General features: G+C 46.9%; 51 protein-coding genes (2 of these 51 only partly in view). 26 read left to right on the top strand and 25 right to left on the bottom strand.

Features of this window, described 5'->3' with window-relative positions:
• The 5 genes from KDM92_RS04965 to KDM92_RS04945 form a co-directional block, all read left to right on the top strand.
• Nucleotides 1-875 carry the 3' portion of a sensor domain-containing protein gene (locus KDM92_RS04965; protein WP_212683277.1) on the top strand. 580 nt of this gene lie to the left of the window's left edge, so only the last 875 of its 1,455 coding nucleotides appear in the window; its start codon lies beyond the left edge, outside the window; the stop codon is at nt 873-875.
• Nucleotides 876-1,110: 235 nt separating this feature from the next.
• On the top strand, nt 1,111-2,163 hold the full coding sequence (locus KDM92_RS04960) for a sensor histidine kinase (RefSeq protein ID WP_329603128.1): 1,053 nt from the start codon (nt 1,111-1,113) through the stop codon (nt 2,161-2,163).
• A complete protein-coding gene (locus KDM92_RS04955; RefSeq protein WP_212683276.1) occupies nt 2,151-2,891 on the top strand; it encodes a LytR/AlgR family response regulator transcription factor in 741 nt (246 codons plus the stop codon). Before KDM92_RS04960 ends, KDM92_RS04955 begins: the two co-directional genes overlap by 13 nt.
• A 139-nt stretch (nt 2,892-3,030) precedes the next feature.
• Nucleotides 3,031-4,227, top strand: a complete 1,197-nt coding sequence (locus KDM92_RS04950; protein WP_212683275.1) for an acyltransferase family protein — start codon at nt 3,031-3,033, stop codon at nt 4,225-4,227.
• Nucleotides 4,228-4,791: 564 nt separating this feature from the next.
• Nucleotides 4,792-5,760 carry a dihydrodipicolinate synthase family protein gene (locus KDM92_RS04945; protein WP_212683274.1) on the top strand — a complete coding sequence of 323 codons (969 nt, stop codon included), beginning with the start codon at nt 4,792-4,794 and terminating at the stop codon, nt 5,758-5,760.
• Nucleotides 5,761-5,872: 112 nt separating this feature from the next.
• Here the strand turns inward: KDM92_RS04945 and KDM92_RS04940 are convergent, their stop codons facing one another.
• From KDM92_RS04940 to KDM92_RS04890, 11 genes are all read right to left on the bottom strand, one after another.
• Nucleotides 5,873-6,418 carry a hypothetical protein gene (locus KDM92_RS04940; protein WP_212683273.1) on the bottom strand — a complete coding sequence of 182 codons (546 nt, stop codon included), beginning with the start codon at nt 6,416-6,418 and terminating at the stop codon, nt 5,873-5,875.
• 734 nt (nt 6,419-7,152) lie between these two features.
• A complete protein-coding gene (locus KDM92_RS04935) occupies nt 7,153-7,428 on the bottom strand; it encodes a type II toxin-antitoxin system RelE/ParE family toxin (RefSeq protein ID WP_212683272.1) in 276 nt (91 codons plus the stop codon).
• Nucleotides 7,425-7,697 carry a type II toxin-antitoxin system Phd/YefM family antitoxin gene (locus tag KDM92_RS04930; RefSeq protein WP_212683271.1) on the bottom strand — a complete coding sequence of 91 codons (273 nt, stop codon included), beginning with the start codon at nt 7,695-7,697 and terminating at the stop codon, nt 7,425-7,427. The genes KDM92_RS04935 and KDM92_RS04930 overlap by 4 nt, the downstream gene beginning before the upstream one ends.
• A 142-nt stretch (nt 7,698-7,839) precedes the next feature.
• Complete coding sequence (locus KDM92_RS04925; protein ID WP_212683270.1) at nt 7,840-8,466, bottom strand: hypothetical protein; 627 nt, start codon at nt 8,464-8,466, stop codon at nt 7,840-7,842.
• Between the two features lie 360 nt (nt 8,467-8,826).
• Nucleotides 8,827-9,555, bottom strand: a complete 729-nt coding sequence (locus tag KDM92_RS04920) for a hypothetical protein (protein ID WP_212683269.1) — start codon at nt 9,553-9,555, stop codon at nt 8,827-8,829.
• Nucleotides 9,556-9,923: 368 nt separating this feature from the next.
• Entirely contained in the window at nt 9,924-10,772 is an 849-nt protein-coding gene (locus KDM92_RS04915; RefSeq protein WP_212683268.1) for an REP-associated tyrosine transposase, read from the bottom strand.
• 177 nt (nt 10,773-10,949) lie between these two features.
• Complete coding sequence (locus KDM92_RS04910) at nt 10,950-11,483, bottom strand: hypothetical protein (protein ID WP_212683267.1); 534 nt, start codon at nt 11,481-11,483, stop codon at nt 10,950-10,952.
• 111 nt (nt 11,484-11,594) lie between these two features.
• Complete coding sequence (locus tag KDM92_RS04905; protein WP_212683266.1) at nt 11,595-12,059, bottom strand: ASCH domain-containing protein; 465 nt, start codon at nt 12,057-12,059, stop codon at nt 11,595-11,597.
• Nucleotides 12,052-14,229, bottom strand: a complete 2,178-nt coding sequence (locus KDM92_RS04900; RefSeq protein WP_212683265.1) for a GNAT family N-acetyltransferase — start codon at nt 14,227-14,229, stop codon at nt 12,052-12,054. The genes KDM92_RS04905 and KDM92_RS04900 overlap by 8 nt, the downstream gene beginning before the upstream one ends.
• Before the next feature lie 340 nt (nt 14,230-14,569).
• Nucleotides 14,570-16,006: an nSTAND1 domain-containing NTPase gene (locus tag KDM92_RS04895; protein ID WP_212683264.1), complete on the bottom strand. Its 1,437-nt coding sequence runs from the start codon at nt 16,004-16,006 to the stop codon at nt 14,570-14,572.
• A gap of 371 nt (nt 16,007-16,377) precedes the next feature.
• Nucleotides 16,378-21,138, bottom strand: coding sequence for an NAD-glutamate dehydrogenase (locus KDM92_RS04890; RefSeq protein WP_212683263.1), 4,761 nt, complete (start codon nt 21,136-21,138; stop codon nt 16,378-16,380).
• A 731-nt stretch (nt 21,139-21,869) separates the two neighbouring features.
• Here KDM92_RS04890 and KDM92_RS04885 point away from each other — a divergent pair.
• The 3 genes from KDM92_RS04885 (at nt 21,870) to KDM92_RS04875 (ending at nt 23,352) form a co-directional block, all read left to right on the top strand.
• On the top strand, nt 21,870-22,352 hold the full coding sequence (locus KDM92_RS04885; protein WP_212683262.1) for a YegJ family protein: 483 nt from the start codon (nt 21,870-21,872) through the stop codon (nt 22,350-22,352).
• 213 nt (nt 22,353-22,565) lie between these two features.
• Nucleotides 22,566-22,838, top strand: coding sequence for a hypothetical protein (locus KDM92_RS04880; protein WP_212683261.1), 273 nt, complete (start codon nt 22,566-22,568; stop codon nt 22,836-22,838).
• A gap of 88 nt (nt 22,839-22,926) precedes the next feature.
• Nucleotides 22,927-23,352 (top strand): hypothetical protein, encoded by a 426-nt coding sequence (locus tag KDM92_RS04875; protein ID WP_212683260.1) that lies wholly within the window; start codon nt 22,927-22,929, stop codon nt 23,350-23,352.
• A 122-nt stretch (nt 23,353-23,474) separates the two neighbouring features.
• On the opposite strand, the gene KDM92_RS04870 is transcribed toward KDM92_RS04875, so the two are convergent.
• Entirely contained in the window at nt 23,475-23,951 is a 477-nt protein-coding gene (locus KDM92_RS04870) for a GGDEF domain-containing protein (RefSeq protein WP_268972502.1), read from the bottom strand.
• Nucleotides 23,952-24,353: 402 nt separating this feature from the next.
• On the opposite strand from KDM92_RS04870, the gene KDM92_RS04865 reads away from it, so the two are divergent.
• The 6 genes from KDM92_RS04865 to KDM92_RS04840 all read left to right on the top strand — a co-directional run bounded on the left by KDM92_RS04865 (nt 24,354) and on the right by KDM92_RS04840 (nt 31,113).
• Nucleotides 24,354-24,758, top strand: coding sequence for a RidA family protein (locus tag KDM92_RS04865; RefSeq protein ID WP_212683258.1), 405 nt, complete (start codon nt 24,354-24,356; stop codon nt 24,756-24,758).
• 778 nt (nt 24,759-25,536) lie between these two features.
• Nucleotides 25,537-26,211: a TetR/AcrR family transcriptional regulator gene (locus KDM92_RS04860; protein WP_212683257.1), complete on the top strand. Its 675-nt coding sequence runs from the start codon at nt 25,537-25,539 to the stop codon at nt 26,209-26,211.
• Nucleotides 26,201-27,622, top strand: a complete 1,422-nt coding sequence (locus tag KDM92_RS04855) for a cytochrome P450 (RefSeq protein WP_212683256.1) — start codon at nt 26,201-26,203, stop codon at nt 27,620-27,622. The genes KDM92_RS04860 and KDM92_RS04855 overlap by 11 nt, the downstream gene beginning before the upstream one ends.
• Nucleotides 27,623-27,791: 169 nt before the next feature.
• Nucleotides 27,792-28,184 (top strand): hypothetical protein, encoded by a 393-nt coding sequence (locus KDM92_RS04850; RefSeq protein ID WP_230408171.1) that lies wholly within the window; start codon nt 27,792-27,794, stop codon nt 28,182-28,184.
• Nucleotides 28,185-28,313: 129 nt separating this feature from the next.
• On the top strand, nt 28,314-29,687 hold the full coding sequence (locus KDM92_RS04845) for a M16 family metallopeptidase (protein ID WP_212683255.1): 1,374 nt from the start codon (nt 28,314-28,316) through the stop codon (nt 29,685-29,687).
• 10 nt (nt 29,688-29,697) lie between these two features.
• Nucleotides 29,698-31,113, top strand: coding sequence for a M16 family metallopeptidase (locus KDM92_RS04840; protein ID WP_212683254.1), 1,416 nt, complete (start codon nt 29,698-29,700; stop codon nt 31,111-31,113).
• Between the two features lie 33 nt (nt 31,114-31,146).
• Here the strand turns inward: KDM92_RS04840 and KDM92_RS04835 are convergent, their stop codons facing one another.
• Entirely contained in the window at nt 31,147-32,658 is a 1,512-nt protein-coding gene (locus KDM92_RS04835) for a diguanylate cyclase (RefSeq protein ID WP_212683253.1), read from the bottom strand.
• Between the two features lie 557 nt (nt 32,659-33,215).
• Here KDM92_RS04835 and KDM92_RS04830 point away from each other — a divergent pair.
• Nucleotides 33,216-34,700, top strand: a complete 1,485-nt coding sequence (locus tag KDM92_RS04830; protein WP_212683252.1) for a tetratricopeptide repeat protein — start codon at nt 33,216-33,218, stop codon at nt 34,698-34,700.
• Between the two features lie 80 nt (nt 34,701-34,780).
• Here KDM92_RS04830 and KDM92_RS04825 read toward each other — a convergent pair whose 3' ends face one another.
• The 3 genes from KDM92_RS04825 to KDM92_RS04815 all read right to left on the bottom strand — a co-directional run bounded on the left by KDM92_RS04825 (nt 34,781) and on the right by KDM92_RS04815 (nt 37,646).
• Nucleotides 34,781-35,056 (bottom strand): TfoX/Sxy family DNA transformation protein, encoded by a 276-nt coding sequence (locus KDM92_RS04825; RefSeq protein ID WP_212683251.1) that lies wholly within the window; start codon nt 35,054-35,056, stop codon nt 34,781-34,783.
• Nucleotides 35,057-35,159: 103 nt separating this feature from the next.
• On the bottom strand, nt 35,160-35,351 hold the full coding sequence (locus tag KDM92_RS04820; RefSeq protein WP_212683250.1) for a hypothetical protein: 192 nt from the start codon (nt 35,349-35,351) through the stop codon (nt 35,160-35,162).
• 384 nt (nt 35,352-35,735) lie between these two features.
• A complete protein-coding gene (locus tag KDM92_RS04815; RefSeq protein ID WP_212683249.1) occupies nt 35,736-37,646 on the bottom strand; it encodes a Xaa-Pro dipeptidyl-peptidase in 1,911 nt (636 codons plus the stop codon).
• 511 nt (nt 37,647-38,157) lie between these two features.
• Between KDM92_RS04815 and KDM92_RS04810 the strand changes: the two genes are divergently transcribed.
• The 4 genes from KDM92_RS04810 (at nt 38,158) to KDM92_RS04795 (ending at nt 42,328) form a co-directional block, all read left to right on the top strand.
• Nucleotides 38,158-40,377, top strand: coding sequence for an NHL repeat-containing protein (locus tag KDM92_RS04810; protein ID WP_212683248.1), 2,220 nt, complete (start codon nt 38,158-38,160; stop codon nt 40,375-40,377).
• 186 nt (nt 40,378-40,563) lie between these two features.
• Entirely contained in the window at nt 40,564-40,992 is a 429-nt protein-coding gene (locus tag KDM92_RS04805) for a hypothetical protein (RefSeq protein ID WP_212683247.1), read from the top strand.
• A 161-nt stretch (nt 40,993-41,153) separates the two neighbouring features.
• Complete coding sequence (locus KDM92_RS04800) at nt 41,154-41,843, top strand: hypothetical protein (RefSeq protein ID WP_212683246.1); 690 nt, start codon at nt 41,154-41,156, stop codon at nt 41,841-41,843.
• A gap of 188 nt (nt 41,844-42,031) precedes the next feature.
• Nucleotides 42,032-42,328, top strand: coding sequence for a hypothetical protein (locus tag KDM92_RS04795; protein ID WP_212683245.1), 297 nt, complete (start codon nt 42,032-42,034; stop codon nt 42,326-42,328).
• Nucleotides 42,329-42,405: 77 nt separating this feature from the next.
• Here the strand turns inward: KDM92_RS04795 and KDM92_RS04790 are convergent, their stop codons facing one another.
• The 5 genes from KDM92_RS04790 to KDM92_RS04770 all read right to left on the bottom strand — a co-directional run bounded on the left by KDM92_RS04790 (nt 42,406) and on the right by KDM92_RS04770 (nt 47,574).
• The gene (locus KDM92_RS04790; protein ID WP_212683244.1) at nt 42,406-42,933 is read right to left on the bottom strand and encodes a GNAT family N-acetyltransferase; all 528 of its coding nucleotides are present in this window, start codon (nt 42,931-42,933) and stop codon (nt 42,406-42,408) included.
• A 105-nt stretch (nt 42,934-43,038) separates the two neighbouring features.
• Nucleotides 43,039-43,545, bottom strand: coding sequence for a hypothetical protein (locus KDM92_RS04785; RefSeq protein ID WP_212683243.1), 507 nt, complete (start codon nt 43,543-43,545; stop codon nt 43,039-43,041).
• 66 nt (nt 43,546-43,611) lie between these two features.
• Nucleotides 43,612-44,820, bottom strand: coding sequence for a DUF1501 domain-containing protein (locus KDM92_RS04780; RefSeq protein ID WP_212683242.1), 1,209 nt, complete (start codon nt 44,818-44,820; stop codon nt 43,612-43,614).
• 77 nt (nt 44,821-44,897) lie between these two features.
• A complete protein-coding gene (locus KDM92_RS04775; protein ID WP_212683241.1) occupies nt 44,898-46,478 on the bottom strand; it encodes a DUF1800 domain-containing protein in 1,581 nt (526 codons plus the stop codon).
• A 235-nt stretch (nt 46,479-46,713) separates the two neighbouring features.
• Nucleotides 46,714-47,574, bottom strand: a complete 861-nt coding sequence (locus tag KDM92_RS04770) for a GIN domain-containing protein (RefSeq protein WP_212683240.1) — start codon at nt 47,572-47,574, stop codon at nt 46,714-46,716.
• Nucleotides 47,575-47,985: 411 nt separating this feature from the next.
• Here KDM92_RS04770 and KDM92_RS04765 point away from each other — a divergent pair, with 411 nt between their 5' ends.
• Together KDM92_RS04765 and KDM92_RS04760 are read left to right on the top strand one after the other, a co-directional pair.
• Nucleotides 47,986-49,329, top strand: a complete 1,344-nt coding sequence (locus KDM92_RS04765) for a dicarboxylate/amino acid:cation symporter (RefSeq protein ID WP_212683239.1) — start codon at nt 47,986-47,988, stop codon at nt 49,327-49,329.
• Between the two features lie 188 nt (nt 49,330-49,517).
• Nucleotides 49,518-51,854 carry a M28 family peptidase gene (locus KDM92_RS04760; protein ID WP_212683238.1) on the top strand — a complete coding sequence of 779 codons (2,337 nt, stop codon included), beginning with the start codon at nt 49,518-49,520 and terminating at the stop codon, nt 51,852-51,854.
• Nucleotides 51,855-51,889: 35 nt separating this feature from the next.
• Here KDM92_RS04760 and KDM92_RS04755 read toward each other — a convergent pair whose 3' ends face one another.
• Nucleotides 51,890-52,372, bottom strand: coding sequence for a low molecular weight protein-tyrosine-phosphatase (locus KDM92_RS04755; RefSeq protein WP_212683237.1), 483 nt, complete (start codon nt 52,370-52,372; stop codon nt 51,890-51,892).
• 132 nt (nt 52,373-52,504) lie between these two features.
• Between KDM92_RS04755 and KDM92_RS04750 the strand changes: the two genes are divergently transcribed.
• A complete protein-coding gene (locus KDM92_RS04750; RefSeq protein WP_212683236.1) occupies nt 52,505-54,061 on the top strand; it encodes a tetratricopeptide repeat protein in 1,557 nt (518 codons plus the stop codon).
• Between the two features lie 8 nt (nt 54,062-54,069).
• Here the strand turns inward: KDM92_RS04750 and KDM92_RS04745 are convergent, their stop codons facing one another.
• On the bottom strand, nt 54,070-54,291 hold the full coding sequence (locus KDM92_RS04745) for a DUF2798 domain-containing protein (protein WP_212683235.1): 222 nt from the start codon (nt 54,289-54,291) through the stop codon (nt 54,070-54,072).
• 18 nt (nt 54,292-54,309) lie between these two features.
• Nucleotides 54,310-54,699, bottom strand: coding sequence for an MAPEG family protein (locus tag KDM92_RS04740; RefSeq protein ID WP_212683234.1), 390 nt, complete (start codon nt 54,697-54,699; stop codon nt 54,310-54,312).
• 322 nt (nt 54,700-55,021) lie between these two features.
• Here KDM92_RS04740 and hpf point away from each other — a divergent pair, with 322 nt between their 5' ends.
• From hpf to KDM92_RS04725, 3 genes are all read left to right on the top strand, one after another.
• Nucleotides 55,022-55,396 carry a ribosome hibernation-promoting factor, HPF/YfiA family gene (hpf, locus tag KDM92_RS04735; RefSeq protein ID WP_212683233.1) on the top strand — a complete coding sequence of 125 codons (375 nt, stop codon included), beginning with the start codon at nt 55,022-55,024 and terminating at the stop codon, nt 55,394-55,396.
• Between the two features lie 98 nt (nt 55,397-55,494).
• Nucleotides 55,495-55,986 carry a tellurite resistance TerB family protein gene (locus tag KDM92_RS04730; protein WP_212683232.1) on the top strand — a complete coding sequence of 164 codons (492 nt, stop codon included), beginning with the start codon at nt 55,495-55,497 and terminating at the stop codon, nt 55,984-55,986.
• Between the two features lie 14 nt (nt 55,987-56,000).
• Nucleotides 56,001-56,567, top strand: coding sequence for a DUF2062 domain-containing protein (locus tag KDM92_RS04725; protein WP_212683231.1), 567 nt, complete (start codon nt 56,001-56,003; stop codon nt 56,565-56,567).
• Between the two features lie 19 nt (nt 56,568-56,586).
• Here the strand turns inward: KDM92_RS04725 and KDM92_RS04720 are convergent, their stop codons facing one another.
• On the bottom strand, nt 56,587-56,868 hold the full coding sequence (locus KDM92_RS04720; protein WP_212683230.1) for a hypothetical protein: 282 nt from the start codon (nt 56,866-56,868) through the stop codon (nt 56,587-56,589).
• Between the two features lie 289 nt (nt 56,869-57,157).
• Here KDM92_RS04720 and creD point away from each other — a divergent pair, with 289 nt between their 5' ends.
• Nucleotides 57,158-57,671: the 5' portion of a cell envelope integrity protein CreD gene (gene creD / locus KDM92_RS04715; protein WP_212683229.1), read on the top strand. The gene runs 911 nt beyond the window's last position; 514 of the gene's 1,425 nt are visible here — the first part of the coding sequence; it begins with the start codon at nt 57,158-57,160; the stop codon falls past the right edge of the window.

Genomic DNA, 57,671 nt, shown 5'->3' with positions numbered 1-57,671 from the left:
GCTTTTACAACCAAGCCATCAATGGCGTCGCCATCGGTGTGGGCGTAGGCTCGTGTGGAACAGCGGCATTTTTAGGTCAGCGGGTGGTGGTGGACGATATCGCCAGCCATCCTTATTGGGCACCGTATGCCGAGCTAGCAGCGCAAGCGGGTTTGGGCGCATGTTGGTCGCAACCGATACTCTCGTCCGAGTTACAAATATTGGGAACCTTCGCCATCTACCACCGAGAAAAAAATGCGCTCGCTGATTTAGATGTCTACATCATTGAACAATCGGCACAACTCGCCAGCATCGCCATCGAGCGCAAACGAATAGAATTAAAAATCCAGCATATGGCCTTCCATGATGCGCTCACAGGTCTGCCAAATCGCAGCCTGCTCGACGATAGGCTAGAACAAACCAAGGCGGCTTGCAGACGTCACCATTGCTTTGCCGCTGTGTTATTCATCGACCTCGACAATTTCAAACCACTCAATGATGAATATGGCCATAACGCGGGCGATTTACTGCTGCAAGAAGTCGCCCATCGCATCAGCTTTTGCGTACGAGAAGTCGATACCGTCGCCCGCTTTGGTGGTGATGAATTTGTCGTGATCCTCAGCGATTTGGAAAGTGAGCTGGCGCAAGCCGAACAGCTAGCTTGCAACATCGCAGAAAAAATTCGCGCGTCCTTATCCGCGTTCTATCAAATCGACATTCCAAACGCGCACAAACAAACCAGCGTTCAACACCACTGCACCGCCAGCATCGGCGTCGTCCTCCTGCGCCATCTGCAAAACGATGACATCGACATCGTCAAATTAGCCGATCAAGCAATGTACCAGGCCAAAGCTAAAGGTCGCAATACGATCTGCTTCCTTGATAGCAAACCCTAAATTCTTGGTTGGCAGATTTTCAGCTAACGCCATACTAAGAACTCAAACATCGCATTCTCCGTCTGATTAATTTACAGATACATATTGGCCCCTAGTGGATGAATACGAAATCCACGGCCAGACTCTAGGTGCACCTCTGTGCTTCTATTGCGAAGACTTGGCTTCCACTTCACTTTAATTGCTGACAAGGCCTCACAAATACGTAAAAATAAGATTTTTCCTCTCCGTCTTCATCGTGACTATCACCCGCACCACACGTATCGTAATCGCCGCCTGGCTGTTGTTCTGGGCATTGCTGGTCGTCACGGCGGTACAAGATTTTGTCCGAGATGGCGGGTCTGCTATTTGGCAGCCAGTGCTATGGGAATTGTCGTCGGGGATATCGGCGACCTTTTTGATGCTGGTGCAATTGCACTTAATGCGCCGGCATGATCACCTACTGGCAAGCCCATGGCTTTGGTTTCGACTGCAATTGATTTGGATACCATTTAACTCTCTATTGTTTGTTCCGATGGCATTTGGTATCCGCCATGGCGTGTATGCGCTGATGGGCGAAACGTACACGCACCAAGCTTGGCCGCAACTCTTTTTATATGAATCGATCAAAGTAGCGCTGTTCTTTGCCATCTTTATCGTCACACGCTTTGGCGTATTGTCGTTTCAAAAAATGCTGGACGAGAGGGCGCGTGCCGAACAGGCCAAGCATTTATTGAAACAGGCACAGCTGTTCCGACTCACGCAGCAGATGCAGCCACATTTTCTATTCAATGCGCTCAACACCATATCGTCGCTCATGCAAACAGATGTAGTACGCGCCGATGCCGTTTTGCAGCAGTTAGCGGACATGTTGCGCGCTAGTCTTGATTTGAGTGAGCAGTATGAAATAACGCTCGCTAGTGAACTGCGACTGGCGCGAGCTTACGTAAGCTTAATGACTGAGCGCTTTGTTGATCGGGTAGAAATCGAATGGGACCTCGATGAAGCAAGCTTGGCCTGTAAAGTGCCAGTGATGAGCTTGCAACCTTTGATTGAAAATGTGTTTAAGCACACGGTGGAGTCGCGCCGTCATATGACGCGCATCAAAGTGAGTGCCGCGTTACTAGAAGGCCAATTAGTGCTCAGGGTTGAAGACGATAGCGGTAGTTTAGGGCCAAGCGGAAACGGCATTGGCATCGTGAATTTGCGGGCGCGGCTTGAAGCTCTGCATCTCAATCAAGCTAGCTTTAAGCTAGTGCAATTGTCACCAGCAGGCGTACGAGCCGAAGTGAGTTTGCCATGCGTGTATTGATCGTAGACGACGAAAGACCTGCCCGTGACAAGCTGCGCCGCTTGCTAGCGCAGGAGACTGACATCCTGAGTGTCAGCGAGGCACGCGACGGCATCGAAGCACTTGAGCGCATCGCCGCAGAAACACCTGATGTCGTGTTTCTTGATATTCAAATGCCAGAGGTAAGCGGCATCGAGCTAGCGGCTTCTTTACCCAGCCCTGCGCCACTGATCGTCTTTGTCACCGCCTACGATCAGTATGCCATTCGTGCTTTTGATACGAATGCGATTGACTATCTGCTTAAGCCCTACGACCAAACGCGTCTGCTTCGTGCGCTAGAGCGCGTACGTGAACGCATGTTGGCACAGAAAGCAACTTTAGCAAACTCAGCAACCAAAGCAACAAGTTCAAACCCGGCATCAGGTCTACCAGTGCGTCAGCTTTTGGTGAGTGAGCGCGGCAAGACTAGGGTGGTTAAAGTGGAACAGATTCAATGGATAGAAACCGCCGATAATTATGTGATCTTGCACACGCTAGATGCGCACCTACTTCTGCGCCAAACCTTGACCGGATTGCTTGAACAGTTAGGCGAGGCTTTCGTGCGCTGCCATCGACGTGCGGCGGTACAAACCGATTACATCGAAACTGTCGTCGCACTTGAAAAAGGTGATTGCGAACTCGTCTTGCGTGGCGGCGCTCGGGTTCCGTGTAGCCGCCAGTTTCGCGCTTCGGTGATGGAAAAGCTTTAAACTTGATATCAAAATGGATGGACCAATAATCCGGCGAATCCAGCTCGCCCCATCCGCAATCCAATTCGCCCCATCTCGCTAGCGTCTCCATTTATTCGCGATTAGTCTGCATCCTGTTATCACTATCAGGTCGCATACCATGCACACAAATCACCATGACGACAGCCGCCAGTTCTTTCTTGACTGGGTACGCATTTTCGCTTTCTTTGTCCTCATTTTTTATCACGTGGGGATGTATTACGTCACTTGGGATTGGCACGTGAAGAGTGTCAATGCTAGCAATGCGATTGAGCCCTTGATGAAGCTTTCTTCGCCATGGCGGCTCGGCTTATTGTTCTTGGTGTCGGGTGTCGCATCGAGCTGGATGCTCAATAAGCTCAGCGTTGGTGGCTTTATCCGTCAACGCAGTGCGAGACTCTTGATCCCGCTGGTTTTTGGCATGTTGGTCGTTACGCCGCCTCAAGCATTTGTTGAGGCCGTCGAACAAGCTGGATATCAAGGAAACTACTTCGATTTTATGAAACTTTATCTACAGGCTTATCACGGCTTTTGCGATAAGGATGGTTGCCTCGATCTTCCGACTTGGAACCATCTGTGGTTTGTACCCTATCTATGGATTTACTCCTTATTATTGGCTGGAATCTCGCTCGGCCTTGGCAAGCATTTTGAGTTACTCGGCAACTTCTTAGCTAAACATCTAACCGGTTGGAAGTTGATCGTGTTACCGACACTGCTACTTGCGTTGATCCGTATTTTATTAGCGAATCGGTTTCCGACGACGCACGACTTAGTCGATGATTGGTTTAATCACGCTAATTCATTTACTTTGTTTTTGCTCGGCGCTTTGTTAGCGCGCCAAACTGAATTCTGGCAACGCTTCGATGCCGCACGGTGGACTTTGCTAGGCACGGCACTCGCTTGCTGGGCTTTGGTACTGGTCTTCGACGCTTGGCCTGACGATAGATGGCCAGCCACGCCGTTTCCTGTTTGGAGCAAGCTGTTTCACTTGATTTACTCACTATGCCAGTGGAGCGCGATTGGTGCGGCATGTGGCTTCGCGCATAAGCACTTTCATTTTGACAGCCCCAAACGTCGCTATCTGACCCAAGCGGTTTTTCCGCTATATATTTTGCATCAGACTTTTATCGTGGTATTCGCCTATGTCCTCAAACCAGCTTCATTAGCGCCGGGGATTGAAGCGATAGTGTTAATCGTACTAACGATTACGAGCAGCTTTGCGGTATTTGAAGTAGTGCGCAGAATACCAGCACTACAACCCATGTTTGGCTTGCGTGCGGATAAGGTATTTGCACTGAAATCGACTACACCGCTGTAATAAAAGCAAATCCGCCATGTCGGATAGATAGGCTCCAACATCCACACATTGGAGATTGGAGCCTTTAGTGCTTCTCATCCCATCAGACACAGTTGATCGGCTTGTTTCAACCAACAGACGAATAAGTTGAATATTTCAACTATGTACGTTAATATATTAACGGTATACTTAGTTTATGTACTCATTGCCTTGCTTAAATTTTCTATGTTTTTTGGCGGAAGCAAATATGATGAGTGGATGTCTGTTATTCCGGCTGTGCTGATTTAAAAGTTAAAAGTGCGATCGCGATAGCAAAGACAATATGCACTCTGGGATCAACCGATGTTTGGCAAGTTTTGGCACGATTTGGCACGTGATGGACTTAGAGCGTGAACTTAAGCCCTGTGATAGCGTAAGCCAATAATCCTCCAGTTTTACCGAATGTGGTTCAACTGCTATGACCTATTTGGTGGAATTTATATGTAATGTTTTTAAATGTAGGGCTTACGCAAAATTGCGCTAGCGAGGCGACAACAACGACGCTAGCGTCTGTTTTGCGTGAGTCCTAAAATAATAGGGAATATGATGGAAACGAATAGTAAAGATTGGCGATATACGGTGATGCCAGCGGTGTTCACATGGCTAAAAGAGTCAGAATCCGGTGCTTTGGAAATCGACTTTGATGAGACAAAAAGACAAGCCGCATTGGTTTTAAAAGCGCAAGGCAAGGGCGGCAGCCGATTTGGTGGATTAGTCGCCTCTGGTACGCTCGGTGAAAACAGTTACCTGACTCCCGAACAGCGTCTCGCATTACTCAAATCCCTGTCTGACGTGGCTAAAGAATACGATGTCCCGTTGATCAGTGGCGCCGCAGCAGAAACCAAGGAACAGCTTGCGACTATCATTGAAGGACTCGCAGGAGTTGGCGTGAATACCGTCATGGTCATGCCGCCAAAAACCAAGGAAGCTCCTTCTGAAGAAGAAATGTATGCCTACTATGCGCTTGCAGCAGCCACTGCAAAAAATGTAGGCGTCACCATCATGCCGTATAACAATCCTGATGCAGCTGGCTATCATGCATTGTCAACCGATCTACTCAGAAAACTGTCCGCGCTACCAGAAGTCGTCGCCCTCAAAATATCGACGCTCGATGTCTCAATTATCGAAACGCTGATTGTAGAGAACAAAGATTTAAAAATTTTGGCAGGCGTTGATTCCGTCACTGTGCATGCAGGGCTGGCTGGCGCATGCGGCGGGATTACCGGTGTCGGGACGATCTTCCCCAAAGCAAGTATCACGATGCAAGAGCACGTCTTAAAAGGCGAATGGGCTGAGGCAAATAAAATTTCTCAAGCACTCAATTCCATCTCTTACCTCGATGCGCAGCCTTTGCTGTTGGAATATCTGAAGTTTGCCATGGGCATTCATCACAATGATCCCGAAGGCGGACTGCGTACCTATGGTAAGAAACTAACGCAACAGCAAATTGATGATGTTCGTGCGAGATATCTTCTTGCCAAACAAAGACTGGAACTTCTTGATTTGGCGGACTGATTCTTTCAAATTAAAGATTTACGCAACATTGCACGACATAGAGCTGCCCCCGAATGCCTGAATCGGGGGCGTGTCTTTATCTAATTCTGTCTGATTCTGTCTAATTCTATTTTTATTCAATCGATCGTCGTACTGGCGAATATTTTTTTATCCAAGCTTTGGCATGAATAACAATCATGTCGTTTCGGTCTTCCCATCGTTTGTCTGACGCATCATGAATTGGGTCAAGATCATCGCATGCATAGTAGGTGCCATACAGAAGCGCTAATCCATGTGAATCACATGAGTAAGATTGATCGTTAGGGAAACCATAATTCCAAATTACGCTCTCCATAAGTTGATGTAATCCATTTGCTGGATCAACTTCACCATTGGCAATCGGTATCAAATAATATTCCGCCAGCACCCTGACAGCATCACTCTCACTAAAAGTAGGAATATCGCAGTAGGTTAGCATTTCTAAAAAAGTCGGATAGACGTCATCATGGGTGGGCTTTACATTGCTCAAAATATCTAAGCAATTATGAGAGAAAAATCCCTGATCCATCATGGAGGAAATACTCGCTTGCATCGTTTCTGGCAGCAAGCTTCCTAAACTCAATTCCGCTGATTGCCGGCATAAAATTTCTTTGGTGAGTGTCATCGTTTTCTTAGTCATTTTTAATGTCAGCAAATTGGGACAAGCCTTGACGCAGTGCTATGTTCCACAACCGTGATCCCCACAGCTCACTACTTTTTTTGCTTACTGTATCGCAAGAGAGAGCGTACAAAAGCTATGCCCCCAGTTACTATCGCTATAAAAGCGATAAAAAAAATCACACGGCCAATATAGGGGAATAAATCAATATCAAAGAACTTATGGAAAACGAGCAACAATAACAACAACGTCACCATCGTTAACCAACAAAACATAAATAACTTTACAGAAAATTGCTTTTTCATATCAATATGTAGGTATCAATTCAAAGAAGAATAGGGTCACACCACGCTCTTTCTGTTTCACAGCTCGACTAACCGTCGCGTAACTTATCCCAACTCAGTTTGTTTCGATCAAAACACGATAGTGATTGCACATCAAACAGTAAACGTGGCAATACCAATCTAGCGATCGACAACGATTTTCAACAGCGATAAAAACCGCTTTCTATATCGTCATTGGCATAAATATTCGCTCGTGCATTCCCGCGGGCGGTAGCGTGGTACAAAGCACCTTCGTACTCTATGTGTAACGGTCTCTCCATTTCGACCTCTCGTCGGTTTAGTTACGGTAGAGCATACGATGGAGAGAGAAATATTAAGTGTAAAGCCTGACCCCGCGCCTCAGCACTGAGGATTATCTTTTAAAAATTCTTCGTTGAAGAAAAGCATCGTAATCTTGCCGTTCTGTGCAGATCAAATAGACATAAATATGCCGACGACTCTGTTCGACTTCATAGTCAACTCGATTTTTCCCATGACGACCATTTGCCGCCAGTGTGTCATACCCAATGCGGCAAGTTGTGGAATTGTTGTCCCTATTAGCGGGTATGTTTCTAGCATCAAAATACTGTCTCGAATACCGACATAAATTTTATCTGCCAATGGTTTTGAGAATTGGTTCTTAATGTAGGTAGGGGTATTCCATAAGTCATCTTCCGCATCGTCTAACATGTACACGGTGTAACTCACTCGAGTATTTCCTTGTCTATTTTTGCGAAGACTTCGCGAGCAGGTTTAAATTGTCCTTCTTCAATTTGCTTGCGACCAAGTGCTAATATTTTCAGTAAAGCCATTGTATTTTTAGTGTCCTCATAGCTTTTAAAGTCCTGTATAGCACAGGTCGCTTCGCCATTTTGGGTAATGATGAGTGGTTCATGCGTCTCAGTCATCTCAGCAATCGCTTTGGCTGCGTTATCTTTGAAATAGCTGATAGGTTTGACACGTTCTGAAAAACGCATGGAAAACTCCGCTAAATGAATATCCAAAAGTCAGTATAAAGTCTTAATTTAGACCTATCATTGGACGCACGGTAGGTAGTGATGTCAAATGTAAGGCCTCACCCTAGGCTTCCTGCGTTACCCCTTGCTCCGTATTTCTACATCATTTCGCCCAATCAGACGCAAGTATCTCCATTGCATATGCGCGGGCACTGTCCGGCACTTGAAGTACTTGGTTCAGGATCGCACGGTCGGCAGCCTCTAAGCGGCGCAGATTTTTTAGTGCCAGCACAGCATATAAACGCACAGTTTCATCCTCATCGACCATTAAGCGGCGCAAGCTGTCAATATCGATGTCGTAATCTAGGGGGATTTTTTCTAGGAATGAGGCACAGCGCCAGCGAACTTCTGCATTCGCATGCGTCGACAGCAATTTGATCGTTTCTTTGCAATCACGAAATGCATATGGATCATTGAGCATTGCGTACAGTAAGGTTGTCAGGAAACTGCAGTCTGGGTGCAGAGACTGCTTGACGATTTGATTGAAATCATTGCCCCGCGCCTGCACATCAGCGAGCACTTGTACGATCCAATCTCGTACCACTTGATTTCGCGTTTGGTGGAAGTTGTTGATCAATGCATTCTGGTGTTCGACCACATACTTCCGAGACAAAGGATGTTGTTCAAAATGTCCTCGGGGTAAGGCCGCAAGATCGTGCGCCGCTTGTTCGTACTGACTTTCGCAATCAGATGACAATTTCGCTATAAGGAGTTTGTCGGCTTTGAGCATAATCTTGTTTTATGGTTAGTACTTATTTGAATTTTGGAGAAAATCGAGTGATCTTGGACTGTCTGATTTTACTGATTAACTAATCGGGTAACAAGTACGAACTAATGATCCGGTGGTTGGGATTGCGCTTAGCAATTTCCATTGAAGAACTACGGAACTGCGAAGAATGGATTATTCGACAGAGCCATCATCTCCCGCTCTGACTTGGCTTTGGAAAAACATTTTGTGGTCGCGGGAGAGAGGCCGCCCGAGTTTTGAGGGTGGCTTTTTGAAATTGAATGGTTCCTTGATACGTATATTGAAAGCGAATGTTGAAAAGACACCCGCTCAAAACGCGCTCATGGAAGCTACTTTTCTATCTTACAAATGGGTATCCGACGTTTTTGCAGTTTTCTTGGTCGACGCATCAACCTCAAGTCCATTTTTGTCCAAAACTTTGATGTACGGTTGATCCTTGTTATCGACACCTATCAAGATACGATCCTTCCCTTCTCGATCTTTAATGACAAGCGATGCTACATTCTCTTCCACACCAAGTGTAATTCGATCGACCATCAATGACTGTAGTTTCTTCATTTCTTCAGGATCGTTCACCTTGATTTTCTTTACGTCGACGGTATCCTTTGGATTGTCCATTACCTTCAGCATCGCGCTTTGACCTGTTTTCCCTTGATAGGTTGCAAGTCCAATTGCCTCGATCGGGGTATCTCGATAATCAAGAGCAACCGTTGTATGGCGTGAAGATACGCCAATCCCACCAACCTCATTTCCTTTTGGATCTGTAAAGATCATTCCTGACATGCCAGGCGGCACCGTTCTAGCAATAAATTCGCCTTGTATCGGAGCCAATGGTGCAGTGTTTGACAGAATGAACCTTTTAACGCCGTCCTCTCCCGCTATATTTAATGTCGACAACGTTTGCTCGCTCGCGTCCTTGCTTAGCTTCTTTTGGTCGAGAGTCAGTTTGACTAATAATCCACCAGAAACAGCAAAGGATGCGATGCAGAGCAAAGCAAGCATGCGATTTCTCGTCTCCAATTTTTCCAAACGTTTTACGAAATCAAAATTTTCCAATTTAGTACCTTTCACGTATTGATAATAAAAAATGCTCTTTCAAATTCTATTGAGAAGAAAATCCATTTTCTTAAAATTTTCGAACAATTCTCGAACCCACTCCGCAGCTAGCCGAGTTTCACAATTGTTGCGGGTACACATTGACTTTTCTAGTTGTTAAAAGTTCCATTAAGACGCGATTCTGAGGTGGCCCCGTGCTTGTGCTGCACGTCTCAAACTATAGCCTTCGAAGACGTGCGTTTTTTTAATATATGATTCGAAATTTGAAGGAACCTAAAATGACTTTCGTGTTAGAAAAGATTTCCCCATTGAATTAAGGGTCAAGCCTTACATTTGACATTCCATTGAATTAAGGGTCAAGCCTTACATTTGACATTCAGTAGTCAATCAACACCACGCTCCTTCTGTTTCACTGCGCGACTAACCGTCGCATAACTTACCCCAAAATGACTACCTACTTGCTCTAATGTGTAGTGCCCACTTAAGTAGGCCATTGCCATATTTTCGTTTCGCGTATTTCCCAAATTGGCAAAATAATCCAATGGTTTGATCGGCGCTTGTTTTTGTTTTTTGGGGATGTCTTTGAGTGATTGTTCGGGATCGAGCCTGCATTGCATATCGAGTACAAAATCGTCGTCACCGAGATAAATTTGGTTCTTCAGGCTCTGCCAAGGAGAAGGCTGTCCTTTGCCCTGCTGTACAAATTCACGATAGCGCTGCTGTGCGATATGCTTGGTCTTGGCAAATCCACCTAGAACCCAATCCGTTGTTAAACATGGCGCGCCTTCTGCCATGCCCGCAGTAGCGCGATAACTGCTCCACGGCCAATCCTTGGCACTGCGCACCATGCCAGCACGTACCGGATTTAAAGCGATGTAGCGCGCCAATTCAAGCAGGTAAGATTCTTTCTGCACCAAAATCGCTTTAAACCGCCCCTGAAAAACATGACCGACGCGCTGATACTGCCGATTGACATACTGGGTATAAGAACCATTGAGCAATTTCATACCATCAGACAAACTTGCACGGTTTGTTTCAATCAACAGGTGGTAGTGATTATCCATCAAACAGTAAGCGTGGCAATACCAATCATAACGATCCACTGCTATTTTCAACAGCGATAAAAACCGCTCGCGATCATCGTCATTCGCATAAATATTCGCGCGTGCATTCCCGCGGGCAGTGACGTGATACAAAGCACCTGCAAATTCTATGCGTAAGGGTCTCGCCATTTCAATCTCCCGTTGATTTAGTTCCGGTAGAGTTTAGGATGATGAACGTGGAATGTCAAATGTAAGGCCTGACCCCGTGCTCCTGCAAACGTGGAATGTCAGATGTAAGGCCTGACCCCGTGCTCCTGCATTGCTTGACTATCGGGGGCTAATGGGTGATCCCACGCTTGTTATTGATCACAACACAGTTACAGAAAAGCCCGTTTTGCCAATTTCTTTAGAAAAAACAAACTGAGGATTGATATTGATGTCCAATCTGTCAGCGTGATAAGTAACGAGCCGGGAAACTTCTGCAGCAGATTCAGCTGCGTGAATGCCAATACACCAAATACCACGCAAATCATCTTGGGAGTACTTGATCTGTTGCACCTTTGCGATATCTTTTAGCATTGCCTTGACGCAGCCATTCGGAGATGGGTGCTGTTTTATCTCTATTCCAATGGGAGATTGCTTGCGTTTCTGCCGAATCAAAAAATCGATAGAACAAGACGACTTCCCGTTTGACATTCTCTTGTCAAGTTCATAGCGTAGTTCTCGCCCCCAATCAGAAATTTCTTCATGATCCATACAGAACTTTGCGAATTCGATCTGAACCCACTTCTCCCAGCCTGAGATTTCAAAATAAGAGATTGTAGAAAGTGTGTCTCGAACAGACTTTCGGGAAAAGAAGTCTGCTACAAGGTAGGTTAAAAATTCAAAGTCACGTTTCATGTGGGCTCGATGAGTGATTAATGATGGCAACGACGGACTATGTCACAAACTTATGCGATGTCAGCATTTTATTGATAGAAATATATCGGAGTGAATATCTTGTGCATGCGATCAAGACTTCACTCTCGGCTGACGCCGAGCAAACTTCAAACTATTTAATGGGTCGAAGAAAGAATGTTTTTCATCTATCCGGATGAAGAACTGAGGCGGATTAAATCCATTAGAAATGTCACGCAAGTTCTGTAAAGATTGTGGCTCCTGGAGAATTTTTACATCCTCTAATGCAAGTACGACCCCGTTCTCTAATCCTTCGAGATATCCAAGAAATTCACGCCTAGTCAGCCCAGAGACAGAACCAAATTGTCTCCAAAGAGAACTGGGTGATGCTACATGCAGAGCCGAAATCCTCGCTCTCCCCATTAGTTCGCCAACTGGCAATGTCACATAAATCCAAACAAACGTCCCTGGCAAGACATTCATAGTTCGTCGACGGAGTTCAATGTGTTTTACACCATCAAAAATATTTCTCGCGTGACGAGGAGCCAGCGACATCAGTATGTGTTCTGAATTAGCCACGCGAAAACGCCTCGGTCAAAATCTCCTGAAACTGCACATCTGTAAGGGGCCGAGTCGTAATCAAGTGATTCGAATTTCCGCATCCAATACGCCTTAGGGTAGTTAGTGGTACTGAGCGAGGTAGCGTAAAAATATTGTCAAATACTGTCACAGTTTTCATCTTTGACTTGCCGATTCTATCCAGTGTATGCGTCGTGAGCACCGAATGCTCAAGGCCATCGCTGTCGAACATATCGGCTGGTCGGAGATACGCTTCACGCACACGACCGATTGCAACGACAGCAGCGCGACCATTACCCCTTGTGGATTCATAAAACAGTATTATCGTTCCTCTCTTGAAATGCCGCAATGTGCGAGGGTCACTAAGGTAGTGTCGATCTTGAAATAGTGAAGCTGTGGCACGTGGGAGAAGCGAGGCTTGCGGTGAACTTCCCAGAAGCCCATCCGCAAACATATTCTGAATAGGAGTCAAGACAGCTGGTCGACCTGGCAGACATAGCAACGCGGGAGAAAGTAACGTTTCAAGCAAATCGAGAGATACGTGTGTTTGATTTCCATTCGGAGTAAGTACTTGAATCGGCTGATCAGCGTTTCGATATTTTGGTGCTGTAACTGGCAATTTCAATCCACACTTTGCGGACAATTCCGACTGTTTCTCTTGCCAATTAGTTTCAGTCAGAACATTGCCAAGTACTAGTTTGGTAAGGCAAGCAGTATCGCCAGTGCTGTGAAAACCAAAGCCCGCGGCTAGCTCTCTTACATGAGACTGATTCGGTGGCAGCTCAAGTCGGATACTCTGAGAGCCTTTGATTGTCAAACTATCCAACATGTAAATCAAAAGTATTCGGGCTGCGTTCAATGCCTGAGGAGATGCTTCATCCACTGCGATTCGGATCGTAACAGTCCCAACACCACTTTTGGCCGCCCAAGTGGCGTACCCCACTAGCACACCATCTTGCCAGACAGCGCAACATTTTGCGATACGCCCCTGAGGATCAATAGGCATCCACCCCGAGGCAATGCTTGAACCAGACAAAGTAAGTTTAGAAAGAAGCGCTCGAACTGCTGCTTCATCTGCGGGGAGCGCCTCTTGTAGAGATAAAGTGACGTCCTGTTGAGTATCAAATTCGGCGCTAGCATTTGGAACGTCTCCTTCAATTCTAAATGCCGCAGGTGACACGATTTCGATAGAATAACGCTTTTGGACAGCGTGTGCCGCCGATAAAATTGCCTGGTCATTCGTTATTAGGCCTGCTAATCCATGTTGAATAACAGTCGCAACATGTCTCAGATCAGAGCGATCATTAGCAGTGAGCAGATTGTTCTTAAATCTATCTGGGAAAATCAATGCACCAAGTTCGTTTAACAATTTTCCTGAGTCTTTGGCTTCAATAATCGGAAATGCTGGGTAAAGCGATATGAACGCGGCCATCGGATCGGTGCGTCCCACATGTGCGGTTCGCTGTAATTCATCACGAATCTCGGTACTAATAGCCAAACGACAAAAATTTGATCGCTCTGCTTGGAATAGGCTGGCAACCTCATTATGACGTGGTCTGCGCGGTGCCACGTCAAATAGAACATTCAGATCAAGCAAAAACAAGGGGACAACATCCTTAGCAGATGTGTTTAACCCGAGCGGGTTTCCTGCATCAATGCCGCTCGCAGGAAACAGCTGAGGGGAGGCGAGTTCGTGACATCGAACATGTATCTGCCGTTTTCGAGTATCACCTCCTCTCTCCACGCGCTGTACGTAGAAATCCTGTTTATGCCAAAATTCATTGGACTCAACCAAATCCTCAGCGACGCGAGCGTAAATGGAGATAAAACCATTTCTAGTAAGCTGTGCGCGCAAGTGATCAAGTAGCCGACTCGCTAATCCACGTCTCTTAAACTCAGGAAGGGTCAACATCTGCATTACGTGAGCACGAGGATACTGCGGACGAAATAGTAGGTGCCCTATGTATCTGAGCCCAGTCGGCGATCTTTCTGTAATTATGAGAAGCCGCTCTTTACGTGCAAAATCATGAAAAACACTCTCAGCGAAGAATCCGAGCGCGTTACGATGAGCATCTGCGGCGCGGACTACTTGTTCAAGAAAGGGTGCAACGTCATCATAACGCTCCAAAATTTCGTACTTATTGTCGCTTGCGATTATTTGTATTGTCATAAATGGAGTTCGGATCAGTATAAAAATCTGATAGTCAAAAATAAATGAGAACTACATCAGCTAATAGTTCACCGTATGTTGTTCGTCTAGTTGACCGCCAGGTGCTAATGGATGTCCCTGTACTTTGACCTACATCTACCAGGCCGCGTCCATAATGTTTGCTATTAGTTCGGTACTCGCCAGAGTTCACCGCCTGCAATAAATCTCATACCTCAAGTAGCAGCTCTTTGATTGCGAACTCATTTAGGGGGAAAATAGCGTTAAGCGGCGTGTTAAACGCCCAGTATTCTCCAAAGTAAACAAAATCAGACGAACTATAATTCATCCCTCTTGGATCAAATTATCTACTTACACGTTTCAGCCAATCATGATGCTGTGAAAGTGTGAGAGTTTGTTGCTCCTGCAAACGATAATAAAACACCAGCGCCCCCTTTGACGTTACACTGTAAGTTTCTAGTTCTAACTCGTCTTGACTGTCCTGCTCAAGATCATTTGGAATAGACTGGGTAATGATGTCGCAACGCTTGAGATCCCTTAACCATTTTCGAAAAGTTTCTGGAGTAACAGGAATCTTACTGTTACGGTTAAATAAATCGAACTGACCTGCATTAAAAGTTCCTCTGAAGTCATCCGACATTGCAGCATCCAATACTAACCAAGCGTTTTTGGATATTTGCTTTGAAATATCTTTATAGTTAAATTCACCGAACGAACGAACCCATCTCTTAAAAAGAATGTCTTTCATTTGATGATTTACAACCACTCTGCTAGTAGACACATATTCGCAGTATTGCTCCAAATGGGACAATAGATCTCGGAGGTTATAATTCAAAACATCATAAAGCCATTCAATTTGTACCAAACCGAAGGGCAACTTATCAAAAGTTTCCTCAGGACGAATTGAATACTCTTCAATTCGAGCTTCAATAACATCTTTAAGATCAACTTTCCGAACAGCTTGTAGATCAAGTACTGGAGTATTCAAGAAAGCTGAGAGTCTAGGTGACGCTGCGAGACTATGAATTACACCATTTGCACCACAGAACACCCACCTCAAACCTTTGGTAGTTAGCAAACGATCGCGCAGTAACTCAAGTGTTTTCCTCGCTTTAGTCGCTGTCTCGAGCAATTCGATATTGTCGATCACACAAACAACTCCTCCCCCAATAGAAGTGAATATTTTTTCAAGCAAGTTCTTTGCTGCAAACTCAAAACCGACAGAATTAAAACCCGCAGAATTGTTTACTGACTCACTTAAGCCTCCACGCCCGCCCATGTTAAATGATGCGATTCCTGGCACACCGACGGCAAATGAACTATTTAAATCTCCAGATTGCATGCTCAAAATCGGGTCACTAAGCACTTTACTTAGATTATCAAATCCTGTGATATCACAAATTGGTGTCAGTATTTCCTGATGCTCTTTAATCGCCAAAACAACGTGCTGGAGCACATTTCTTGTAAACTCATCGACATCGAGATCATCTTTTAGTTGGAACGCGACCTTGCATGGAATTAATATTTGATTTGTCTCTTTTGCTTTAAAAGCCTTCAGGCATTTATAAATAGCGACATTCACGAGGCTAGTTTTCCCACTGCCATAGTGTCCGTCAATACAAGTAATTCGAGCGTTGCGATGGAGTTTGTGCATGACGTTTGTGATATCTTGATCACGTCCTTGAAGAAGTCGCTCACCTTTCTCGTTACACTTCAACGCCTCAACAGCAAAGGGTGTAGAGTTTAAGTACCACTGTCCATATATATCGCCAAATTTCATTTAGATCTCCAATAAAATATTTTGTAATTTAGATTTAGTAATGGCGGCGCAATAGGAATATATATTCCGTACTAAAATCTCTTAACTTTTCCCAGACGAATTGTGTGAATAAGGCTATTTACTTGCCTCAGAATATTATTTACATGTAAAAAAAATGGCGATCAATTGATCGCCATTTTCTTCTTACTTAATTTTTTTATGTGTTGATGCATTGGTGCTGCGCTTTCAGAAAAGTTCTTATTAAAGTTAAATCATATCTGAAAATTCTCATTTCACATTCATCAATCTAAATAATTTTCCACATTATTTTCAACTCAAAAACGCGTGGGCACAAAATTCGTGCCCCCCCTACGCTTCAACAACATTCAAACTCAAGCCAACCCACGCAACTCCCGCAAAGCCACAGACACAGGCGCTAAATCCGCACCCTGCGTCGTAATCGTCGCCAACAATTGATTCAACTTCGCAATCGCTGCCGTGTGTTGTTCGCGCCATGTTGCGATGTCTTCTTGGCGTGATAGCAGTGATTTGGTCACTTGGCTGGCGATGGAATACACGTCGTCGCGGGCGCTGCCGCGGGCTTGTGTTTGCCATAGCGTGTCGGTTGGTAGGCGATTGATTTGATCTCGCCAGCCGGTTAAGCCGAGTTCGGCATCGACACCAAAATAGGTGCGCGCTGCTTTTTCTAAATCGCTGCTTGTGCTTTGTGCGAGGTCGACTAAATCCAGCGCTGGGAAGATGAATTCCAAGGCGGCCAGATTTTCGGCGAGGCCTGCTTCGACACCGGCTTGAACCAAGGCTGCGCTAGCTTCTTGCAAGCTAGCGTAGGCCGCTGCTGGCAACCATGTGGAGACGTTGGCGCGTAGTTCGCGTGCGCCTGGTTGGTAGCGTTGGATCAGCGTTGGCAGATCGGCGTTTTGGGTGCGGGCACGTAGCATCCAACGTGAGGCGCGTTGTGCAATCGCTGTTAATTTGCTGAGCAAGTCTAATTGCAGTTTGGAATCAACTTTGTAATCCAAGGCGTCGATTTGATCCCACAGGGCTTCTAAGTCAAAAATCTCGCGCGCTAAGGTGAAGGCACGGATTACATCGGCGGCGGAAGCGGCGGCTTCTGAAGCGATGAAATTGACAAAGGTGGCGCCAGTGCGATTGACCACGGTGTTGGTGATGAAGGTGGCGATGATCTCGCGCTTCAACTGGTGATTGGCAATCGCTTCTGGGAACTTCTCGGATAAAACTTGCGGGAAGTAGGCTTTCAAAGCGCGGCTGAAGAATGGGTCGTCTGGCAAATTAGACGCGACCAATTCATCAAACACCGCCATCTTGGCGTAGGCTAAGACGACTGCGTTTTCTGGTGCGGTGAGGCCTTGTTTGTGGGCGCGGCGGCGAGCGATTTCTTCATCCGATGGGAGGAATTCAATCGCACGGTTTAAGCGACCTTGGCGCTCTAAGGTTTGCATCAAACGTTGTTGACCATCGAGTACATACAGCGGACGATGGCAAGCGATGTCGAGTGCTTGGCCTTGGTAGTAGTTGTCGGTTAACACTAAGTGGCCGACTTCATCGGTCATCGAGGCTAACAGGTCATTCCGTTGTTTGAGCGTGAGATCGCCTGCTTCGGTGATAGCGCCAACCAAGATCTTGATATTAACTTCGTGATCGGAGCAATCGACACCGGCGGAGTTATCAATCGCGTCGGTGTAGATGCGACCACCTTTTTGCGCGAATTCGATACGACCGTTTTGGGTGCAACCGAGGTTACCGCCCTCTGCTAAAACTTTGCAACGCAGCTCGTTACCATTAACGCGGAAGGCGTCGCTGGATTTATCACCGACTTGGGCGTGGGTTTCAAACGTGGCTTTGACGTAGGTTCCGATACCGCCGTTGTAGAGCAAATCGACAGGCGCTTGCAAGATCGCTTTGAGCAATTCGACTGGCGTGAGTTCTGCCGTCTCTATGCCTAATACAGCGCGGGCTTCTGGGCTGAGGCTAATCGATTTAGCACCACGTGGATAAACGCCACCGCCTTTAGAAATTAAGTCTTTGTTGTAATCATCCCAGCTGGAGCGTGGCAGATTGAACATGCGTTGGCGTTCGGCAAACGATTTGGCGACATCTGGATTTGGGTCGATGAAAATATGGCGGTGATCGAATGCCAGCACCAATTTAATTTGTTCGGATAAGAGCATGCCATTACCAAACACGTCACCCGACATATCGCCGATACCGGCCACCGTGAATGGCGTGGTTTGGGTGTTGTGACCGAAGGAGCGGAAATGACGTTTGACTGATTCCCATGCACCGCGTGCGGTGATGCCCATTTTTTTGTGGTCGTAACCGACCGAGCCACCAGAGGCAAACGCATCGCCTAGCCAGAAACCGTAATCGGCTGAGACACCGTTCGCGATATCAGAGAAAGTTGCCGTGCCTTTGTCAGCAGCAACGACCAAGTATGGATCATCTGGATCATGGCGCACCACTTTAGTCGGTGGTACGACATTGCCTTTGACGATGTTGTCGGTCACGTCTAACAGACCAGACAAGAAGATCTTGTAGCAGGCCACGCCTTCGGCTTGATAGGCTTCGCGATCCGACATCGCGGGTGGGTTTTTAAGGACGAAGCCACCTTTAGAGCCGACTGGCACGATGACGGTGTTTTTGACTTGCTGCGCTTTGACCAAACCAAGAATCTCGGTACGGAAATCTTCACGGCGATCTGACCAACGCAGACCACCGCGCGCCACTTTGCCACCGCGTAAATGCACGCCTTCGACACGTGGGGAATAGACCCAGATTTCGAATAGCGGTTTTGGTTCTGGCACGCCTGGCACTTCGCGTGGATTGAGTTTAAAACTCATGTAAGGCTTGAACGCGCCAGTCTCGGTGGTTTGCCACAAGTTGGTACGCAGCGTTGCCAAAATCGTGGCGATGAATTGGCGCAAGATGCGGTCTTCATCCAAACTAGCGACTTGACTCATCGCCGCTTCGATTTGTTCGCGGATGTGTTTTTGTGCTGCATCACGGTCGCCAACAAAATCAGGCTTAAAGCGTGCACCGAATAATTCTGCGATCAATTGCGTGATGCCGCAGTTTTTGTTGAGTGCGGCTTCGATATAGTTTTGGCTGTAAGCGAAACCGAGTTGTTTGAAGTAACGTGAGCATGCGCGCAAGACCGCGATAGAGCGGGCATCGAGTGCGGTGTTCAATACCAAACGATTCAGATCATCGCTTTCAACTTCGCCGCGCCATGCTTGGCAGAATAATTCTTCAAAACGGGCTTTAACTGCGGCGAGATCAGTTTCGACTGGCAATTGCAAACCCAGATCATGAATCCACAATTCGCTAGCGCCATCTGCCACGTGGTAAGGATGTTCGTCGAGTACGCGAGCGCCCATGCGTTCTAGCACTGGCAGAGAATCCGACAAAGCGACTTTGGAGGTGTTGTAAATCTTAAAGCGCAACAAGCCTGCGACGGCATCTAGAGGACGATACAGCTTGACTGCCAATGGCGCGGCATTCGATAAGCCAGCCAAGATATCGGCATCTTCTGCACCTGCTTGTGGTGAGAAGTCTTCGCGATAGGCGCTTGGGAAGGCATTCGCAAAACGATTTGCCAAATCCAAGCCACGGCCTTCGCCATGGGTGCGCAAGAGTTCATTGCTGCAATCGTCTTCCCAACGTTGCGCGAGTTTGGCGATACGCGCTTCGAGCGCAGACACATTCACGTTCAAAGGCGCATCGGCTTTGGCACGGACCAAATAGTGAATGCGCGCTAACGGACTATCGGTCAGCATCGGTGTGAATTCGATCGATTGACCATCTAAGGCGCTCATCAATTCGCTACTGATCTTGACGCGCAATTCGGTGTTGTAGCGATCACGTGGCACAAATACTTGGGCTGAAGTGAAGCGACCAAACGGATCACGACGCAAGAACAAACGCACACGTTGACGCTCTTGCAAACGCAAAATACCAATCGCGTGATCGGTCAAAGTGGCGGTATCGACTTGGAATAATTCATCACGTGGATAATCATCAAGAATCGATTGCAAAGCTTTAGCTGCATGACTCTCAGGCACGACACCCGCTGCACTCATCACGGCGGCTGTGCGTTGACGTACTTGTGGAATCTCGTTGACCGCTGCGGAATATGCGGTGGAAGTGTAGAGACCGAGGAAGCGCGATTCACCAATCACTTGACCGGCATCATTAAAGCGTTTGACCGCGATGTAATCGAGCCATGCTGGGCGATGTACGGTGGCGCGGGTCATTGCTTTGGTGACTAAGACCGTTTCGTCGGAATCGATCAATGCCACAACCTCAGGCGGCAATAAAGTTTCGTTGGTATTGACCTTGCCACGCAAAATGCCGAGGCCGGAATCGGCTAAGGCGACCAGACTGACTTGATTGCCATTGCGTTTGAGTTCGTAATCACGCGCACCCAAGAAAGTGAAATGACGGTCTTCTAACCAACGCAAAAAGGCGATACCTTCGCCATGACTTTGATGCGTGCTGGTGAATTTTTCTGATGCGGTGATGAGTTCTTTGACGCGGCCTAACATCGGCTGCCAATCAACCACGGCACTACGTACATCAGCGAGCACGTGCATCAAGTCATCGACCAGCGCTTGTTGATCGGCGGCGCTGACGATGCGATCACATTCGACCAAGATCAAGGATTCAACTGGATCATTACGGCCAGCCGCAGTTGCCGCAGCGACGGTACTGACTTCGGCAATACTACCATCGGCATTGCGCGCTACGCTCATCAAAGGATGCACAATCCAGTGCGCGGTACGACCGCTACGGTTAATCGCCATCGTGACGGAATCGACCAAGAACGGCATATTGTCGTTCACGATCTGCACCACGGTGTGTTCGCTGACAAAGCCATCTTCTGCCAAACTAGGGTTAAACACGCGGATCTTCGGCGTATTCGCCGCACGCGGGGTGTCTAACAAGCGCCAATGCGCGTTCGCCAAGGCAAACAAATTCGCCGCGCCACGGGCGGTGATTTCATCGGGATCGGTGTTTTCAAAATAAGCAGCGATAAAGCCGCCTTGACGTTTGCTGGCGGAGCCAGAATGTTCTTGGGCATATGCCATGAGTTCGGCAAAATGGGATGAGGTCATGCTTGTTCCTTACTTGTTTAAAGTTCAAGAAGTGCCAATTTGTTTTAGTTTTAATGTTTGATTGCACACGCTTTCTGGGTAAGAAAGCTGGCAATCAAACCTAGTGGAAAGTCTCTAGAAATTCCCATATTGCAAGTATCCTCCATTCGAGAGGGAATGACAAATGCAGCGAGGAAATTCCAACAGCGAGCAGACCACTAGCTAAAGTGGCGCTAGTGTAGCTTTAATTGAAATTGGCGGGCGGTAAGACCAGATGGGGAAATAACTTAGTTTGGTCTAGATCAAATTGCTGTGACGGAAAGGTGCGGGGGAAAGCTTATACGCGATATATACGCTTTGAATTTGAAGGATGCGGAGCTTTTGCCTGATAGTGCTTTGCGTCGAAATGAAATGGAACCAATAGCGTGAAGCTTAACGAAGTGAAGGCCAACAACCAACCAACCAACCAACCAACCAAGGAAAGTATAGAGTTGGGTTGGGCTAATTCAACACCAACCAACTCTCAAAACTGTGAGCAAGTAAGAGAGAAGGAACAATTCACATTTGCGTCAAGGATGATGTACCAATTATCTAGCTAATTTACTAGCAATTATTAAACCAATCCGCATACAATCTATTTACTCAGTCAAATCGTAGCGATTCAGTCCAACAATGTTTATCCACCACATTGATCGCAATTTCTTATTTTTGCGTTTTCGGTGTAAAGGATAGACGCCATTCGTTAGGTATCAATGAAAAAATCTATTTTTGCATCAATTTTAGTGCTCTCTAATCTTTGTTCAGCCTCCGACAAAATTGACGACCGAACAGTAAAAGTCAGTGAGCAAGACAAGAATATGAACTTAGCAATCGCTGAAGCAAGAAGAACCCTTGATGGCTTCTTGGCGCTTTCCAGAAAGCCTCCTGAAGGTGCTTCTAACTTCAAAGTGAAAGTGAAGCTGTCAGATGAAGGTGGCGTTGAGCACTTTTGGTTTATTCCATTTAAAGAAATCAAAGACGGCTTCGCTGGCGTCCTTGCGAATGACCCACAGGTCGTTAAGTCAGTGATTGCAGGTGAGGTTTACGCTTTTAAACGCGAGCAAATTACCGACTGGGGCTACGAATTGAACGGAAAACAGATTGGAAGCTTTACCGTCTGCGCGATGTTCAAAACTATGCCGAAAGCAGATGTTACGCGCTACAAGAAAGATCATGGGTTTGTCTGTGATAATTAGTTAAGCGCGTCATTCAAGTAGAACGTATCCAAGCAGTGACGACAAAGTGGCGGAGATTTGCTGTGTTTTTTAAGAATCGATATACCTACGAATTTAGGGGTAAGCTTTATGCTAGGTGGTACACGTGACATCAATTTATTTAGTCGAGATATTTTATCTATCTCTATATGGATTTCTTAGGTCGCGCTAAAGATGCCCTACTACAGTGTACTAATGGAGGGTAATGGCCTTCAAATAAAACCGTTGAATGACGAGCAGCCAATCACTGGCTTTTTCACAACCCGTGTTGTTTGGAGTAACAATCAAGAAAACGCCATACGGGCAGCGATCCATTTGGTCGAGTTGGAATGGAAATCTCCACCATACTCATCACATGAGGGCGCTAAGTCCTTAACGCTGATTGGGACGGAATGCAAACAAGTCGGGCTTCTAAAAGGCTTATTAAAAAAACCTTCTGGTTTTACCTTCTTTTCTGAAATCTTATAATGCCCTAAGACGCAGAGCTACACTGCACCATCCTCGTCGAAACAACGCGCGGGTTGCACCCGCCCTACAAAACCAACTGGACACCACAATGAACGAACCACTGTTTTTGACTGAATACCATGCTACTTCTCACAGAAATGTCGTCGTGGTCGATGAGGGCTCTTCCGTTTGGTGCTATCTGACCGAACCCAACGGCGATAACCCGATAGCGGATTGCTGGCTTTTAAATACCATAGAAGCACCAGAGAACTTAGATGATTTCGGCTCATCAGAATCCGCTCCACCAGCGACGCGACGCTATGTAAGTGATGCCGCTAAGCGTGCACTGCCAAGCGAAGAGTCGATCAAGTTTCTTTGGTCTAAGGATGGAGAATCGGTTGCGGTCTATATTGGACAAGAATTACTCGGCTTCATCGCCCATAACATTCCACGAGGGTTTAGTACAAACTTACGAGAAGAGGGCCCTTTTGGTTCGCCGCTTGATCGTGAGCTGTTTTCAATGCTTTTCATGTAGGGCGGGTGCAACCCGCGCCACTCAATGCTTAAATTTTCCTAGAAACTCATCGTACCCAATGATGCAACGTGTAAGTTAAACCCAACAAACAAACAAACAAACAAGAAACGATTAGGACTTGTTTACGCAAGCTTAACAACCTTCACACCATCAATTTGCACATCAACTTGCTCTAGCAACTGCGCACGAACTCGATTGCGACCGGCATTCTTCGCGGCATATAACGCAGCATCAGCACGTGCTACTAGGTCTTTGCCTGTATCTCCTTCTTGATAAGTCGATACGCCAACACTGATCGTCATGTGTTGGTCTTGTACGAACTGCTGTTGTTCGACTGTGGCACGTAGGTTTTCTGCTAGTGAAAGCGCACCTTCGAGGTTGGTGTAGGGGCAAATCACAATAAATTCTTCACCACCCCAACGACCGACCAAATCAATCTCACGCGTTCGTTCACGTAATAACTCTGCCACACTAATCAATAATTGATCGCCAGCTTGATGTCCGTAAAGATCGTTGATCCGTTTGAAAAAATCGATATCGAGCATGATCAGGCTGCATGAAAGAGATGACCTCTCTTTTTTTGCAAGCGTTATCAGCATAGGATTGTGATGACTACTCGCTTTGCGGCTATTTAATTAGCTCACAAAATTATGGCACGCGAAGTGTGAACGACGTGGTCCTTAGCTTGTTTAGCAGAGCCTCACTGAGGATTGCTACCCATAGGATTGTTAGATACTTGACATGAGAATAATATACATCGTATTATTTTAGACGCTGTATTGTTTTTAAGTGTAGATTACGGCCCCCCCCCAATTGCCGCCAGAGGCAAACGCCGACAGCAAAAGCGAGAGAGAAAAGAGTGTCACCTCGCCGTTACCGCTTTCCGTTTGTTTGAAACACATGGCTACGATATGGTTGCAATGTAATTACCACCGATGAAGCCGATGTGGCCCAAACGACGCTTTACAGTTACTTCCCATTAAAATGATTGAGACCTCGCGATGACTTTAAACTTCGAAAACCCAATTTCTGTTCATGCTCCCCTTGGGCTATACAGCCATACCGTTTCTGTACCGGCAGGAACTGAATTGCTATTCATTTCAGGTCAACTAGGAGTGCGCCAAGACGGAACTACTCCACCGACGATTGCCGAACAAGCCGATTTAGTTTTTTCCAACATCGTGGCGCTGCTGAAAGCGCATAATTTAGCACCTACCGATATCATTAAACTAACAACATTTATGGTAGCTGGCCAGGATGGCGATGCAGTCCGCGCTGCTAGGCTAAAACATTTGGGCTCACATCGCCCTGCATCCACGGCTGTATTTGTTTCCGAGTTAGTTGACCCTGCGTGGTTTGTTGAGGTTGAGGCTATTGCTGCCAAACGAAATAAAGTTAATTCCTAGCTTGCGAAGCAGTCTTAAGTGTAAAAAGTGTCTCCTCGGAAGAATCAAGCGCTTCAAGATATTCACGAACGGGCAGACTCAATGGGGAGGCGGCATCAGACGCCAACTTTACACTCAACACACCACTTCGGGGATTGGCATCGGCCTCAAAAATGCTGATGTCAATCACAAATCTTCGCCACCGCCCTATTCTTCCGAAAATCAGCGCGTCAGCACTTTCTCGAACATGAAGTGCAACGTGTCGTTGTCGGTAGAACAGGGCTTTCCGCTTCTTCGACACCGTTGATCTATCAAAAATGGCGACTTTCAAACTCAATCGAAAGAACCAGTGGCAAGCTCAGACTAGATGCAGCCTTAACTCTTCACACAACCGGCGTTCGAAGCCGATATCAAAACAGTAACCGATAGTCATTATTGGAATCATCAATTCCAAGTCAATCGATGACCTACCTACGTAACTGCAACGCCGAGCAAGATGGAATTGATTCATAAACTGCGATATTCCACCGAGCAAATGATTGGCGGGAGCTTCATCTTCAATATCGAAGGTTCACAACAAAGGCTCTCGATCGATATCTTGACGTCCCGTGATGGAGAAAAGTCCACTCAATAGATTCAAGATAAGCTGGCCAGATTACCAACGTTATTCAATATTTTTCAAGCAATGAGCCCAAAAAGCGGGCTCGCTGGGAAACGCTAACCGAGAAATTATCAATCACTTGACGCGACAAAAATGATCGTCGTATAATTTTATACGACGTATTATTTAAGAACACTCATGACAGACCCCATTGCCATCAAAGGTAAACGCCGACAGCGCAAGCGAGAGCAAACTGCGAGCCACCTCGCGGCTACCGCTTTCCGTCTGTTTGAGAGGCATGGATACAGTATGGTCTCGATGGAACTGATCGCCGATGAAGCCGATGTAGCCAAAGCCACTCTTTACAACTATTTCCCAGTCAAAGAAGCTCTCCTCGCGCATTGTTTTCGGGAGGATATTGCTGCTGGTATGTTGGAAAGAGCGGCCACACTTGCAGCATTTAAAACTTTTGAATCGCGCATGAACTATCTGCTTCGCGAGTCTGCTGTTTGGCATTCAGCGCGAAAGGCTTACTTGCCTCACTACCTCCGGTACCTGACTAGCCAAGCCCGCTATGGCGAGGAGACGCCTTGTGAAGGAAATGCTAACAGCGGTAGCCGCCAAATTCTCACCTTGATGTTCGAGACCGGGCAGCAATCTGGTGAGGTAGACACTCGGCAGACGGCGGCACAAATCGCCTGGCACTTTGAGTACTTACTCTTCGGTGCGATTTCCGCTTGGCTCAACGACCCAAGCGTGGACCTGACACAAAGATTTCTCGCCACTTTCGATCTCGCCATGCACGGCATAGCAAACACGCCACGAACGAAACCACGGACATCAAGTGTCACAGGAGCCAAAAATGACGATTGACAGCAGCAACAACACAGTGCCCATCAGAACAGCCCCACTGGGCCTGCCGTTGCTCTCTTTCATACAGAAGGACCCGTTAGGCGCGGCTAGTCACTTCCAGCGCCACTTTGGCGATGTTGCGCGACTGAACATCTTGTTTCGCCGTATCTACTACTTTTTCAGTCCTGATGCAGTACGCCAGATTCTGGTCGATCAACATTCAGACTTCACTCGCGAAACTCGCTTGCTCAAGATCTTTGAATCCTTTCAAGGCAAAAACGTACTCACCACCGAAGGCGTGGACTGGGAGCGCCAACGACGCATACTGACGCCGGGTTTTTCACCCAAGCGCGTAGTCGGTTACTTGGGCCTGATGCGTGATGCTATCGATGCCAGCGTTGGCGAACTACTCCCGGCCGAGCCCGGGCGCAGTGCTTTGGTCGATGTTGATTTCCTGACTACGCGAATCACGATGGACGTCATTCTACGCACGCTTTTTTCTCACGCGACGACACAAGCCGAAGCCAGCAGCGTATCAACGGCCATCCGCGCATTGACCCGACAAAGCATGCGTGAGGTCTACTGGGCCTTTATTCCACCCAACTGGCTACCTTACCCCGGTCGAACTGCCAAACTTAAGCACATCAAAACCATCAGCGACCTAATTGCTAACCATATCAAAGCACGAACCAGTAAACCCAGAGACATCGGCACACAAAATGACGTGCTCGACATGCTACTAGCAGCACGTGACGACGCTCCGACGACTGGCAGCGCATCACTAACATCGCAGGAAATCCACGACAACTGCATCTTACTCTTCGCCGCAGGTTTCGATACCGCTTCTTCGGCACTGACATGGTGGATCGGTTTGATGGCGACACATCCGGATGTCGTAGAAAAGTTGCGCAAAGAAATAGAAGGCGCAAATCTTCGAAATTCGCCAATGGAAGGCATCGCGCATCTGCCTTATCTAAACGCCACGATCAAAGAGGCCATGCGTCTCTACTCGCCGTCCACGGCTTTGTTTACACGCGTCGCGCTTCGCGACGTCATGATCGGTGACACAGCGGTTTCAAAAGGCACGCTGGTAGCGGTGCCGATCTGGAGCTTGCATCACGATGAACGATCATTTGCAGAACCCGACACCTTTCGCCCCAACCGTTTCATGCCCGACGCTTCGACCATCCCACGCAGCGCCTACATGCCGTTTGGAGCGGGACCACATTTTTGTCTCGGGCAGCATTTCGCAAGCATGGAAATGGCGTTGATTGCCGCTCATCTCGCGCAGAATTTTGACTTCGCTTTAGAAGAGGGCAAGGTTCTGCCCGAACCTTTTGTGGATCTTGCGCTTAAGCCCAAGTCGACCATGCGTGTGCGGTTTACGCGGCGCGATGCACGCAAGAAGACGAACGCCAATACAATTTTATGACGACTGATGGCAACAAGCTGGCCGATTCCTGAATTGGCAAAGCTAACAAATCAGTGTTGTTGATCGAGAGGTTTCCGTAAAAATACTAGATTCATCCGAACGCTCATCCGGCACTTCAGTGCCTTTTCTTGGTTGTTAGTCCGCACAAAGCACATCATGGAAAATTAATATGCAGATTCTGTTCTTCATTGCAGGCACTCTCGGAATCATTACAGGTATTTTTCACTCCGTGCTTGGAGAGATACTGATTTTTCGGCATCTCCGTAACGGTGAGCTTGTTCCCACACTTGGTGCACCTCCGCTTCGTGGACGAAATATCCGCATCATTTGGGCGACTTGGCACTTGGCCTCGGTCTTAGGCTGGGCTTTTGCCGGCGTTCTAATACGACTTGCATTTGCCCCGCATAACGCTTCGCTTCTTCCTTTCATTTTAAATGCAATTATTTTTGCAAATCTTGGCGGATCTCTGTTGGTACTTGTTGGCACCAAGGGACGGCATCCGGGCTGGATCGCGCTGTTGGCTACCGCTGTGTTCACATGGATTGCCGCGAGTGCCTCATAACGCCCCAATCAAGTGAATCTCCTTAAGAACTTTACATTCAAGTCATTATCAGGCGCGAGCATTCCAGAACTTAAAGTCACATCTTACTAAACATTTTACTCACTCTTCATCATTAATTAGGGAGCGCAAATGCGACATTTCATTTTCCCGACAGTACTTTTTGCACTCTTGTCTTTCTCGTCGCAAGCGACTCAGCTCGACAGATGGCAGGTGCCGGTAGCGATGAAAAAACTCGACAACGGACTAACGGTCGTGGTGTCGGAAGACCGTAGCTCACCTACGGTCGGTGTAAGTGTTGTATATCGCGTAGGCATGCGCCTAGAACCGCGCAACCGCAGCGGCTTCGCGCATTTGTTCGAGCACCTGATGTTCGAAGGCTCACCCAACGCGAAGGAAGGCGTGTTCGACAAGGTGATCACTGGTGGCGGTGGCCGCTACAATGGCTCCACTGGCCCGGATTTCACCAATTACATCGCGCTTGCCCCAGTCACTGCGCTTGAGCCGATCCTGTGGCTCGAGGCAGATCGCATGAAAACGCTTGACTTCAATCCCGCTACGCTCAAGAACCAAAAAGATGTGGTGAAAGAAGAAATCCGCGTCAATGTGAAGAACCAACCCTACGGTGGCTTCATGTGGATCGACATCGGCCAGCACGCTTTCCAAAAATGGGAAAACAATCACGACGGTTACGGTAGCTTCGACGATCTCGAAGACGCCAGCCTGCAAGACGTCATGGCGTTCCATCACGATTACTATGGGCCAAACAACGCGGTGATTGGTATAGCCGGAGATATCGCTGCTGCTGAGGCATTCGAGCTTGTGGAGAAGTACTTCGGTGGTATCAATGCTCGCCCCACGCCAAAGGCTCCCGACTACAGCGAAGGATTGAATAAGCAGGAAAAACGTCTTCAACAGACCGATGAATTAGCGCAAGTGCCAGCGATTGCCGCAGCGTGGAAAATGCCTGTACGGGGTAGCAAGGACCACGCACCAATGGCCGTGTTGGGCGAACTTCTGGGGACTGGTAACGCCTCACGGTTCTATCAAGGCCTTGTCAAGGGTCGAGAAATAGCACTCAATATCGACACGCACGGACTTGTTGGACCATGGGAATACGATGGCCCAACACTGTTCACCGTCTTTGCGCTCTATAAGCCCACCACGAATGCCGACGCCGTACTTTCCGCACTAGACGAGGAAATCGCCAAGCTACACAGCGAAGGCGTGGGTGAACCAGAACTCGCACGCGTCAAGACGCGAATGCTGGCCGGTTGGTACAAGCATCTAGAACCCTTCATTGGTCGCGCAGATATGCTAGCCAAACTGCATACGCTGTGGGGGGACGCAAACGTCGTAAATACCATTCCTACTTGGATAGAAGCGATCACCGCGGCTGATCTGCAGCGCGTTGCAAAGACCTATCTAACCCCGACCAATCGTACTGTCATCGACCGTGTACCCGTCCCAAGACTCAACACGGCGCCAACGACCGTATCCAAGTAGGAGGACGACCATGAACATGACTACAATTCTCGCATTCACCGCAGCCACCCTGTTGGCTAGCTCCGCCCTCGCTGGGTCTAAGGCCGAGCTACCAAAGCACCTACCGCCGTTTGGGGCAGACAAGCCACTGCCGATCCCCCAGATTGAAAAGAGAATACTCGCGAACGAAATGGAAGTGTGGGTAATACCGAAAATGGGTCTCCCACGCGTCGATGCGGTGCTCGCGGTACGCGGAGCGGGTTTGGCCGCCGACACAGCAAACACATCTGGCTTCGCTAGTCTACTCGCCGATCTGCTCACCGAAGGTACCGCCAAACGCAATTCGCGCGAGATCGCCGAAACAACACAGGGTTTTGGCGGCTCAATCGACGCAATCGCTAGTGCTGACGGCATCAACGTACGCGGTAACGCGCTAGCATCGCGAACGCCGCAGTTGCTCGACTTGCTGGCAGAGATTGTTCGTACTCCAAGTTTCCCGGAAGGGGAAGTCCGTCTTGCTCAAGCTAACGCGCTGCAGGGCTTGAAAGCGCAGGAGGCTCAGCCCAGCTTCAAAGCGGAACGCGCCCTAACGCAGGTCATTTATGGCGATCATCCCTACGCCCGTATCACGCTGTCTGAGGAAGCTATCAGTGTCCTCACGCCACAAGCGCTGCAGCAGGCACACGCCACTCGCTTCCGACCAGATCGCGCGCTGCTGATCATAACGGGTCCTATTGAGACATCCCAAGCCATGCTCATTGCTGAAGAGGCCTTTGGCAGCTGGCGTGCAAGCGTTAGAGTTCCGGCAGAGAACGCCACGGCAGTGCGCACCATGCAACCAACCTACGTTCTGATCAATCGCCCTGGAAGTGTCCAATCGACGATCAGGCTTGGCCGCCCAGCGATCGCCGCTACCCACGCCGACTACATCCCACTACAACTTGCCAGCACGGTGCTTGGCGGCAGTTTCAGCTCGCGCCTAATGCAGAACCTTCGCGAGGATAAGGGCTACACCTACAGTGCACGTGGCGGCTTGAATGTGTTGCGTACTGGCGGCCGCGTAACAGCATCTGCCGATGTGCGCAACGAAGTCACTGGCGCCGCGCTCAAAGAGTTCGTTAATGAGCTGCGTCGTATGGGCGAAGAACTCGTTCCGACTCATGAGATGGAAGACACCAAACGCTATGTCACCGGCGGTTACCTTATCTCGACTCAAATGCAGGGCGCTGTCGCCACAACGCTCGCCAATAATTGGTTGGTCGGCCTGCCAGCGGAGTTCCTCGGTGAGTACGTGCCAAAAATCCGGGCAGTTAGCTCGGCGCAAGTGCAAAAGATGGGCCGCAAATATCTCGATCCGAACACAATATCGGTCGTGGTGGTAGGCGACTCGAAAGAAGTAACGGCACAGTTAAAGGATTATCGTAAGTTCCAGAATCGCGAACACTGATCGCAAGAGTATTCGGGCATCGACTGATTTTTTTTATGCAGCGTGGTGGAATTGCTCCTTTGTTTTAACACCATCAATCTGCGTATCAACCTGCTCTAGCATCTGCGCACGAACTCGATTGCGACCCGCATTCTTCGCGGCGTATAACGCAGCATCGGCGCGCGCTACTAAGTCTTTGCCTGTATCACCTTCTTGATAAGTCGATACGCCAACACTGATCGTCATGTGTTGGTCTTGTACGAACTGCTGTTGCTCGACGGTGGCGCGTAGGTTTTCTGCTAGTGATAGCGCGCCTTCGAGGTTGGTGTAGGGGCAAATCACAATAAATTCTTCACCACCCCAACGACCGACTAAGTCAATCTCGCGTGTTCGTTGACGTAATAACTCTGCCACACTAATCAATAATTGATCGCCAGCTTGATGTCCGTAGAGATCGTTGATTCGCTTGAAAAAATCGATATCGAGCATGATCACACTCATGGCTTGTGCTGCACGTTGCGCGCGATGGATTTCGATATTGAGAGTGTGGTCAATTTTAAGGCGGTTGTATAAACCGGTGAGTTGATCGGTCTCGGCGAGATGGATCAATCTGCGATTGAGATGACTGAGCTTGCGGTTCCAATAAAAAACAATAAGCAATAAGGTAAGCGCGACACCCAATACTTTCCAAAATAATTGATAGTCAATTCCTTGCTGCACTTTCACCGAGACATGACGATTCGAGATCATTTCCCGCTCTTGCGGTGTAATGGTGCGCGCGCCCTTGTCGAGAATACTAAGCAGCAGCGTCTCATCTTTAAGAACGCCGATACGTAGTTGGTTGACGAACTGTGGCACTTGACCAGCAATCTTTAAATTAAACAAGCCTTCTTTTTTGATCGCGTAGGCCGCCACGATTAAAGAACGCACTGTCAAATCCGCCTTGCGCGTGGAAACGAGCTCTATCGCTTGTTCTTCGGTGTCGGTCAACACCACACGTAAGTTGGGAAACTCTTGTCGAATCCGCTCTTCTACCATCGTGCCACGTGGCAATGCTAACACCTCGTTCACTAAGCCACGCAAATCACCGACATAAGCATGCTCTTCTCGCGCGACCAGAATATTGGGATCAGAAAAAATTGGCGAAGTGAACTGTAACCAAGCAGCGCGATTAGCGCTTTCATTCAAAAAACTGGTGATCTGGCAACGACCTGCTTTTGATGCAGCCAAACTTTCTTCCCAAGTTTTAGTCTGCACCAATTGCGTCTGCAAACCAACCCGCTGCAGCACTAACTGAACCAAGTCGGCGCCAATTCCTTCATGCTTGCCATCTGGTGTGATGCGCTCAAATGGCACCCAATCTGGGTCGACGCACATGGTGATTGGCTTTGCCTTTTGAATATAGGCGCGTTCTTCTGGCGTAAAGTCGATAGCCGTCGCCGCAATCAGCACGTCGTTGGCAGCACTCGCAAAAGAATTTACCGACACGCTTATAAGTATCATCGCCGACAGCAGCAAAGCAGGCTTCAATAAGGAATAAAAGGTGGAAACCTGAACTTTACGCATAGCGATTATTTGTAAAAAGAGTTGGGCAAATAATAGAGCTGATAACAGAGAATAGTTAAGAGTTCGTATGCTGCGTTGTTGTAGCAACAATGCGTTAGCTTGGTGTTGTTTGACAATCAAACTTAAATAAACTCACTAATTTGAGTGGAGAAGTGACATTGTTTATGATGAAAATGTAGCATTTCAGCAAAAGCACACTTTTAGATAAATCAAAGAAGCGTCAGATAAATCTAGCAGGCTATTCAAGACAATTGGAAAATAATCGAAGCGCAGCAGACTCGAAATCATATTCTCGATCCACGCACATGCCGAAAAGACTACAATCTAGACATGATTTGGCATAAATTTCGCCAGCACGGACCTTGGATTATTAACAATTCAGTTCATTCACTCCAACAAACACCACTACAAATGCGACTTCAAATGTTACTTCGCGCCCTTAATTCACCATTGCAATTACGGAGCAGCAGCTCGGGCTGGGGCTTTGCCATCGCAATTTGCAGTTTCTTGTAGTCATTGGACTGCGGCATAAATCACTTTAAAAACAGAAATACTAGATGAGTACGCAAACTACCTTAGCCCACGCGCTATTCCAACAAGCCTACGCGCTTCATCAACAAGGCAAAATACAACAAGCAAAGCCGCTTTATGAACAAGCGATCACGCAGTCACCCAGCTTGACCGATGCGTACTTATTGCTCGGTGTAATCGCACAGCAGATGCGCGACTCTCCTTTAGCGATACGTTACTTTGAACATGCGATACAACAGCGTCCCAAGTTTGCTGTGACCTATTGTCACCTTGGCGTCGCTCAAAAGAGTTTAGGTCAATTTGATCAAGCGCTTAAAAGCTACGATCAAGCAATCGCACTTGACCCCAACTTGGCTGACGCGTTTTACAATCGAGGTATTTTAAAATCTGAATTAAGATCGTTTGCATCAGCATTGCAAGACTACGACGCGGCCATTACCCTACGTCCTAACTATCCAGAAGCTTTCTGCAATCGCGGCATCGCCCTCCGTCAACTGAATCAAGTGTCAGAAGCACTCTCTAGTTATGACCAAGCGCTCTCCTTAAGACCAAATTTTGCGGATGCAGAATACAACCGTGGCCTGTGTCTACTGCAATTGGGTAAATTTGAGCAAGCGTGGTCAGCATACGAATGGCGTTGGCAATGTGAGGGAATTAGCGCTTCGAAAAAGCGCCGCCAATTTAGCCAACCAATGTGGTCAGGGGAGACTGACTTAGTTGGGAAAACCATTTATGTGTATAGTGAGCAGGGTTTAGGGGACACCTTACAATTTTGCCGTTATATCCCTCTAATAAAAGCGCTGGGGGCATATGTAATATTTGAAGTACAAGCCCCCTTACTTCAGCTGTTACAAACACTCAAGGGCGTCGATGCATGTATCGTCCGCCCTGAACATTATCCGCAGTTTGATTTTCAGATTCCTTTAATGAGCCTACCATTGGCATGTAAAACCTTGGATCTAGCGAGTATTCCAAACGATATCCCTTATCTGAAAGCAGATGAAAACAAGTTAAGAGATTGGCGTCAAACTTTGTCTGCGTACAAAGGTCGAAAAATTGGATTGGTTTGGAGTGGAAGTAGCAATCACAAGAATGACCAACAGCGCAGTATCGATTTAGCGACTTTACTTGCCTATCTACCGACCCACGAGGAACACATTCAATACGTCAGCTTACAAAAAGAATATAGGCCGCAAGATCATCAAGTGCTGCAAGCACACCCAGAAATCCTCGATTTTTCAGACAAGCTACATGACTTTTCTGACACCGCCGCGCTTTGTCAATCGCTTGATTTGATTGTAAGCGTCGATACTAGTGTTGCACACCTCGCTGGCGGTTTAGGCAAACCCGTGCTGTTATTACTTTCATTTAATGCAGATTGGCGTTGGCTACTTGAACGTGAAGATAGTCCATGGTATCCAAGCCTAAAGTTAATCAAGCAAACCAAGATAGACGACTGGCACACATCACTATCAAAGCTTGGGGCAAAAATTGAATGCGCTTTGGGTTAGTAATGTGTGTGCCAAGTGTTCGATCGAGACGTAGTTAGTTTTCTAGGATGAAAAATAAGTAGTTTGAAGCAAACGCATTCCTATTTGGTTTGCTCAAGCTCCTCTAATCGCAGCAATATCTCTAAACGCCGCTCTCGCTTAATTTCTTGCCAATGCCGATTTTCTTGCGCACCGATCATCGCGTAAAGAAGGTTCAAACTGGTCGCTTGATTTGTTGATTGATGTTTAGATTGTATTCGCGCATAAAGTGCAAACACGTCAGCCGCCATAAACTGTTCTACCGATGTCACGCCTATGCTGCGCAACATCGCTTTTGACTTTGGTCCTAGCCCGCGGAGGTCTGTTATATCGTTCATGGCAAACAAAAATGAGCAAAGATCTTGGCTAAATAAACCGCTCTATAGAGAACGATCAGCTTAGCAGAAACCCGTCTATGTTCACATTTTATTTGCTGCATTGCTAGCGACAACTACCTTCGTCATTTTGCGATGACTTCGAACTTTTAAACATACCATTCAATAGTGAAGAAGTTTGCAGCAACGCTGCTTTGATGCGCTTTGTCTCTAGCTTGGATTCGGTACGCAAATTATTGTTGGTTAAAGCCTGAAACGACACTCTTTGCAAACCCAAATTACGTCTTTTTTTGTACATAGCTAGCTCCAAGCAATTTCATATTTACGATGAGAAACGAGTGTTCTAGTCTGTACAATTACCAACAAAAATTAGATCTACCGCGTTCATCGGAACTCACTTTGACATAGCCAAATTTGTCACACCAGTGCAATGTGATAAAGCAAATCTACATTGGGATGAATTGCAAGACGCTGGGATTAATTGCTAGAAGATTGGGATAAAGATTTGTGCTTGACTTTGCTATCCGCATATTCTGATGTGCAGTAAAACAGAAGTCATATGGAAAGCTAACTGACTTTTTTGGTCGGCAGATTTCCTGCTGCGGTTTACTAAAAAGTCGTGCCATAAAAACATTGCGCTTTCATGGCACGTGAATCTACTTACTTAAACCTTACTTCTGTTTTACTTCAGTGAAAGCACTGACTTCAATCCCAATTCACCACCAACCACAGGCAGACTCAACGAAGTCTTAGCAAGGTCAACGCTGAGCTCGGTACCTGCTTTTGGCCATAAAGTGAAGTCTTGATCGCTGGACATGATCATCAATGCCAATCGTTTGCCAGCAGGGACGATTCTGTCGATAGGCTGCAAGTCAAAAGTTAAGTCAACAAATTGGCCTGGTACGAGCGGAGTGCCTGATAGTTTGGAATCGTAATTGCCAGTTTTAGTTAATGAGCGATGATTTTGTGGATCGGCCCAGCCGCGTGAAATCACGCCTGCTTGTCCGGCTGAACCAACGACTTTGCCATCGAAAGGCAACATCACTAGCCATACCGACAAATTGGCTGCGGCTTTGCTGGCAGCTACGCGTAGCTTGATGCTAGGTGTACCGGACAAGTGCATTGCATCGCTTAACTCTGGAGTCGCATAAATGAGGCGATGGGGCGATTGTTCGGCTTGCGCTAAAACACCGCCTTTGATCTGCACGTCATCTGTCAATTTTTCTATGCTCGCTTTACTTGGTGCGGATAAACTCAAACTACCGGCTTTGTTGCCGCCAGCACCTAAATATAAATTCACTGTACTGGATTCTGGATTTGGAAAATCTAAGTAGGGCGTTGGTGGCGTGCCGCGTTCTGCGTTTTCGCGCACGATCATGGCACGCGCATCGCGCTCTACGCCATTATCGACACCGTACAGATAATGTGAGAACCAGCGATTGCGCATTTCTAATGGTGGTGTGCCGCCACCATGTCCACCTTGATGCAGATACAACTGGGTTGGTACGCCTTGCTTTTTCAAAGCGTCGTAAATGCGTATCGAATGCTCGGGCATCACGTTCCAGTCTTGCTGACCATGTGCCAATAAAGTGGCGGCTTTGACGCCTTTGATCTTGGTCAACAAATCGCGCTCTGCCCAAAAATCGTTGTAGTCACCATGCTTGCGATCAAACTTGGCGGGGTACAAACCATCGCGTATCGTTTTGTTGCAGAAGTCGCGTTTTTCTGGGGCGCCGCTGTAGATGAAGTCATACAGCTGATCAATGTCTTCACCCAAATAACCGCCTGGGTGACGAACCAAGCCATTGCTGCGATAGTAATGATAGTAAGACGTATTTGGTGCAATTGGGATGATGGCTTCTAAACCTGCCACGCCAGTGGTCGCTGCGGCTAGAGGAATAGTGCCATTGTATGAAGTGCCAGTCATGCCGACTTTGCCTGTGGCCCAGCTTGCTTTGACTTCTTGATTGCCATCGATGGTCGTGTAGCCTTTAGCGCGGCCATTGAGCCAATCGATTACGGCTTTTGGTGCGAGTTCTTCTGGCGCGCCACCAACCGTCGGACAACCTTGTGACAAGCCAGTGCCGGGCGCTTCGGAATGCACGACTGCGAATCCACGTGGCAACCACGTATCAATTTCTGTGCGTGAGATTTCTGGACGTACTGGGATAAATTTCGCTTGCTCATTGACTGGACGCGGTGGTGGCTCACTGCCTAATTCGTGTTTCACATCCCACATTTTTTGGTTTTTCATGGTGCCGGCAAAGTAGGGCGATGATTCATAAACCACCGCCACTTTTAAACCTTCCGTCTCGGTTTGCTTAGGACGCGTGACAGCAACGTGTACACGATCTGGCTTGCCATCGGCATCACTATCAAACTCGGTCTCTACCCATAATTCTTGTTTAATCCACTGCGATTTGTCTTGAAAACCCGGCACGACCTGGGCTTGTCCGTTGTAGAAAACTGGAACGGTCTTCGTATTGGCTGTGGCATCTTGCGCCGTACTATTTGTCGAAAAAGCAGCGATAAGCGCGAGGCTTAGCAGGGATCGTTGGCGCAGTGTTTTGGAATACGGGTGGCTAGTTTTCATATTGAGTTGGCTGTAAGAGTAATCAATTAAGGGGTCGAAACTGGTTAAGTAGACCACAATTATGCACAGAAGTTTCGGTTAAATATATTAAGAAATTGAAATTTAGTGAAGCTTTGTGGTTAAAAGATGCTTACTTCGACTAAAACCGTCACCAACGCGTGCTTACTCTTGACGGCAGAACGAGTTCAGATTCGGTGAAAGACTCCTTCTCCCGCAAGCGGGAGAAGGCAGGGATGAGGGCAGTTCAGACTAACAAAATGTATCTTTAAATGCTGCGTTCTGTATTGAGAACGGATGCAATTGATATGTTTTCTCGCTTGCCAGCCGCCCTCACCCCGACCCTCTCCCGCTTGCGGGAGAGGGAGTGTTATCAGAACTCCGGCAGTACTGAGAACCCAAGAGAACTCATCTGAAGCCTGAAAAACCTTCTTCTGCCAACAAAAAACACTACAAAACCCAGCGCATGCTTGTTATGCTGCGCATCCCGATGAGTGTTTAAGGTTCTTTATTCATGCAACGCCGTTCTTTGTTTCTCGTATCCGCAACTTTGTTGATCTCTGGTTTAGCCGTTTCTGGCTATTACATACTCCGCTCTGAATCACCGTTACCCACGCCACTCAAAACAGTTTTTGCAAAAAAACCGCTGGTCACCGATATGCAATGGGAAGCCCAAATTACGCCGTTTGCGATCCAGTATTCGCTGAACCAAGATCCGAATAGCGCAGAAACTTTTAGCGATCCAAATGGCATCGCTTTTGATGCGCAAGGCAATATCTATATTGCCGATGCGGGCGAGCATAATCGAATTATAAAAATCAATAAGAAGGGCGAGTCCGTCATCTACGCTGGCAGCACCGAAGGTTTTGCCGATGCGATTGAAGGCAGCGCGCAGTCAGCGAAGTTTCATACACCGTCGGCGCTCGCATTCGATAAGGAGGGCAATCTCTATGTAGCGGATACTGGTAATCACGTGATTCGAAAAATCACGCCGAAAGGACAAGTGTTGACCTTGGCAGGAAATGGCGTTGCTGGTTATCGCGATGGTGTAGCGCAGCAAGCACAATTTAATGGCCCGATCGGCGTTGCGGTAGCTAAGGATGGCAAAGTCTATGTAGCTGATACCTATAACGATAAGATACGCGTAATTTTGCCAGATGGCACGGTGCAAACCGTGGCTGGTGGCGCGACGCCTGGTTACCAAGATGGCGTCGGCACAGCGGCCTTATTTGATACGCCGAGTAACATCGCTATCAACAGCAAGGGCGAATTGATCATTGCCGATACGCGTAATAATGCCGTGCGTAAGATCAATCCATTGGGCGAAGTTTCGACCTTGCTCTACAGCGATCCGCAAGATCGAGATGCCTTGTTGCGTCGCCCAGTTGGTTTGGCGATCACGCATGACGATCATATTTATGTCAGTGAACTGTCGCACGGTCGCATCATGCAAATAGCGCCGAGCGGCGAGACTCGTGGTCTCACTGGTGTGGATATCGATATCATTCCCGGTGACGATACTAGCCCACGTATGCGCAGTCCTATGGCTATCGCCGTCAATCAGCATGGCAATCTGTTGATCAGCGACAGTGGCATGAATCGCTTACATCAAGTTCATCGTAGAGATGCCAAAGAAGGCTTGAGCATATCGCCACAAGTCTTACGCATCGTCGAGCCGGTCGCACCTGTAGTTCAACCATCATTGTGGCCTTTGTTACCGCAAGATCAGCCCCACGAAGTCGTTGGAACCATAGGCGAAGTGCGTGGCGAATATGGTGGCGACAGTCGACATCATTTTCATCGCGGCGTCGATATGCAAGCCAATATGGGCGAAGCTGTGGTCGCGATCAAAGATGAAAAAGTTAGCTCACCCGTACCTGCGTGGGCGGCTGGCACCATCAACGAGGGTATGCGGGTCAGCAAGCTATCGTATATCCACATGAAAGTTGGGCGTAAGCTGAATGAATCCGTGCTCGATCCACAAAAATTTAGCGTGATCAAAGATGCCAACGGCAAGCTACAACAAGTTCGCGTCAAACGCGGTACGCGCTTTCAAGTTGGTGAAGCAGTTGGAACCATCAACAGCATGTATCACGTTCATTTGAATTACGCGCCCGAAGGCGATGTAGTTAATCCGCTGTCGCTACAATTCATCGGTTTCAAAGATAGCGTCATTCCGCAAATCAATCGTATCGATATCGCGGATCAAGACGGTAATATTTTGGGCGGACCTGTCATTGCAGCGACTAAAGCCAAGGGCAAGAAGAAAGACAAAGCGCCAGCCGCTGTCTCGCCAAGTAACACGCCATTAACGCTATCACGCAGCTTGGAACAAGTCAGCATCATCGTCGATGCCTTCGATCAAGCCGATGGCAATATCGCACGCCGTCGTTTGGGTTTATATGAACTCGGCTACCAAATTCTCAATGCTGATGGTACGCCGCTACCAGGTTTTGAAAAACCGAAAATGACGATACGTTTCAACCATCTGCCAGCCGATGAAGAAGCCGTTAAAGTCGCCTATGCGGAAAATAGCGGCATCACCGTACACGGTAGCGCTGCGACCAAATTTTTATACAACATCACCAACGAAATCCACGACGGTCATGCGATCATCCAATTCTGGCAAATCAAAGATTTACCTGCTGGAGATTACCTGATTCACGTCCACGCGGCGGATTATGCGGGGAATATTGCAAACCGCAACCATGTATTGCGGGTGCGTTTGGAGTGATTATTTGGAGAGTGATTCGATTACGTTCAAGTAATTCAAGTAAGCATGAATTAGGACTTACGCAAAATTGCGCTGGCTAGGCGGGAAGCCGAAGACAGTACGGTTGTACGGCGAGGCGAATCAACGACGCTAGCGTCTGTTTTGCGTAAGTCCGAGAAACAATAAAAGGAGACATTTGACATGGGCATGACCATCTGGATTCACACACTAGAAGGAAGAAACTATTCACAAGACAGCGATGATCATTCGCAGATTTGCCGTCATCTAGACGCAATCGATGAGACTTGCAAAAAAATCGGCGTGAAATCCTTAAGTGAATTTATGGACTACACAGATCAAGAATACAACTATGACGAATTTGACGATGAAGACGAAGATGTTGCCTTAGACCCTGAGACTGGCCTTGGATACGGTATTGACGACATGACTTGGTTTGATTCGCAAGAGGGCTTATCTAGTTTTAAAGCATTGAAAACTGCCGTTGCTTCATCCGTTATTACAGGCCTCGACGCAGATGAAATCGTCGATCTGATGGAAGAATTAGATAATTGCATCGCCATTTTAGAAAAGTCGGCAGCGCAAGCTGGCAAGTTCCATCTAAGTTTGATCGAATAAAATCCTAGTTGAACAAATCACGCAAAAAGAGCAGAGCAACACGATTTAGTCTTGTCGCGCTGTTTTGCTCGATTTCCTTAAAATAACATCCATTGCTTTTAGTGTAATTCTAGTATCATCGGGTCGATATCAATTTTTTACATTTACTGTAAATCTATAGAATGCTACGCATCCGTCGACTCACACAATTACTACTCGCACTGTGCGCATGTGCGTTTATTTCCGCTCTCATCTCGCTTGGTCTTTACCGCTTGTTTGCGGTTAAAGCAGTCAATCAAATATCGCCTGAAATGCTCGCTGAGATCAGCAATATTCAAGATATCAACGTCATCAAAAGCTTCTTTTTACCTTTCGTTACTTTAGCTACAGAACTTCGAGACAGCGCGGATCGATTAGCCGGGTGGGGATTGTCCTTCGTCATCATCTGGGCATCATTAATTGGACTCGTGGCAATCGCCTTATATCGACAAATCATCTCTACACAGCAAGTTGAGATCAATCCACAATCAGAAAATACGATCGACCGTGCCTTGGCTGGAAAAATCGAGCTATGGAAAATCTTCTGGGGCTGCTACGTGATTTTGCTACTAGCGGTGCAAATCATTGCAAGTAGATTGATTGCTGCGTTCTCAGAACTCATATCTATGCATGGGCTAGCAGGTCTAATTTTGATTCCAATTGGATTGGCGATTCCTATCACCCTGCATTTGTTAGCAGCGCTCTTAGTATGGAAATCGGCGACGAATACCTCCCATCGCTTTTGGACTTATCTTGCAAGAACTGTCGTCGTTGCAATTACTGTGCTTCCTAGTATTAAAGGAATTTATATCGTACAGCGACTGCTACCTTAGATAAATTATTTTAAATCAACATTGCAAGTCAATAGATTGCTGAGATAAATTACTTGAATAGCTTACTTGTCTTATTGGGCAAGATAAGCAAATTCACTACAATGTTCTCGACCAAATTGATATGCTATCTACATATCTCCACATATCAGTACATATCAATAACCCCGATTGAATCTCAGCTTAAATCTATGTCACCAGAACTCAGCATCATCTTACTCAACATCGTTATCGCCTTACTTGCTTATCTTTCTGTGTATCCAACACTGGCGGGCAATGATTTCAACAAGATAGCGTTCTACGATATTTTTACATCAGCGATTGCACTGGCGATTGTTGGTTACCATTACTGGGGTAGCGACTATCAATTTGACTTATTGTTCGCTGAGGTCAACTGGTTTTGGTACACCTTAGCGATTTATACCGCTGTCGAGATTCCACTGATGTGGTGGTACTTTAAGAAGAATGGGGTGTCGATCAAGCGCTAAGCCGCTAGAGTAAAGCGACTTATTGATTCCAATACCAAGTTATATTGCTGCGAAACTAGTATATCTTTCAACTAGTTTCAAAGCCGCTTCAACAACACATAATCGCGTTCGATAATGTCGCCGAACTGATAATCCATCCAACCCACATGTTGAAAGCCGACTTTTTGGTAATAAGCTAGAGCGCGCGCATTATGTTCCCACATGCCTAACCACAATTGATTAGCACCAAAAGTTTTTGCCGCTTTTTCTGCTTCTGCCAATAAAGGTTGTGCGATGCCTTTTCCATGCCATTCTTTTTTTACGTAGTAACGATATAAGGCAACTGCATTCTCTGCTTCAATCGAAGGTGGAGCTGGATTGTTCACCACTTGCGCGAAACCAACCAAAGCCTCATCGTGGTAAGCCAAAATCACCACATAATTTGAATCGGCAATCTCTTTACTTTGCTGCGCGACGCCGAAGTTTTTATCGCAGTGGGTGCGAATCTGCTCTGCGTCATTTTGTTCGGCATAGGTTTCAATAAAGGTTTGCCGTGCTAAATTAGCTAAAGCTGAGGCATCTTCTTGCTTGGCAAGTCGAAATTGCAGTGGTGCTGGAGAGTGCATAAAAATGTCAATGGAAACGGAATTATCTTAGCGTCACTACGTCACGTGTTTTATGTCGTGGACAGCTGCACTGAAAGCTAGCGAATATCCTAGTGTGTACGAGTGCTATTTTTTGGGTTTCTTGTTCCGCTTAGTAGGGCAGGGATTTTTAGGATCTAGCGGACCATACACCTTTTGCATACCAGCGATGCCGCCAGTTTGCACAATAAAAAACTGTTTGCCATCTGCGCGGATATGTAAAAAATGCTTGTAGCCATCCGCAATGCGCCCGAGTTCATTTAATTGATATAGATGGCCGCTGGACTCGTAGGCAGGCACCGGATCTGCTAAAGGCAAATCGACAACCAGGCCAGTCGCATTAACGCAAGGCTGAAAAACTTTGACCAGAGGATGTTGATCTTTGGTATCAGCTGGCGTGCCCAGCGATACATCGATAGGCAATTCCGTAGGCATTTTCTGTTGTGCCGAGGCTGACATGACGATTGGCCCTAAAGTGCTTAATGCGAGGATATTCACCAAGGCGGTTAGCTTTCGATAAGTTAGAACGTGGTCGTTTTTCATGCGCTTATAGCCGATACTAAGGAGAACACTGAATACTTGTAGCGCTTCCATCTTAACAGCTTCACAGACTAGTCGCTAAATGATAAGCAAAAAGACAACAGCAAAAAATAGGTGAAGTTAAACCAATCCTAGATCTAACGGCGTCACACCAGCAAAAACCTGCTGCATTTGACTCGCGCTCAGTCCATAACTGCGTGCGAATACGCCACCAAGGACAGCACGGTATTCATTCAATACCGGATAGTCGCGATTTTGAAACAGACTATTGGCAGTCAAGGCAATTTGTTCGCCGACAATGCGACCACCTTTAACGCCGCCCCCCAACACCCAGTAAACACTGCCATGCCCATGATCCGTGCCGCGTTTGCCGTTTTCACGGAAAGTCCGTCCAAACTCACTAATCACCACCACGGTGGTGTTCTTCCACATACTGCCCATTTCAGCTTTATATGCCAATAATCCGCGCCCCAATTCTTCTAACTTATTAGCTAACACGCCATTGGCGCCACCTTGATTGACATGGGTATCCCAGCCTCCGACGTCAATAAATCCTAGCGCATATTTATCGCGCATCATTTTGCCTATGCGCTTGGCTTCTAGTGCGAAGCCTTTGGTTGAGATAGCGTCACGATTACCATCATTATTGAGCGTGACTTCTTCTGCTTTCATGTTTTGAACTACTTCACCACGCACCGCAAAACCATCTTCGACTTGTTTCTCCAAAGCTGTTTTGCCATACATCTGGGCGATGATCTTGCTTTGTCGGTCGTCTAAACTATTTTTGCTGGCTTTTTGCAGAGCGACATTGGCAACTTTCGTTTCGCCTCGCATGATGATAGGAAGTTGTTCCGTGAATGACATCGCACTTGTCCCATTCAATTGCGCGGCTAAACGATTCATAAATCCAGATTGAAAGTTACGACTGCCGCCAAGCTCTTGCCCCATCTCGATACTATCTTGCGTTTCGAAATGACTACGCGACAAATCATGGGTTCCTGCAAAAGGAATAAACGCCGCTTCACCTGCTTGAAACATCGGATAAATCGAATCACGCAGCGCCGGATGCAATCCCCAATCCGCATTCAATGCAAGCGCCGACAGCGGATCAGCACTCGGTTTGGCGATGGCGATATTTGGCCGCGACTCATAATAAAAGCTACTACTAATAGGCACCAATAAATTACTCGCATCATATGCACCGCGCAAAAACACCACCAAACAACGCTGTTGAACCGCTGGCGCAGCCAATAGCTGTGTGCTAAAACCCGTTGCGCTCAAGCTCGTCGCTGCGACGGCAAATGATTTTAATAAGTCTCGACGATTCATCGTATTCACCTAAGATGGCTAAAGAAGTAATTGAAATTGAAAATGAAATTGAGCAGATGTGTTCAAGATGAACAAATCTATCGACGCATCATTTCTGGTGTTGAAAGAAAAAATGCATTCCATTCTGGCGCTGAACCTGATTGACTCAATGCATCGCGAGAACTCTGGCTAAATTGTTGACTAAGCTCCTTAACGTAAGCATTCTGCGCCAACGCAGGACGAGCGGCTTCCCGATGTTGCGCAGTAGTTTCTTCCATCTCTGTTTTAAACAAATTCGGCGCACCACGTGCGATCAATCGTGCAACATCAAAGCGTGCGGTCATTTGTGCTGGACTTGCCCATGCCATTTCCTTCATAGAATAGCCATCAGGCGTTTGATGCCCATTTGCTTGTTGCCCCAAACTATTAATCCAACTCAAGATCGGGCCAGTATTCACGATCATCTTATCTTCATACGCAAGTCGTACTGATGAAATGACGTAATGCATAGGGTCTTTGAATTTCTTACCTAAAGAAGCGACAAATTCCGAGGATTCGAACATGGTTCGCAGTACCCGCGGAATATCACCTTTACTCTGCAAAAATTGTTCCGCCATGATTTGTACCAAAGCATCAGAAGGCGCATCTGAAACAAAGAACTGCGCTAATTTTTGGCTGATAAACTTGGCGGTAGCAGGCTGGCGCATTAGCAAATCTAAGACCTGATCAATCTCACTAAGCCCTTGCCCTTTGATTGTGGTACCTAATAATTTTTTCTCACCAAAATCATGCCGCCTTGGATGAAATTCAGTTAGGCCAAATCGTTGATAGCCGGCTAACTGCGCTTGGTTGGGACGTGGGTTATCGGCTTTGACGCGAATCCCCAATCCAGTTAACACACGCGCTAATTCTTGCACGTCAGTTTGACTATAGCCACTACCAACCCCCATGGTATGTAGCTCTAATAATTCACGTGCATAATTTTCATTGAACTTATTCACCGCATTGTGCTCATTATCCAGATAGCGCAACATCGCTGGATGTAACATCGTCGCTTTTAAGAGCGCACGGAAGTTTCCAAGCGCATGTGGACGAATCGCGGTTTCTTCAAAATCAGCTAACATCGCTCTTACATTGTCTTTGCGATTCGAAATGTTGAAATGGTTCATCCAAAACCAATTCATTTGCTCTAGCAATTGATTCGAAGAATAGATCGAACGTAACAAAGAACGTGATGCTGCTTCGCGCGCAATTCGGTTTAATTCTTGTTGATATGCTTGGCGCAAGCTATCGTCGGTGCCTCGCATCTTGGCCGATTCTTCACGCTGTTGATCAAGGGCTTGCATCATTTCGACAAAAGGTTTTTGCGAAATCGTCATCGCATCAATCTGACTTTGAATTTGCGCTGGAACTTGCGCTGATTGCGCCTGAAGTTGCTGCGATAAGTAGGCATCCGGTCCCAACGCACGCAATTGTTGCTCACTGGTCTTGTTTGCGCCCCAAGTCAAACGATTGCTCAAGGCATAAGAATTGACTTGTGCTTGTTGAAAATAGTCGGAAACACGCAGCGTTTGCGTCTGAGATGGTGGCTGAAGCGATTGATTATTGCAAGCAGAAAGCCCACATAGTGCGCTCAGCACGAATAGACTCGGGGACAGAATCGAAGACAGTTTAGACATAGAACACTTTCCATTTTGAACAAAGTTCAACAATGACAAAATACGAAGTCTTCAGAATAAATCTTTGCCCTCTAAAATGCACGGAGTATTTCGTAACTTTAGGCGCAAGCTGGTAAGAACTTGTAACAGAAACCGAGCACGCTTCTGCGACATACAACGTGCATAAAAGAAAATAAAAAAATAACGATAGTGAAAACTATCGTTATTTTTTTAAAACGACCTACTCGGTGATGAATTAATTCACAAAATTCACACGACGACCATTCACGTTACGTTGCGCCGGATTACCGTACACGGTAACGCTGCCTGAGCCATTACTTTGTGCGTTGACGTTTTGTGACACTGCAGCATACACAGAACCGGAGCCGTAGCTACTTAAATCCGCACTCAAACTTTTTACAGAAGACAATTGTGCAGAGCCTGATCCATGTGTATTAGCGACTAAATTACGTACACTGCCACTCGCATTGACCGAGCCAGAACCATTCACAGAAACCGATAATTCATTGCCATTAACAGCGCCCAAACTCAAAGAGCCAGATCCTTGTACATTGACTCTCGCGTCATTGCTCATCAAGCCAAGCGCATTAATACTGCCCGAACCACTATTGACGACTTCGAGACGCATTACACGACCATCTAAGTTGATGCTACGTGAGCCATAATTTTTCACTGCTAAGTTACCGCCATTTAAGCCACTAATCATCATGCGACCAGAACCATTCGATGTCACCTCGGTTAATGCTGGTACGGTGTATACGACACGAATTGGATTGCTGCTATTGAACTTTTCATCAATCCAGATCTTTTGCGTATCGCCATTCATTTGTGTTTGCACCAAATTGAGCAGATTGCTATCGCCACTGATTTCTAATCCTGCAGTACCACCAACACGCACTTCCACTTGCATAGGACCACTAACATTCAATGCAGATGCGCCATTGACCTGACGTTTATCTAATTGCAAATCGCCATTACCTTTAATCGCATTGCTACTCCAAGAGGATTCAAAACGCGCGTCATTACCATCGGGAGCGATGATGATGGCACAACCTGAAAAGGCAAGAATAGAACACAGGGCAACAATAGTACGCATAATAATTTTTCCAATAAAAGTTAATCAGGCGCTGAACTTGCCATCAATAAGCGTAACGGCTTCAGCCACAGACGCACTGTATCGAAACTCGCTTGCTCGCTCTAGCACCAAGCGATGAACTGACGAGAAAATGGTCTGAAGCGTATAAATCGCGGTCTAAAAGGCGGGGCTATTGCGGTTATCCACAATAGACGCTGTTTGTCTGCCTATCGATAATGTTTGCAAGGATCACTCAGCCATCAAATAAAGCGTCGCTGTCTATCCTCGAATCACCCACCTTAGTAAACCATAGAACTAAGCACGGTGATACCTATAGGACTTATGCAAAATCGCGCTAGCTAACTGACAGAAACGGCACTAGCGACAGTCTTGAGCGAGTCCTAAGCAACTTATAATTATCAGGGGACTAACATGAAACGCCTTACTGGACATCTGTATTTCTGGGTTCTTGTTGCCATATTCTGTGGCGGCTTGTTCGGATTTCTCGACGCTGCAAATGCGGTTAAATTAAAACCACTTGGCGATGGCTTTATTGCCTTAGTCAAAATGCTCATCAGCCCGATTATTTTCTGTACCGTGGTGCTTGGGATTGCAGGCGCTGGCGATATGAAAAAAGTCGGTCGGGTTGGTGGCAAAGCGCTGATCTATTTTGAAGTAGTGTCGACGCTAGCGCTCGCGATTGGTTTGATCGTGGTAAATATTTTGAAACCTGGTGCAGGCTTTAATGTCGATCCTGCGACCTTAGATGGTAAGGCGGTCGCTAGCTACGCGAAAGCAGCACATGATCAAAGTACGGTCGATTTTTTACTGCACATCATTCCAAAAACCTTCACTGACGCATTCACTGGATCTGGCGATTTATTACAGGTTTTGTTAGTCGCCGTTTTGTTCGGCTATGCCATGATGCGCATGGGTAAAACAGGCCAAGCTGTGCACATGTTTATCGAAGAAGCATCACATATTTTCTTCGGCATGATGAATGTGATTATGAAGTTAGCACCAATTGGTGCTGGTGCTGCGATGGCGTTCACTATCGGTAAGTATGGTCTCGCCTCCTTAAAACCTTTGGCCGCTTTAATGGGTAGCTTTTATCTGACTTGTACTTTGTTTGTGGTAGTGGTGTTGGGCTTAATTGCTAAATTTGTCGGCTTTAGTATTTTCCGCTTTATCGCTTATATCAAAGAAGAGTTATTGACCGTGCTTGGCACCTCCTCTTCGGAATCCGCCTTGGTGCCTTTGATGAGCAAGTTAGAAAAAATGGGTTGCTCAAAATCGGTCGTCGGTTTGGTGGTTCCTTCAGGCTATTCTTTTAATCTTGACGGCACCAATATCTATATGACGATGGCAGCGATCTTTGTTGCGCAAGCCTTAAATATTGATCTAACTTTAACGCAAGAATTAACAATGTTGGCAGTTGCGATGTTGACTTCCAAAGGAGCCTCTGGCGTGACGGGCGCGGGCTTTATCACTTTGGCAGCGACACTGGCAGTGATTCCAACAATTCCTGTGGCTGGGTTGGCATTAATCCTCGGCATCGACCGTTTTATGTCTGAAGCACGCGCCTTAACCAACTTTATTGGCAATGGTGTAGCAACGGTCGTGGTCTCGCATTGGGAAGGTGAATTGAACCACGATGTCATGCACAAAGAATTGGGCAAACCTGTCGCCACAGCCAAATCAAGCGCGAGCGCAAACACTGCAACAACAGCCACAGCATCAATGTCAGCGCCAGCTGCGGATCAATTATCTGCATAAAATACGCAAGCCTAAAGACACACCAATCAAGTACACAGAGAAGTTTAGCTTGGTTGGTGTGAATCCACGATAGGCTTTATCAAGGCGAATGTTGTTTTAAACACGTCAAATTGCGCTATGTGTGACCAGTACGTTTGCAGGCGCACTTAAATCAATCAAAATGCATGATCACCTTCTTTGGAGTTGTCATGCATTTTTTCTTTCCTGCTCAAGCCAAGCACCGTTGGAGTTTGATCGCGCTGTTACTGTCTTTGGTATTGCTGATTTATTTTTCTTTATTGCAGATACAACCCAAGCTGAAGCAAAACCCTACCAACGCAGCCACTGAATTTTCACTATCAGCGGCGCAAATCCAATTACAAAAGATCACGCAATACAAACATCCTATCGGCAGCGCCGGGCATAGCCAAGTGCGCGACTATCTGCTGGCGGAATTAAAAGCACTGGGCTTACAGCCACAACTACAAACAAGTTTCGCAAGTTCAGAAAGAGGTCACGCAAGTGGACAGGTGCAAAACATTGTGGTGCGATTAGCGGGGCGGAATAGTCAGCAAAATCAAGACAAAAAAGCTTTACTACTGATGGCACATTATGATGCGGTGCCAAACAGTTTTGGTGCTGCAGACGATGGCGTTTCTGTCGTGTCGATGTTACAAAGCTTGCGAGCATTAAAAGCGCAAGCACCACTAGCGAACGATGTAATTTTCTTATTCAGTGATGGCGAAGAAGTTGGTCTATTAGGCGCCTCAGCATTTGCACAATCCCATCCGTGGATGAAGGATGTCGGCATGCTGCTCAATTTTGACAATCGAGGGAACGCGGGACCGATCATGATGTTCGAACCCTCTGCCGGCAACCGTCATCTGATTACAGGCTTAGCAAAAGCAGTACCGGAAGTGATCAGCAATTCATTGATGTATGAGGTCTATAAAGCCTTACCAAATGACACCGACTTCACGGTATTTCGTAAGCAAGGTGTCGCTGGACTCAATTTTGCGATGATACAAAATATTTCTAGCTATCACACGCGTTACGATCGTCATGATCTGATCAATCCAGCATCACAACAGCAACAGGGACAGATGATGTTGCAACTGGTTCGGCATTTTGGCGAACAAGATTTGCGTACGCTCAATGTGTCGATGGGGGCGTCGATGGCTGCCCCGGTAAATGCGGAAGACAGTGTGTATTTCAGCTTTCCACTGGTCGGCCTGATTCACTATCCGACTACGCTTGCCTTACCACTTGCCCTGCTCCTGACCGGATTAGCGATCACTGCTTTTTGGCTGTCGGCAAGAACGATGAGATTACGTCTCTTGGCTACCATCGCCAGTGCATGCAGTTTTATCGTGGCGATCGTCGCTATTGGATTTTTATCACAACAAGCTTGGAATCTCGTATTTAAGTTTTATCCGGCCTACTTGGAAATGCATGATCAAGACACCGGACATTTTTATTTGCTGGGAATACTAATCATTACAGCTCTCGCTTTTGGTCTCACTCAAAAATTACTGACGCGCTGGGTTCATGTGAAAGAACTGGCTTTTGGCGCTGTGTTGGTATGGGTCGCGATCTTAGTATTTGTTAGTGCGCGCTTCCCAGGTGCCAGCTTTCTGTTCGCTTGGCCCCTCTTGTTTGTGCTGCTTTCTTACTGTTATCTAGCGCTTAAAAAAGTACCTGACACATCCTCCGCTTACGCTTGGATTTTGCTAGCGGGTGCCGGATTTTCTATCCTCTTATTTTCACCACTGATTTTATTATTCAACATCGCTTTAGGTTTTCATTCATTAGGTGTGCCGGTGATTTTGTTCACGCTACTATTAGGCCTATTAACACCTTTGCTCGTGTGGATCTTGCATGAAATTCGTGCTCGCATTGTGCTCTTGGGTGGCCTCGTTGCAATCAGTTTAGGCGCGTTTGCTACCGCGAATTTTCATGAAGCACATCCAATCCCAACCCAATTAAGCTATGTTGCGATGCCTCAAAAAAATGTATCGCTCTGGCTCACACCACAGCGCCATCTCGATCGAAAAACACTGAGTATGTTCGGCGAATCAAGCGTACAAAAAACCTTGCCTGAGCTATTTGGCAAAGAGCATGCTCGTAGCGTTTGGACTTATTGGAGTGCGCCCGCACCAGATGCGGGAATCGCGGCTCCGACAGTTTCGATACAGTCAGATCAACTCATCGATAATCAACGCGAGATGGTCATTCATATTACCAGCACAGATTCGGCTAGCAATACGCGGATTCAAATTGAAGGCGTGAGCGTTTTATTTGCTAGTGTTCAGGATCAGGTTTTGAGCAAAACAGCGAAAGAAAAGTGGATGACCAGTGTATATGCGATGCCAAAAACTGGCGTCACTTTGCGCATTCGGCTCGCCAAAGATCTGGTTGGCAAAAATGGGAAGATACGCGTGACAGATACTTTCTATGCTTTACCGAACAAGCTTAGTCATGTGGCGCTTCCTGCATCGGTCGATTTTGCCGCACAAACAATTACATTAGTCGACATCCCTGAATAGAAGCGGAGACGATAAACTCTAGGAAGTAAGCATCTTCAAGATTTCTGCAATGCCGCCAATAGACCATCGGCGGCATCTTCGATGTAATCTAACACCATATCAAAACCACGAGCGCCACCGTAGTATGGGTCGGGCACCACATCGGATGGGCTATGGCTGGCATACGACATCATCAACTTGAGTTTATGTTGATACTTCGCCGGACATTGATTTTGTAATTGCCGTAGGTTTTCTTTGTCCATGGCAAGGATCAAATCAAACTGTTGAAAATCAGCCTCACACACTTGGCGCGCTCGCTGTGGCGACAAATCATAACCGCGCTTCAGAGCATATTCTTGAGATCGCGGATCGGGTTGCTCGCCAACATGATAGGCATGGGTTCCGGCCGAATCAATCTGCAATTGCTTGAGCATGTCAGCCGCGTCGGCTTTACCGCGAAACACACCCTCAGCAGTTGGCGAACGACAAATGTTTCCCATGCAAACAAATAAAATCGAAGTCGTTTTGTGCGGATTCATGATTAGCGCCCCCATCTTGTAGAACGCCAATTATAACCAGAGATCACACAAGCCTATCGCCAGCATAGCCTTAGCCGTCATGGTATGTTTTAATAGCGACCTCGCCGCACCCGACTCATATCTCCAACCAGTATGTCTCACCACATTCCCACATTGCTACAACAAGCGATCGTCAAACATCAACAAGGTTTTCTGCAACAAGCCGAAGATCTCTACGTACAGGTTTTGCAAATCGATGCACAGCAATTTGATGCTTTGCACATGATAGGTTTGATCGCGAAACAGCGCGGTGATACGCAAAGTGCGCTGAATTTCTTTGCCAAAGCAATTCAAAGCAATCCGCGCGACGCTAGAGTGCATTGCAATTTGGGTGCGACATTGCAGCAAATTGGCAATTCCAAACAAGCACTTGCTTGCTACGATTTGGCACTCACGATCAAAGCAGACTACGTCTTAGCTTGGAATAATCGTGGCAATAGTTTGCGGGCCTTAGAACGCTATCCAGAAGCCTTGGAAAGTTTTACTAAGGCGCTAGAACTACAAATTAATTACCCCGAAGCCTTTTTAAACCGTGGGATTTGTTTGCAGGCACTAGAGCAGCACAGCCAAGCGATACAGGATTTTGATGATGCACTCAAACTCAAGCACAACTATATCGAAGCAGAATTTGCTCGTGCATTTAGTTTGCAACAATTGCGTCTATACGATGAGGCGTATGCCGCCTATACCCGCGCCCTAGAGTTGACACTGACAGCAGATGGCCGTCATACGAACCCAGAGAAAATTGCGGCGATGTACTGTAATCGCGGCATGGTTTCGACAAAATTGCAGCGCGATATCGCAGCGCTAGAAGATATTCAACACGCAATCAGCTTGCGTCCCCAATTTGCCAAAGCGTATTTGCATGCAGCGCATGTGTATCTGCGTCTACAACAAAAAGAAGCAGCGCTTGAACATTATCAAGCGGCTCTAGCAGCAACGCACAGCGACAGCAAACCCGACGAGTCATTACAACAGCAAATTGCCTATCATCTGGCTGCGTTAGGGGCAGCGCCAACCCCAGCAGCAGCGCCTGCTAGTTACGTCAAAGAGCTATTTGATCAATATGCAGATCACTTCGATACGCATTTGCAAGAACAGTTGGCATATCAAGTGCCACAACTCTTACAGACTGCCTTGCAGGACTTGAAGATAGGGCAAGATAAACCATTAAGCCATGCGATTGATCTTGGTTGTGGCACGGGCTTATGCGGAGATTTTCTCGCGGCGATTGCCACGCGTGTGACCGGGGTCGATTTATCTGAAAAGATGCTAGCAAAAGCGCGAGCAAGAGCGGTCTATGATGACTTGGTATGCGATGAAATTTTGCATTATCTTGCACAACAATCCAACACAGCCGACTTACTAATCGCAGCCGACGTGTTCGTGTATTTAGGCGACCTAGAACGCTTGTTCGCTTTGTTCCGTGATCGCTTACAGACTGGTGGCTATGTGGCTTTTTCAGTCGAAGAATCCGACTCAGCCGAAATCTGTCTGCAGGCATCGCAGCGCTATGCCCATTCAGCGGCCTATCTTACAAGGCTCGCTGATCAATATGGATTCCACTTATCACATTGCAGCCGACACTTTGGTCGGCGCGATGGACAACAAGACCTTACTAGTTTAATTTTGGTTCTACAGAAAAATTAAATTCAAGTTCAAGCAACAATGCGTGCTACCAATTTGCGCGTGATCGGTGCAAATAATAAAACTAGTGGGAAGGCACAAGCCCATGCTACCAAAAAGGCGTGCAACCAGCGTGATATAAATCCACTATCCAAACCTGTGTTTAGCGCTGTTAAGATACCTGACATACAAAATGCCATTAACATCGACATGATGAAGGCAAACGTTAGTTGTTGTTTCTTTTCTTTGGTCATAAGTAACTAAAATTTGTTTTATTGAAAAAATAGAGCAACGCTAACACCTACGCCGCCGAACCAAATCAAGGAACGCAACGTGCTGCGATTGAGTAAATACGCGGCAACATAGAGGCTGCGCAAAATAATAAAACCGATGGCCAGACCATCAATATTCGCTTGATTGGCTTGTGCTTGCTGCGCCAACACTACGCCAGCAATAAACAAAGGCAAGGCTTCAAAACCATTTTTTTGTGCAGCGATTGCTCGCTGCGGCCAGCCTGTGAGTTTGGCTTCCCATTCACGTGGATGGTCGTTATCGTAACCGCCATTGCGACGCGATAATTTGGCTCTACTGGCCTTGGCAAAACCGACCGTAATCACCGGCAAAAAACAGGCTGCTAATACACACCAATTTGCGATAGTCATCAATTGCTCCCTCTGTGATTAGAAATACTGCACCCATCGTGCTGAGATGCTGGATTTACGAATTGTCTTTTACTAACTGCGCTTATTCGTCCTTGCAATAGCTAGCGTCGCATCATAATCGAAATTGCTTTATCCGGTTTGAGAGCACCATCTAAAGTGATAGCGAATAATCATCTATCAATTACCTGCCGAAAATCAGTGCAATTTAATAGATCGGTTTTTTCGAAGTAAATGTCATTTATATTCGATTTGAAAGAAGCATCAATCACCCATAGATTAGTGTTGTGGCGCTGAACGTCACACAACGACAAGGAGAAATAATATGCAAATCGATATTCAAGCACGTGGTTTTGAATTAACCGATGGCTTACGCGAACATACCAAAAAGCGTCTAAGTTTTGCGACCGATTGGGCACATGATGAACTGCGCACGATTCATGTCAGATTGTCTGACGTCAATGGTCCACGTGGTGGCGAAGACAAACGCTGCTTGATCCAAATTCCGCTGGTTGGCATGCAAGACATCGTGATCGACGAACTGGAATCCGATCTCTATGTCGCCATCGACAAAGCGGCAAATCGTATGGAACGCGTGTTAAGCAAACGAATAGAACGTGCTCGTGAACATCCGCATGCGAGCCTCAAAAAGCATCACACAGACAACGCGGCAGAAGCGCTAACCGACGATGCAAATTAACAGAGCTTTGCTGGTGCAGGCCTAAGGTCTGATCATAAACATCAAAATGTTTCAAGAAAATTTCACACTTTATCGTAATCCAATTAAGGAGTTGAGCAATGAGGCAATATCGCACAGATAGTCCAGAAGCCATGGCAAGAATCATCGCTTTATCGATGCTGGTTGATGGTGGTTTAGATAAAACGGAATTGGATGTGATTCACCATCACAGCGTGTTAGAACATATCGGCGTCTCGACCGCCACATTTAACGATATCGTTCAAGAATTATGTGAAGACATGCTGCAATCGATGCCTGGATATCACCTTGGACGAATTGACCTTGATGACGAACTGACTGAGCGCAGCATTGATGCCATGCTGACAGAAATCCAAGACCCACAGCATCGCAAGTTCTTACTGCGTATGATGCTGGCAGTGGTTGATGCGGACAACTACTTAAGTGACAGTGAGACGATTTTACTATCTCGTGCTATGCAAATTTGGGATCTGGAATTGACTAGAGAAACCAAACAATCTCACAACCCGAGCGATATGCTTACGCAGCAATCTAATGCACGCCCACCTTCAATCATTGAAATGCATTTTTAACCGTCAGTTTAACCATGCCAAAAAAGTTTTTGCGCCGTGTATTACCCAATCAACAAAGCATACAGCAGTTCTCAGTGAGCCGGCGCTTTACCGGCCGGCTAGATATTCCAGAATTATGGGAAGTGCAACGCGATAAAATCGCAATCGGTTTGGCTATCGGCGTTTTTTGTGGAATGATTCCCGGCCCCTTGCAAATGATTTCAGCGCTCGCGCTAACGATTTTATTGCGAGTCAATTTGCCGATGGCTTTAGTCGGAACGTTTTTGACCAATCCGCTGACCATCGTGCCCTTATACATGCTTGCCTATATGGTAGGACAAAGTATTTTGGGCGAATCAAACTGGCAGGCATTACCCGCATTACCAGTGGCAGATTGGACCGCACCAATTACGGCTATTCAAAATTGGACTAGCTGGATCGGCGACTTGGGCGCGCCTTGGTTGGTCGGTATGCTGATTCTTTCTTGCGCCATGGCGGCGCTGGCGTATTGCGGCATGCAGATAATTTGGCGTGTTAGTCAATATATGATGATGCGTAATCGACTAAGACAGAGACAAGCGAGAGCCAGCAGGCTAGATTAAATGCGCAGCATCAGGCGAATTAGGTGCGCAGTTGTTTACGGCAACCAGGCAATTCGCCGCGCCAAGCTTTAAAAGCCGCGAACAACGTCGCAACAAGCCAAACTGCACTCAGTAAGCTATCGATAATTCTATCGCTGGTACTGCATTTATCTTCTAGTTGGCAATCGACATGCACTAGTAAGACACCCAGTATAGAAATGCCTGCAAAAGCACCGACAGAATAGCCTAGCGTACACAGCACACGACGCCAGATCGGTGGATATTGAAATTGTGGGTCGGGTTTAAATTGAGCACTTTGCATACAAGGCGATTTTTCGAGTAACAAGTAAAGACATCAGCCATGATTGGCGGCACCGCTGCACGATCAGCACTACGGTGCGACACCGCGACGCTTGGCTGGTGTCTATGCATACGTCCATTCCACATCGATAAGGCAGAAGCGCATACACAGCGTGCAATTCTGGCATCAAGCTTGGATTTTCACAAGCATGTTGTCAATTCACACTCAGCACACATAAGCTAATTTGTGCTTCATTCTCACTTCATACAGCACGGCTACAGTGCAGACTCTTCAACTTGGAGTCGAAAAAATGCAAAAAACTTTATTTATCAAATCCCTGACCGTCGGGCTATTAATGCTGATTATTGGCATTCCATTAATGATGATTGAAGACACAATCAAAGCACGTAGCAATTTTCGTAACGAGGCGGTGCGTAGTATTGCAGCTGATTCAGTCGGGCAGCAAACATTACTCGGACCGATTTTGGTAATTCCTTACAGCGAACAATACGAGGAAGAAGAAGTAGTAAATGCCGTCACAAAACTCACGATCAAACGGCAGCGTAGTTTGCAAAAACGCTTATATGTGTTTCCAGACGATCTAAAAATGCAATCGACGATTGATACCGATCAACGCTATCGTGGAATTCACAAAGTGTTAGTTTACAGCGGCCAAAACGATATCAATGGTAGCTTTCATTTGCCAAACCAAAGTGCATTTCAACGCGAAAAATCCGGCTCAACGATCGTGCTTGGAAATGCGTTTGTCAGTATCGGGATCAGTGATACGCGTGGTTTGAAAAATGTGCCCAGCATGCGTTGGG

The sequence above is a fragment of the Affinundibacterium baiyunense genome, assembly GCF_018139645.1.
Classification (GTDB): domain Bacteria; phylum Pseudomonadota; class Gammaproteobacteria; order Burkholderiales; family Burkholderiaceae_D; genus Undibacterium; species Undibacterium baiyunense.
The sequence above is the reverse complement of the archived record's forward strand: the minus strand, read 5'-3'. Positions and strand labels throughout refer to the sequence as shown.

Coding starts and splice junctions, on each gene's coding strand:
- KDM92_RS04900 (WP_212683265.1), bottom strand. CDS start 14,229: ATGACAATACAAATAATCGCAAGCGACAATAAGTACGAAATTTTGGAG.
- KDM92_RS04810 (WP_212683248.1), top strand. CDS start 38,158: ATGCAACGCCGTTCTTTGTTTCTCGTATCCGCAACTTTGTTGATCTCT.
- KDM92_RS04780 (WP_212683242.1), bottom strand. CDS start 44,820: ATGAATCGTCGAGACTTATTAAAATCATTTGCCGTCGCAGCGACGAGC.
- KDM92_RS04745 (WP_212683235.1), bottom strand. CDS start 54,291: ATGACCAAAGAAAAGAAACAACAACTAACGTTTGCCTTCATCATGTCG.
- KDM92_RS04790 (WP_212683244.1), bottom strand. CDS start 42,933: ATGCACTCTCCAGCACCACTGCAATTTCGACTTGCCAAGCAAGAAGAT.
- KDM92_RS04755 (WP_212683237.1), bottom strand. CDS start 52,372: ATGAATCCGCACAAAACGACTTCGATTTTATTTGTTTGCATGGGAAAC.
- KDM92_RS04875 (WP_212683260.1), top strand. CDS start 22,927: ATGAACGAACCACTGTTTTTGACTGAATACCATGCTACTTCTCACAGA.
- KDM92_RS04795 (WP_212683245.1), top strand. CDS start 42,032: ATGTCACCAGAACTCAGCATCATCTTACTCAACATCGTTATCGCCTTA.
- KDM92_RS04945 (WP_212683274.1), top strand. CDS start 4,792: ATGGAAACGAATAGTAAAGATTGGCGATATACGGTGATGCCAGCGGTG.
- KDM92_RS04950 (WP_212683275.1), top strand. CDS start 3,031: ATGCACACAAATCACCATGACGACAGCCGCCAGTTCTTTCTTGACTGG.
- KDM92_RS04915 (WP_212683268.1), bottom strand. CDS start 10,772: ATGGCGAGACCCTTACGCATAGAATTTGCAGGTGCTTTGTATCACGTC.
- KDM92_RS04955 (WP_212683276.1), top strand. CDS start 2,151: ATGCGTGTATTGATCGTAGACGACGAAAGACCTGCCCGTGACAAGCTG.
- KDM92_RS04830 (WP_212683252.1), top strand. CDS start 33,216: ATGAGTACGCAAACTACCTTAGCCCACGCGCTATTCCAACAAGCCTAC.
- KDM92_RS04910 (WP_212683267.1), bottom strand. CDS start 11,483: ATGAAACGTGACTTTGAATTTTTAACCTACCTTGTAGCAGACTTCTTT.
- KDM92_RS04730 (WP_212683232.1), top strand. CDS start 55,495: ATGAGGCAATATCGCACAGATAGTCCAGAAGCCATGGCAAGAATCATC.
- KDM92_RS04845 (WP_212683255.1), top strand. CDS start 28,314: ATGCGACATTTCATTTTCCCGACAGTACTTTTTGCACTCTTGTCTTTC.
- KDM92_RS04805 (WP_212683247.1), top strand. CDS start 40,564: ATGACCATCTGGATTCACACACTAGAAGGAAGAAACTATTCACAAGAC.
- KDM92_RS04750 (WP_212683236.1), top strand. CDS start 52,505: ATGTCTCACCACATTCCCACATTGCTACAACAAGCGATCGTCAAACAT.
- KDM92_RS04855 (WP_212683256.1), top strand. CDS start 26,201: ATGACGATTGACAGCAGCAACAACACAGTGCCCATCAGAACAGCCCCA.
- KDM92_RS04925 (WP_212683270.1), bottom strand. CDS start 8,466: ATGCTCAAAGCCGACAAACTCCTTATAGCGAAATTGTCATCTGATTGC.
- KDM92_RS04840 (WP_212683254.1), top strand. CDS start 29,698: ATGAACATGACTACAATTCTCGCATTCACCGCAGCCACCCTGTTGGCT.
- KDM92_RS04740 (WP_212683234.1), bottom strand. CDS start 54,699: ATGACTATCGCAAATTGGTGTGTATTAGCAGCCTGTTTTTTGCCGGTG.
- KDM92_RS04890 (WP_212683263.1), bottom strand. CDS start 21,138: ATGACCTCATCCCATTTTGCCGAACTCATGGCATATGCCCAAGAACAT.
- KDM92_RS04800 (WP_212683246.1), top strand. CDS start 41,154: ATGCTACGCATCCGTCGACTCACACAATTACTACTCGCACTGTGCGCA.
- KDM92_RS04720 (WP_212683230.1), bottom strand. CDS start 56,868: ATGCAAAGTGCTCAATTTAAACCCGACCCACAATTTCAATATCCACCG.
- KDM92_RS04815 (WP_212683249.1), bottom strand. CDS start 37,646: ATGAAAACTAGCCACCCGTATTCCAAAACACTGCGCCAACGATCCCTG.
- KDM92_RS04825 (WP_212683251.1), bottom strand. CDS start 35,056: ATGAACGATATAACAGACCTCCGCGGGCTAGGACCAAAGTCAAAAGCG.
- KDM92_RS04930 (WP_212683271.1), bottom strand. CDS start 7,697: ATGCGTTTTTCAGAACGTGTCAAACCTATCAGCTATTTCAAAGATAAC.
- KDM92_RS04880 (WP_212683261.1), top strand. CDS start 22,566: ATGGAGGGTAATGGCCTTCAAATAAAACCGTTGAATGACGAGCAGCCA.
- KDM92_RS04725 (WP_212683231.1), top strand. CDS start 56,001: ATGCCAAAAAAGTTTTTGCGCCGTGTATTACCCAATCAACAAAGCATA.
- KDM92_RS04885 (WP_212683262.1), top strand. CDS start 21,870: ATGAAAAAATCTATTTTTGCATCAATTTTAGTGCTCTCTAATCTTTGT.
- KDM92_RS04760 (WP_212683238.1), top strand. CDS start 49,518: ATGCATTTTTTCTTTCCTGCTCAAGCCAAGCACCGTTGGAGTTTGATC.
- KDM92_RS04850 (WP_230408171.1), top strand. CDS start 27,792: ATGCAGATTCTGTTCTTCATTGCAGGCACTCTCGGAATCATTACAGGT.
- KDM92_RS04895 (WP_212683264.1), bottom strand. CDS start 16,006: ATGAAATTTGGCGATATATATGGACAGTGGTACTTAAACTCTACACCC.
- KDM92_RS04820 (WP_212683250.1), bottom strand. CDS start 35,351: ATGTACAAAAAAAGACGTAATTTGGGTTTGCAAAGAGTGTCGTTTCAG.
- KDM92_RS04835 (WP_212683253.1), bottom strand. CDS start 32,658: ATGCGTAAAGTTCAGGTTTCCACCTTTTATTCCTTATTGAAGCCTGCT.
- KDM92_RS04860 (WP_212683257.1), top strand. CDS start 25,537: ATGACAGACCCCATTGCCATCAAAGGTAAACGCCGACAGCGCAAGCGA.
- KDM92_RS04865 (WP_212683258.1), top strand. CDS start 24,354: ATGACTTTAAACTTCGAAAACCCAATTTCTGTTCATGCTCCCCTTGGG.
- KDM92_RS04785 (WP_212683243.1), bottom strand. CDS start 43,545: ATGGAAGCGCTACAAGTATTCAGTGTTCTCCTTAGTATCGGCTATAAG.
- KDM92_RS04765 (WP_212683239.1), top strand. CDS start 47,986: ATGAAACGCCTTACTGGACATCTGTATTTCTGGGTTCTTGTTGCCATA.
- hpf (WP_212683233.1), top strand. CDS start 55,022: ATGCAAATCGATATTCAAGCACGTGGTTTTGAATTAACCGATGGCTTA.
- KDM92_RS04770 (WP_212683240.1), bottom strand. CDS start 47,574: ATGCGTACTATTGTTGCCCTGTGTTCTATTCTTGCCTTTTCAGGTTGT.
- KDM92_RS04870 (WP_268972502.1), bottom strand. CDS start 23,951: ATGCTGATAACGCTTGCAAAAAAAGAGAGGTCATCTCTTTCATGCAGC.
- KDM92_RS04940 (WP_212683273.1), bottom strand. CDS start 6,418: ATGACTAAGAAAACGATGACACTCACCAAAGAAATTTTATGCCGGCAA.
- KDM92_RS04775 (WP_212683241.1), bottom strand. CDS start 46,478: ATGTCTAAACTGTCTTCGATTCTGTCCCCGAGTCTATTCGTGCTGAGC.